Genomic DNA, 55822 nt, shown 5'->3' with positions numbered 1-55822 from the left:
AAGAACGGCAGCGAGGCGCAGAAGCGACGCTACCTGCCGAAGTTGATCAGTGGCGAGCATGTCGGGGCCCTGGCGATGTCCGAGCCCGGGGCGGGCTCGGACGTGGTGTCGATGCGCCTGCGCGCGGACCGCAAGGGTGATCGCTATGTGCTCAACGGCAGCAAGATGTGGATTACCAATGGTCCGGACGCGGACACCTTGATCGTCTACGCCAAGACCGATCCCGGCGCTGGCGCGCGCGGCATCACCGCCTTCCTGATCGAGAAGGGCTTTGCCGGATTTTCCACGGCGCAGAAGCTCGACAAGCTCGGCATGCGCGGCTCCAACACCTGCGAGCTGGTGTTCGAGGATTGCGAGGTGCCGCAAGACAATGTACTGGGCGAGGTGGGACGCGGCGTCAATGTGTTGATGTCCGGCCTGGACTACGAACGGGTGGTCCTGTCCGGTGGGCCGCTGGGCATCATGGCCGCCTGCCTCGACGCAGTGCTGCCGTACGTGCACGAACGCAAGCAGTTCGGCCAGGCGATCGGCGAATTCCAGTTGATGCAGGGCAAGCTGGCGGACATGTATGTGGGCTTCAACGCCTGCCGTGCCTATGTCTACGCCGTGGCCAAGGCCTGTGATCGCGGCGAGACCACGCGCAAGGATGCGGCTGGCGCGATTCTGTATTCGGCTGAAAAGGCCACCTGGATGGCCGGGCAGGCGATTCAGGCTTTGGGCGGCAACGGTTACATCAACGAGTTTCCGGCGGGCCGATTGTGGCGCGACGCCAAGCTCTATGAAATCGGTGCCGGGACCTCGGAAATCCGCCGCATGCTGATCGGCCGCGAACTCTTCGGCGAGACGCTCGGGTGAGCATCATCCAATCGAAATTGCGGACATCCAGCGAGGAGTTCCGCACCAATGCTGCGGGCATGAAGACGCAGGTGGACGGACTGCGCGAGGCCATGCAGCGCGTGGCGCAGGGCGAGTCCGAAGCGGCGCGGGCCAAGCATGTGGCACGCGGCAAGCTGCTGGTGCGCGAGCGCATCGACGGTCTGCTGGACGCCGGTTCGCCGTTCCTGGAACTGTCGTCGCTGGCGGCCTGGGGCATGTACGGCGGGGAGATTTCCAGTGCCGGCGTGGTGGCCGGCATCGGCCGCATCAGCGGTCGGGAATGCGTGATCGTGGCCAACGACGCGACGGTCAAGGGCGGCACCTACTACCCGATGACCGTCAAGAAGCATCTGCGCGCCCAGGAAATCGCGCGCGAGAACAATCTGCCCTGCGTTTATCTTGTCGATTCCGGTGGTGCCTTCCTGCCGATGCAGGACGAGGTGTTTCCGGACAAGGAGCACTTCGGCCGCATCTTCTTCAATCAGGCCAATCTTTCGGCGCAGGGCATACCGCAGATCGCCTGCGTGATGGGCTCGTGCACCGCTGGCGGCGCCTATGTGCCGGCGATGTCCGACGAAACCGTGATCGTGCGCAATCAGGGCACGATCTTTCTCGGCGGTCCGCCCCTGGTGAAGGCCGCCACCGGCGAGGTGGTGAGCGCCGAGGATCTCGGCGGTGCCGATGTGCACACGCGCCTGTCCGGCGTGGCCGACCATCTGGCTGAAAACGATCACCATGCGCTGTCGCTGGTGCGCCGTCTCGTGTCCAATCTCAATCGCTGCAAGCAGCCGGGCGTGGACCTGCAGGTACCGGAAGCGCCGCTTTACGATCCGGAAGAAATCTACGGCGTGATTCCGGCGGATGCGCGCAAGCCCTATGACGTGCGTGAAATCATCGCGCGTCTGGTCGACGGTTCACGCCTGGATGAATTCAAGGCACGTTACGGCGCCACCCTGCTGACCGGCTTCGCACACATTCATGGTTATCCGGTGGGCATCGTCGCCAACAACGGCATCCTGTTTGCCGAGTCCGCACAGAAGGGCGCGCACTTCATCGAGCTGTGTGCGCAGCGCGGCATTCCGCTGCTGTTCCTGCAGAACATTTCCGGCTTCATGGTCGGCCGCAAGTACGAGAACGGCGGCATCGCCAAGGACGGCGCCAAGTTGGTCACGGCTGTGGCGACTGCGCAGGTGCCGAAGTTCACGGTGCTGGTCGGTGGCTCCTTCGGCGCCGGCAACTATGGCATGTGCGGCCGCGCTTACTCGCCGCGTTTCCTCTGGAGCTGGCCGAATTCGCGAATCTCGGTGATGGGCGGCGAGCAGGCCGCGAGTGTGCTCGCCACCGTGCGCCGCGACGCGCTGGAAGCCAAGGGGCGACTCTGGAGCGCCGACGACGAAACCGCGTTCCGCGAGCCGATCCGCAGTCAGTTCGATCTGCAGAGCGATCCGTACTACGCCACGGCGCGGCTCTGGGACGACGGCATCATCGACCCCGCACAGACGCGCCGCACGCTGGCGCTGGGCCTGTCGGCCGCGCTCAATGCGCCGATTCCGCAGACGCGCTTCGGCGTGTTCCGGATGTGATGGAGCGCCCTGCGATGAGAGTTTCCAGGAGCGAGGTCGACGCCATCTTCGGCACGCGCAGCTTGTTGTCGGGGAGCACATTCTGATGTTCGGAAAAGTACTGATCGCCAATCGTGGCGAAATCGCCTGCCGCATCATCAGGACCTGCCGCCGCCTCGGCATTCGCAGCGTGGCGGTGTATTCGGAGGCCGATGCCGAGGCGCGCCATGTGCGGCTCGCCGACGAAGCCTATTGCGTCGGGCCGGCCGCCTCCAAGGACAGCTACCTGCAGGTGCCGAACATCCTCGACGCGGCACGTTGCAGCGGCGCCGAGGCGATCCATCCCGGCTACGGCTTCCTGTCCGAGAACGAGGGTTTCGCGCGCGCCTGTGCCGAGGCTGGCGTCGTCTTCATCGGCCCGCCGGTCGAGGCGATTCAGGCCATGGGCTCCAAGTCCGCGGCCAAGGCCTTGATGCACGCTGCCGGTGTGCCGCTGGTGCCCGGTTACCACGGCGATGCGCAGGAGCCGGCGCTGCTGCAGGCCAAGGCCGACGAAATCGGCTACCCGGTGCTGATCAAGGCCTCGGCCGGTGGCGGCGGCAAGGGCATGCGCGTGGTCGAAGGCAGCGGCGAGTTTGCCGCCGCGCTGGCGTCCTGCAAGCGCGAGGCGCGGGCCAGTTTCGGTGACGAGCAGGTATTGATCGAGAAGTATCTGCAGCAGCCACGCCACATCGAAATTCAGGTGTTCGGCGACAGCCAGGGCTCGGTCATCAGCCTGCACGAGCGCGACTGCTCGGCGCAGCGACGCCACCAGAAAGTGGTCGAGGAAGCACCGGCGCCCGGCATCGATGGCGAACGACGCGCCGCCATGGCCAAGGCCGCCTGTGATGCTGCGCGCGCCGTCCGCTACGTCGGTGCCGGCACCGTCGAGTTCATCGCGGATTCGAGCGGCCAGTTCTATTTCATGGAGATGAATACGCGTCTGCAGGTGGAGCACCCGGTGACCGAAATGATCACCGGTCTCGATCTGGTCGAATGGCAGCTGCGGATCGCCGCCGGCGAAGCGCTGCCGCTGAGCCAGGAGCAGGTGCCACTGCACGGGCATTCGATCGAAGTGCGGCTCTACGCCGAGGAGCCGGAAAAGGGCTTTCTGCCGTCGATCGGTCGCCTGGCGCTGTTCAGCACGCCGGCCGAATCGGCGCATGTGCGGATCGACAGCGGCGTTGATCAGGGCGACGAAGTCAGCCCGCACTACGATCCGATGCTGGCCAAGCTCATCGTCTGGGACGAAACCCGTGATCGCGCCATCGACCGCATGCTGGGTGCGCTCGCCGCGTTCGAGGTGGCGGGCGTGGGCAACAACGCCCGCTTTCTGGCGCGCTTGATCGACCATGTCGACTTCCGTGCCGGGCGTGTCGATACCGGTCTGATCGAACGCGAGCGCGCTATTCTGCTTGCGCCGGCTGCCGCACCGCCGCGCGAGGTATTCGAAGCTGCCGGGCTGCACCACCTGCTGGACGAAGCACGCGCACGGGCCGAGGATGCAGCCGGTTCGCTCGACCGCTGGTCACCGTGGGCACAGGCCGACGGCTGGCGCCTCAACGGGCTATCGCGGCGCAAGATCGAATGGCTTCACGCCGATGTGCACCGCGTGCTCGAAGTGGAGTACGCGCCGGAGGGTTACCGGATCGACGGTGAGGCCGCGCAGGCGCGGCTCGATGCGAGCGGCCGTTTGCAGGCCACCGTCGGCGGCCGGCATTTCAATGCGCGCGTCGTTGCGCTCGGCGAGATTCTGCAGGTCTTCATTGGCGGGAATTCGTACCGGCTGACGCGCCTCGATCCGCTGGCCCATGCCGGTGAGGAGCAGGATGCGCAGGGCGGTTTGCTGGCGCCGATGCCGGGGAAAATACTGGAGCTGCCGGCCGAAGTCGGTGTACTGGTCGACAAGGGAACACCGTTGGTGGTGATGGAGGCGATGAAGATGGAACACACGCTTTCGGCGCCGGCACGCGGCACGGTCACCGGCTTGCTCTGCGCCGTCGGCGAACAGGTTGCCGATGGCGCCGAACTGGTCGAGTTCGAGCCGGCCGAGTGAATGCGAGTGGCTGACGTTCCGCACCGCATGCGAAATCAGCCTGAAACGGGCTTGGCCTGGAGGACGAGGCGATGAACAAACAATATCCCAGTGCTGCCGCCGCGCTGGAGGGCGTGGTTCGCGACGGCATGACACTGGCGGTGGGCGGCTTCGGGCTGTGCGGGATTCCCGAGGCGCTGATCGACGCCCTGCGCGCAACCGGCTGCAAGGATCTGACGGTGATTTCGAACAATGCGGGCGTCGATGGTTTCGGCTTGGGCGTACTGCTGGAGTCGCGACAGGTCCGCAAGATGATTGCGTCCTACGTCGGCGAAAACAAGGAGTTCGAGCGGCAGTTCCTGGCCGGCGAACTGGAGTTGGAGTTCACGCCGCAGGGCAGTCTCGCCGAGAAGCTGCGGGCTGGCGGCGCCGGGATTCCGGCGTTCTACACCAAGACCGGGTACGGCACGCTGGTGGCCGAGGGCAAGGAGGTACGCGAGTTCGACGGCGAGCCCCACATCATGGAAAGGTGTCTGCGCGCGGACCTGTCTCTGGTGAAGGCCTGGAAGGCCGACCGCGCCGGCAATCTGGTGTTTCGCAAGACCGCGCGCAACTTCAATCCGATGTGCGCAACAGCCTCGAAGATGTGCATCGCGGAGGTCGAGCAACTGGTGGACATTGGCGAGCTCGATCCCGACATGATTCATACGCCCGGCATCTACGTGAAGCGCCTGGTACACAACCCCAGTCCTGAAAAGCGCATCGAAAAGCGCACCACGCGGGAGAGCTGAAATGGCCTGGACACGCGAACAGATGGCCAAGCGCGCGGCGCAGGAGCTGCAGGATGGCTACTACGTCAACCTTGGGATCGGTCTGCCCACCCTGATTCCAGGCTATATCCCGGAGGGCATGGACGTATGGTTGCAGAGCGAAAACGGCCTCATGGGCATCGGCCCGTATCCACTGGACAGCGAGGTCGACGCGGATCTGATCAATGCCGGTAAGCAGACGATCACCGAGCTGCCCGGCAGCGCCTATTTTTCCAGCGCGGACTCTTTCGCGATGATTCGCGGCGGGCACATCAACCTGTCGATTCTCGGCGCCATGCAGGTGTCCGAGCGTGGCGATCTGGCGAACTGGATGGTGCCCGGCAAGATGATCAAGGGCATGGGCGGTGCGATGGATCTGGTGGCCGGTGTCGAGCGCGTGGTGGTGATGATGGAACACACTGCCAAGGACGGGTCGCACAAGATCCTCGGGAACTGCGACCTCCCGCTGACCGGCGTCGCCGTGGTCGACCGCATCATTACGCAACTGGGCGTTCTGGACGTGACGCCGCAAGGCATTCGTCTGGTCGAGCTGGCGTCGGAAGTGAGCGCGGAAGAACTGCGCGCCAAGACCGGCTGTACGGTCTATTGATCGGTTCCGCTTTTCGACCGCCGGTTCGAGCCATCCTCGGCAACGGCGTCCGCATGAGTGTTGCGGCTGTACTACAATTCACGCGATTGATTCCGATTTGAACTGTTGATCGCCACGCCAACGGCGCGCGGCATGGCTATACTGCGCGCCTTAATTTCTCTCACGGGACCGGAGTCCGCTGGTGGACCACGCCAATCACGACAAGAAATTCCTCGCTACCTTCCTCACCGTTCTCGCGATTCTGGTGGGCCTTGCCTTTCTCATCGCGATCGCGGCCTCCATCGTCGATTTTTCCGCGACCAACGAAGGCATGGACCCGGCGGCCATGGCGCGGCTCGAAGAGCGCGTCAAGCCCGTCGCCATGGTCGTGACCGATCCGGCGGCGCTGATGCAGAAGACCGAAGCGAGTGCGCGCGCGCCGATGAGCGGCGAGGAAATCGTCGGCAAGGTCTGCGGCGCCTGCCATCAGGCGGGCGTGCTCGGCGCGCCCAAAATCGGAGAGGCCGCCGCCTGGAAGGCGCGCATCGATGCCCAGGGTGGCGTGGACGCCATCGTCGAGGGCGCGATCAACGGTATCAACCAGATGCCTGCACGGGGCGGTGATCCGTCGCTGTCCGACGAAGAAGTGCAAGAGGCGGTGGAGTACATGCTCGGCCAGTCCGGTCTGTAGTCACTTCTGGGGGCGCCTCACGCGAGCGGAATCAGAAACGGCCGGTTCGTCCGAGACGAGCCGGCCGTTTTGTTTTGGGCCGGATTTCCGGCGTGCACCGATTTGGCATCCAAATTGCTACAATGTGGTGCTCGGCGATTAGGGGGAATTGGGCATTCATGGAGGCAGCCTCCGCGCCGTGCATAAGTTCAGAAAATCATTGCGCAACCGATTGGGAGAGATTTACATGTTCAAAATGAAGCGAGTGGCTGCTATGGCGGCATTGTGCGCGGCGGCTGCGAGCCCCACCGCATTTGCCGGTTGGTCGGGGAACGTGGGTGCTTTCAGCGATTACAGCTTCCGCGGCCTTTCGCAGGGCAAGGGTGGCGATGCTGCGGTTCAGGGCGGTATCGATTGGGAAGGTGACAGCGGCCTGTACGCGGGCACCTGGGCATCGAACATCGGCTTCGGCGGTGGCACCGAGCAGGATTTCTATGTCGGTTTCGGCGGTTCGGTGGGTGAGCTGGGCTACGATTTCGGGGCGACCTACTATTGGTACCCGGAAGAAGATGAAACCGATTCGGATCTGAGCACGCTGGAATTCTATGTCGGTGTCTCGTTCAGCTACTTCAGCCTGTCGTATGCCTACGGCGATGAAACCAACTTCTTCATGGGCGATGGTGATGCGGAAGAGGCGGGCTATCTGTCGCTGGGTATGGAGTTGCCGATTACCGAAAAGCTTGCCTTTACTGCCAGTGTCGGCCAGTACTCGGGCGATGAGATCGAGCGTTATTTCGGCGGTGAGGAAGATTCCTACATCGACTACAGCATCGGTCTGTCCGTCGCAATCGACGACAACCTGAGCGCCAGCTTCCAGTACATCGATACCGATATCGACGTGAGTGGTTTCGAGGACGATCCCAAGTTCATCCTCGGCATGAGCTATGGATTCGATCTGTAAGGTTGGTTCGACAAGCTTCGATAAAAAAACCCGGCGAAAGCCGGGTTTTTTTTTTGGAGCCATGCATGCCGTGCTTAAGCGGACAGCGCGCGATAACGCAGCGCTTCTGCCATGTCCGCCGGCCGAATCTGAGCGCTGTCGCCAAGGTCCGCAATGGTACGCGCGACACGAACGGCGCGGTGCATGGCGCGCGCCGAAAGCACCATTTTGGACGCGTACTGCACCAATATGGATCGTGCCATTTCGCTCAGTTCAACCAGGCTGTCCAGTTCGTTTGGCAGTAACGCGGCATTGGGTCGGGCCGATCGCCGCAACTGCTGTTCGCGGGCGCGGATGACGCGGGCTCGAACCTCAGTCGTGGTTTCAGTGGCCGATGCATTGGACGGTCCACTGAGTTCCGCGGCCGGCAGCCGGGGCACCTCGATGTGCAGGTCGATACGGTCCAGCAGCGGCCCCGAGATCCGGTCCCGATAACGATGAATGCGGTCCGGCGAGCAGCGGCATTCGCGTTCGCGATCACCGCTCCAGCCGCAGGGGCAGGGGTTCATCGCCGCCACGAACTGAAACCGGGCCGGAAAATCGGCCTGCCGTCCGGCGCGCGAAATCGTGACCTGTCCCGTTTCCAATGGCTCGCGCAGCGCTTCCAGCACCTGTCGTTGAAATTCCGGAAGCTCGTCGAGAAACAGCACGCCACCATGCGCCAGCGTGATCTCGCCGGGACGCGGGTCGCTGCCGCCGCCGACCAGAGCCACGGCCGAAGCGGTGTGGTGCGGCGCGCGGTAGGGGCGTTGGCCCCAGCGGGACACGTCAAAGCCTTCTCGTGAAATGGACGCAACACTGGCGATTTCCAGAGATTCGGCAGCGTCCGGCGGTGGCAGCAGGGCTGGCAGGCGCTGTGCCAGCATGGATTTGCCGCTGCCGGGTGGTCCGACCATGAGCAGGGAATGTCCACCTGCGGCAGCGATTTCGAGCGCGCGCTTGGCCTGATGTTGCCCGCGCACGTCGGCGATATCGGCCTGTGCGAACGGTGTCGGCTCAAGCGTGGGTGGCTCGCTGCTGGCGAGCGGGCCGCGCTGCAATTGCTCGCATAGATCGCCGAGACGTTCGGCGGCGATCGCCTCGGCGGCGGGGGCGAGCGTGGCCTCGCCGAGATTATCGAGTGGCAGCAGCAGGCGTCGCCCGGCGTCCGCGGCCTTGATTGCAGCGGGCAAGGCGCCACGGATCGGCGCGATCGCGCCGGACAGACGCAGTTCGCCCAGTACCTCGATGTCGCTCAGCGATTCGTGTGGTATCTGCCGCGAAGCGGCGAGGATGCCGAGGGCGATTGCAAGATCAAAGCGTCCGCCTTCCTTGGGTAGGTCCGCCGGCGCCAGATTGATCGTGATGCGGCGCGCCGGGAACTCGTAGCCACAATTCTGTATGGCGGCGCGTACACGGTCTTTGGACTCACGAACAGCGGCCTCGGGCAGGCCGACGATCGACAGTCCTGGCAGACCGGGCGCGAGATGCACTTCCACCGTGACCGGGTCCGCCTGCAAGCCGTTCTGCGCCCGCGAGTGGACGGTTGCGAGGCTGTGCTGGGACATGAACGGCTCAGGAACCCGCGCCGCTTCAGGCGGATGTATTCGAGGCGGAGCGGGATTCCAACGCGTCGAGTCGTTGCTCCAGACGCTGCAACTTCTGTTGGGTGCGTGCCAGCAATTCCGCCTGAACGTCGAAGCGTTCGCGGGACACCAGATCGAGCCGATCTAGGTGGGCGCGCAGCACCGCCCGGAAATTATCCTCCAGCTCGCGCCTCAGGCCCTTGAGGCCTGGTGGCAGTGCCTGCGCCAATTTTGCGGCCAGCTCTTCCAGTTGCCGGCTTGTGGACATCGCGTACACCCCGAATCGGATCCAGCCTCAAGCCTAGACAAGTTACTGTCTGGACGCGAGCACAAGCCGTGATCGGCACCAGGATGGTGCGGGAAATTCCATTTCGGAACGCATGCACTGGCATGTTAGATGCATTGGGGGATAACCCGAACCCACCTCGACTGCCAGGTGGATGGGGATACGACTGGTCCAGGAGTTCTACAGATGAAACTAATTACGGCCATCATCAAGCCGTTCAAGCTTGACGAAGTGCGCGAGGCGCTTTCGGAGATCGGCGTGCAAGGGATTACCGTTACCGAGGTCAAGGGTTTCGGGCGTCAGAAAGGTCATACCGAGCTGTACAGGGGAGCGGAATATGTCGTCGACTTCCTGCCGAAAGTGAAGCTCGAAGTCGCTGTCGAAGACGAAACGCTCGACGCGGCGATCGAAGCGATCACCAAGGCGGCACACACCGGCAAGATCGGGGACGGCAAGGTGTTTGTGTTTTCGCTCGAACAGGCGGTCCGCATCCGGACCGGCGAGACCGGCAAAGACGCGCTTTGAAAATCAGGGGGACAAAAGCATGAAAACGATGCGTTTGATGTCATTGCTCGCGGCCATGATGTTGGGCTTCAGCGGGTTCGCGATGGCGCAGGATGAGATGGCGCCGGAAGCGCCGGAAACGATGGAATTGGCCGAGGAAATGGCGCCCGAGTCAACCATGGGCGAGGCACCGGCGATGGCCGAGGAAGAGGCTCCGGCGGAAATGTCCGATGCCGAAAATGCGACGGTCCAGCTCGCGTATGCGCTGGATACGTTCTACTTCCTGGTGATGGGCGCCTTCGTCATGTGGATGGCGGCCGGCTTCGCGATGCTTGAATCGGGTCTGGTCCGTGCCAAGAACACGGCCGAAATCCTGACCAAGAACATCGGCCTGTACGCCGTGGCCTGCGTCATGTACATGTTGATGGGCTACAACATCATGTATCCGGGTGATGCGATGAGCCCGTACTTCCCCGGCTTCGGCGGTTTGCTGGGCGGTGGTGACAACTCCGTCGAAGACGTGCTGGCCAGTGGTGGTGATACCTACTACTCCGGCCTGTCCGATTTCTTTTTCCAGGTCGTGTTCGTTGCGACCGCGATGTCGATCGTCTCCGGTGCGGTTGCCGAGCGCATGAAGCTGTGGGTGTTCTTCGCCTTCGCCGTCTTCATGACCGGCTTCATCTACCCGGTTCAGGGCTTCTGGAAGTGGGGCGGCGGCTTCCTCGACGCCGCCGGCTTCAACGACTTCGCAGGTTCCGGCATCGTGCATCTGTGCGGCGCTTCTGCGGCACTGGCGGGCGTACTGTTGCTCGGTCCGCGTCTCGGCAAGTATGGCGCAGACGGCAAGATCAACCCGATTCCGGGTGCGAACATGCCGATGGCCACCCTGGGTACGTTCATCCTGTGGCTGGGTTGGTTCGGCTTCAACGGTGGTTCCGAACTGGTGGTGTCGAACATCGACGAGGCCAATGCAGTGGCACGCGTCTTCGTGAACACCAACATGGCGGCGGCCGGCGGTACCATCGCCGCGCTGGTGGTGGCACGTCTGGTGTTCGGCAAGGCCGATCTCACGATGGCGCTCAACGGCGCACTCGCGGGCCTGGTCGCCATCACCGCCGAACCGCTGGCCCCGACTCCGGTCGCCGGCACGCTGATCGGGGCCGTGGGCGGCATCATCGTGGTGTTCTCGATCATCGGTCTCGACAAGCTCAAGATCGACGATCCGGTTGGTGCCATCTCGGTCCACGGCGTGGTTGGCATGTGGGGTCTGATGGCGGTGCCGATCACCAACGAGGGTGCGAGCTTCGGCGCCCAGCTTCTGGGTCTGGTCAGCATCTTCCTGTGGGTGTTCATCACCAGCCTGATCGTCTGGTTCGTCCTCAAGATGATCCTCGGTCTGCGCGTCAGCGAAGAAGAAGAACTCATGGGTACGGACCTTTCCGAATGTGGCCTCGAGGCCTATCCGGAATTCAAGCGGGAGTAAGCCCTCGGTCTTGCGGCAAACCGGGCGGGCGCAGCAATGCGCCCGCCTTTCTTTTTGCGCGAGGCGCCGTCTACACTGCCCTCTACATTGATCGGAACCTGGATCGGGTTCCAGGAACAACAGAAGGGTAGTGCCGATGAAAATGCTGATTGCGATCATTAAGCCGTTCCGGCTCGACGCAGTGCGCGAAGCGCTGTCGGATATCGGCGTGCAGGGCATGACGGTGACCGAGGTTCGTGGGTTCGGGCGGCAGAAGGGGCACACCGAGCTGTATCGCGGTGCTGAGTATGTCGTTGACCTGCTGCCCAAGATCAAGATCGAACTCGCGCTGGAGCCGGACATGGTCGAGCCGGCGACGGAGGCGATTACCCAGGCTGCGCGCACCGGAGAAATCGGCGATGGCAAGATCTTCGTCTACGATCTCGGGCAGGCCACGCGCATTCGTACCGGAGAACGAGGTCCCGACGCGGTCTGAACACTTGTCGGCCGCTGCCGTGGATTCGGCACGCACGACCTCTACCCAGTGAGACTCCGCGGATTATTCTGAAATGCGGCGCCCCGACGGCATGATTCTGCTGCGCCCCTGCTGGCTACTGCTGTGCTGGGCCGCGTTGATTCTGTCGGGCTGCGGCAGTGAGCCCTTGCGTCCGCAACAGGGTGACTCAGGAACACGCGAGCGTGCGCTCGATGCCGCATTGGGTCAGCTGGGCCGACCCTATCGCTATGGCGGTGCCGATTCTGCGGGATTCGACTGCAGCGGGCTGGTGCATTTCAGTTACCGGGCGGCGGGTCTGAGTTTGCCACGTTCGGCGCGCGATCAGATGCACAGTGGCCTGGAAATTGACTCAGAGGATGTGCGTCCCGGCGATTTGCTGTTTTTTCGCTTTCCCGGAAATCAGGCAAACGGTGTCCATGTGGTGATGTGGCTCGGCGGCGGTCGTGCGATTCACGCGCCTTCGGGCACGGGCGAAGTCGAGGTGATTCACATTGACGTGCCCTGGTGGATGCGTCGGTTCGAGGCTGCGGTGGCCGTGGCCCCCTGAGCCCTGCGTTCAGGCAGCCGCCCAGGGCGAACGCCGTTTGTGCGCGCCGTCAGCCGCACAATACACTGAGCGCTGGTCGCGGGAGGGCGCCAATGCTGCGCGAAATCGTATTCCTGTTGAGCCTCTGTCTGGCTGCACCAACTGCAGTCAGCGGTGCGACGATTTATCGCTGGGTTGACGCCCAGGGACGCGCGCACTTTGGCGACCAGCCGGCGCCGGGCGCTGCCCAAATTCCCGACCGGGCGATGCCTGCTTCCGACACGCAGGCCCCGTCAGCGTCGGCGGATTGCGAGGCGGCAAGGCAGCGCCTGCAGCAGTATCGGGACGCCGAAAGCATCATCGAGGAAGACGCCCTGGGCCAGCGCCGAACGCTCGACGCGGTTCAGCATGCGCAGCTGCTCGAACGGACGCAGGCCCGGGTTCGAGACACTTGCGGCGCCGACAGTCAATGAAACCGGTCGTTCGCATCTGCGTGTGCTTACTGCCGATGCTGACGTCCACGTCTCTGTCTCTTGCGGCCGGCGTCTACAAGTGGACGGACGCGAACGGTGTCGTGCACTACGCGGATCGTGCGCCGGGCCCGGCCCTGCGCCTTGATCGTCACTACATCGAATCGCGCCAGATCGCGCCCCGATCGCTGTCGGTCGTGCCACGCGAGTTCGCGGAGAAAGTCCGGGCGGAGTGTGGTCTACGTCAGGAGCGGGTCGCGGCCTACCGAAGCGCGACACAGGTTTCCGGGCGCGACCCGAGCGGACGGCCGGACCCGATGGCGCCCGAGGAGCGCCAGGCTTTGATCCAGGAGGCAGCCGAGGCGGCGCGGCGTTACTGCGCCGAAGACGCCGCAGAAGTGCTTTGGGCCGCGCCGGAGCCACCGGACTTCATGGTCGCGCCATAGTCCGGTGTTCGGCCGGTACTAACGGCCATGCCGCGAGCGCCTCTCCCGCGAGAGGGCGAGGGTCGTTCGGCATCACGCCGCGCGTGATTCACGCTAACGATGATTGCGACGTGCGCTGCCCCCGAGGAAGAAAGAGACAGTAGGGCGGGAGATGGAGGAAGAAGGTCGCGCAAATTTTTGGCGGCAATGACCCCGCACTCTAACGTGACCCACCGGACCGACTCGCCCCCCAGATTACTTCCTTCGAGAGCGCACGTTGAACCGGCCGACAGCGATTGATCGCCATCAGGCTTTTTCGGTTCGGCATCCGCCTGGGCGTGGTCGGTCAGTGACGTCCACGGGCAGTCGGCGGCTCAAGGCCACCCGCGAGACGCTGTTCGATGCCGTGCAAGGCGAGCTGACGGCCAGCCATGTCTTCGTGCTCAGAGAACTGATGGCCCACAAGCTTTTGCGAACCGTCTTCTACATGCTCAGCCGCAACCAGCCGTACTGAAACACCGTCGTCGATTACCAAGCCCGCAGCGTCAAACGCAACGCGCCCCGTTGGATCAAGGCCCTGACTCAGTACGGCTTCATCGCCACCCAAGCCTGACCCCGCGCCGCGCTGGCCCCAGATCACCGCCGTCGGTCAGCTGACCTCTGGACACAATTGACACTGTGGGTTCCTTGGCTTACCGAGCCGGCCATCATAGAGACCCACCTCGGCGGCCGCGCCCTGGTGGAGGCACTGCTGATGCTCCTGAAGCTCCTGATGGCCGTGTTCCTGGAGAAGCACACCGCCAAGACGAGCACGAACTCGAGCAGACCCTGATTGGCCTCGCGATCTCCGGGGCACGCTCCTCAAGTACGTCTTGAAGTTCCTGCACCCCAAGCGTGGGCTCGAAGCGATGGCGGACATCGGTGTCATCCCGTGCTACGGCGGCGCCATGATCCACGACTGCTGGGCCTCCTACTTCTCGTACGACCACTGCGGGCACAGGCTGTGCGGCGCGCACCTCTTGCGGGAGCTCACCTTCATCGCCGACGCCGACGCCGACGGCTACGCCTGGGCGAGAAACCTCAAGCGCCTGCTGCAACAGACCTGCGCGGTGGTCTCCAGGCGCAAACGGAAAAAGCTCAACGGCCGTGAATACGCGAAACTCCCGAAACTCTACCGCAACATCCTGACCCGGGGCGACAAGGAACTCCCGCCGATTCCCCCACGGCAGAACGGCAAGCGCGGCCGAATCGCCAAATCAGATGCCCACAAGCTGTGGGAACGACTGAGCGACCATGAGAGCGCCGTCCTGCTGTTTGCCAAAGAGTCTCATGTCGCGTTTACCAACAATCGTGCCGAGCGTGAGCTGCGCATGAGCAAGGTCAAGCGGAAAGTCTCCGGTTGCTTCCGCAACCGGGCGTACGCCCAAGCCTATTGCCGCATCTCCAGCTACCTGCAGACCATGGCCAACCGTGGATACAACCCCCTCATCGCTATCCAACTCGCGCTTTCCGGTCAGCTCTACGCTGAAACGGGTGAGTAGTTACCCGACGCGAAGGATGCGTTGCTGAAGGCTATTGCGGATTGATTGCTTGCCATCCAAAAAATGCATAAGAAACGGACAAGCTCAGACGGCAGCATCTGCTAAGTGATTGATTGGAGAGCCTGGGAGGATTCGAGCTCGCGATGGCTCGCTTCGCTTTCCATCGCCGGGCGATGCGTTGTTCTGGGGTCGCAGGTTCGAATACGAGCCTTGGAGGCCGTCTCGCCTTGAACGGTACTGCGAGCTTGGATTGATTGGCGCGCCTGGCAGGATTCGAACTCGCGATGGCTCGCTTCGCTTTCCATCGCCGGGCGATGCGTTGTTCTGGGGCCGCAGGTTCGAATACGAGCCTTGAAGGCCGTCTCGCCTTGAACGGTACTGCGAGCTTGGATTGATTGGCGCGCCTGGCAGGATTCGAACCTGCGACCCCTGCCTTCGGAGGGCAGTACTCTATCCAGCTGAGCTACAGGCGCGTCGGGCTTCATTGTAACGGCAGCATGCGGCTTCACCTACGGCGGGTTCCTCGCCTTGCTAACGCCGCGCCATGAATCCGACGTCATGGCGGGCGCGAAGCATAACTCAGGTCCCAGAAGCACGGGTACTACGGCGGCACTATCGAGCGTTGAAGGATTGCCGGTCCGGCATTAGCGTGAATCACGCGCGGCGTGATGCCGACCTAACCTCGCCCGCTTGCGGGAGAGGGGGCTGAGGGAACGACCATGCCGCAGCAGATTCATTCTGCGGGGTGCCGCTCGCGGCATGGCCTTTAAGGCGGCGTATCCCGGCCTGTGGCAAGGTGGATGCCGCTGAACCGAAAGCGGTCCAGGCGATTCCCTCAGGACGACCCGAAGCGCTCATGCCTGACCTCAAGATGTTCGAATCCGCACTGACGCGGCTGCAAGTCAGCCGTTACGGTGAGCTGGTGCAGCTGGTGATGCCGGGCGAGGGCGCGCTGATCGTGCCGACGGCAGAGTTCACATTCGCGCAGAAATGGGCGCAACGCCGCAACAGCACCGGATCACCGATACGCGACCGGGCCCTGGTGCTGGAAAAACTCGACACCGTGATCGCACGATCCGGTTCGCTGGTTTCGACGCGGGGCAGTCGCAAGCCGCTCGAAACCCTGGTTCGTGCAATGCGCGGTGCGGGCTTTGCGCCGGAGGAGTGGAATCTGCCGGCCGATCTCAAGACCGTACCGAAACCGGACTCCGGCATACCCGCCAAGCCGAAAGCCGGGAATGTAGCGGAAACCGACGATCCGGAAGACGACGAGCAACCGGACAGTCCGGACGTGGACGATCCGGACTGAGTCCTGCGCATCATCTGACGGTGCGCAAACCGAGACGCCACCAAGCGAAACGCCTCTTGCTGAGCGGCTACAAACCGTCGAGCAGTTCGATCAAACGACGCAGCGCGCCACGGTTGGCGGCAATGGCGGCGCGCCCGTCGGCACCCATGCGACGCCGACGCTCGGCGTTCCCGAACAGCGCGATCAGTTCGGGGCCGAGCTTGGCCGCGTACGGCACTTCCACGGCGGCGCCGAGCGACAGCAGCAGCGCCCGCGACGGCAGAAAGTTGTGCATCTGCGGGCCGAACAAGACGGGCTTGCCGATCGCGGCCGGCTCCAGAATGTTGTGGCCGCCGACAGCCGCGAAACTGCCGCCGACGAAGACGAGGTCGCTGGCGGCAAGATAGGTGAACATTTCGCCCATGCTGTCGCCGAGCAAAACCTCGGTGTGCGCATCGGCGTTGTTCCACTGTCGGCGCGCGCCACGCAGACGCGAACGGTCGATCAGGCCCCACACCGTGTCGAATCGTTGCGGGTGTCGCGGCACCAGAATCAGCACGGCATCGGGGAAGTGCTTGCGTAACTCGCGATGGGCGTCGAGTGCGGCCACTTCCTCGCCCTCGTGCGTGCTCGCGGCGATCCATACCGGCCGAGCCGCGCCGAAGCGCTCGCGCAGTTCGGCACCGGCTTCGACCTGATCGGCCGGCACCGTGAGATCGAACTTGATGTTGCCCATGACCTCCACACGCGGTGCCCCCAGGCTCTTGAAGCGCATCGCATCATGTTCGGACTGTGCCGCGATCAGGGCGCAGTTCTGCAGCGTCTCGGCGGCGAAGCCGCGCACCCGCGAGTAGCCGCGGAACGATCGCGGTGACAGGCGCGCGTTCGCCACCAGCAAGGGTACGTCGCGGTTTCGCGCCGCACGGAACAGGTTGGGCCACAATTCGGTTTCCATGATCACGATGCGACGTGGTGCGATTCGCCGCATGGCGCGCCGCACCGAGCCCGGCAGATCGTAGGGAAAGTAGCTGTGCCGCACCGCGTCGCCCAGGGACTCGCGCACGCGCGCGCTGCCGGTGGGCGTGGTGGTCGTGACCCAGACGCGGCCGGGTCCGTACTGATCCACCAGTTCGCGAATCATCGGCATCGCCGCCAGCGACTCACCCACGGACACGGCATGTACCCAGACTTCCGTAGGCTCGGCGGCGGGCACCACCAGGCCGAATCGCTCGCCCCATCGCCGCCAATAGTCGCGCAGCTGCAAACCACGCACGGCCAGACGCAGCAGCGCCAGTGGCGTCAGCAGATACAGCAGCACGGTATACAGGATGCGCATCGCGGCGCAGCATGGCGGCCGCACGGCGCTGGTGCAAGCAGCGATAAACTACGCGCCCGATAACGTCACCACCGCGACCCTCCCCTATGCGCGACGGCAAAATCCTGGTCACCGGCGCCGCCGGATTCATCGGCTATCACTACTGCCGGTCGCTGCTGGCGGACGGCTACGACGTCGTCGGCATCGACAACTTCAATGACTACTACGATCCGGCGCTGAAACACGCGCGGCTGGCCCAGCTGGACGGTAGTCCCGGCTTCGCGTTCCACACGGTGGACCTCGCCGATCGCGAGGCAATGGAAGCCCTGTTCGCGGCCAACCGTTTCAGCATCGTCGTTCATCTGGCGGCGCAGGCCGGCGTGCGCTATTCGATCAGCAACCCCCACGCCTATGTGCAGAGCAATCTCAACGGATTCCTGCACATCCTCGAAGGCTGCCGCGCGCAACAGGTGCGGCATCTGGTCTACGCGTCTTCATCCTCCGTCTATGGCGCCAACGAACGTCTGCCGTTCTCGGTGAACGACAACGTGGACCATCCGATCTCGCTGTACGCGGCCACCAAGAAATCCAACGAGCTGATGGCGCATACCTATGCGCATCTCTACGGCATTCCCACGACGGGTCTGCGCTTCTTCACGGTGTACGGCCCCTGGGGCCGGCCGGACATGGCCTACTTCAAGTTCACCAAGGCGGTGATCGAAGGGCAGCCGATCGAGGTCTACAACCACGGCGACATGCGCCGCGACTTCACCTACATCGATGACATCGTCGACGGCATGCGCGGCATCATGGAGCGCATCGCACAAGCGAACGACGCGTGGAATCCGGCTGAACCGGACGCCAGTTCCAGCCGTGCGCCCTACCGGCTCTACAACATCGGCAACCACCGTCCCGAAGCGCTGCTCGATTTCATCGCGGTGATCGAGCGTGCGACCGGCCGCAGCGCCAACATGAAACTGCTGCCGATGCAGCCCGGCGATGTGCGCCAGACCTATGCCGACATCGACGAACTGCGGCGCGACACCGGCTTTGACCCCAAGACTTCTATCGACGAGGGCATTCCACGTTTCGTGGCGTGGTATCGCGATTATTACGGCGTCTGAGGGGTGTTCCGACCCGACTTCAAGCTCGCGCTGCTGTATCCGCGCTTCTGGCCGACCTGGCTGGGACTGGGCGTGGCGCGCGTGCTGTGCCTGCTGCCGATCGACTGGCAGTTGGGGCTGGGCAGCTTCATCGGCCGCAGCCTGGGCCGCGTGATGAAATCGCGCCGCCATATCGTGCGCACCAATCTGCACCTGTGCTTCCCGACTCGCCCGGCCGAGGAGATCGAACAACTCTGCGACGAACACTTCGCCGCCATCGGCACCGGCGGATTCGAAGCCTGCATGGCCTGGTGGGTGTCCGACCGGCGGCTGGCGCCGCGTGGCGAGGTGCGCGGCATCGAACATCTGCGCGCGGCGCAGGCACGCGGGCAGGGCGCGCTGCTGCTCACGGGCCACTTCACCACGCTGGAAATCGCGGCACGATACCTGTGCATCGCCGGCGTGCCGTTTCATGCCATGTATCGTCCGTACAACAACGCGGTGCTGGATTTCTACATGCATCGCTGGCGCGAGCAGCGCTCCGGACTGCCGGCACTGCCGCGCGACGAACTGCGCACCCTGGTCAAGGCGCTGCGCCGCGGCCAGTCGATCTGGTACGCACCGGACCAGACCCTGGACCGGCGCATCTCTGTCTTCGCGCCGTTCTTCGGCATACAGGCGTCCACGATCACCGCCACCGCGCGGCTGGCGCAGATGGGTCGCGCCGCCGTCGTGCCGTTTTTCTGCGCGCGCGAAAACGGGCGCTACATCGTCACGATCCACCCGGCGCTCGAAGACTTTCCGAGCGGTGATGAGCTGGCGGACGCGACCACCATCAATCGGGTGATCGAAGACGGCATTCGCGAGGCACTGCCCCAGTACTTCTGGATTCATCGGCGCTTCAAGCACCGGCCCGAAGGCGAAGCCAGCCTTTACTGAAAGGCTTTTGAGGTTCGCGCAAAGACGCAAAGGCGCCAAGAGAAATCAACAGCAAACCGTTTTGATTTGAACGCTGTTCTTCGCGTCTTTGCGCGAACCCGAGGCTTTATCGTCCGGCTGACGCAAGCACCGCCCGATACGCCGCCAGCGTGCCTTCGGCCATCGCCGCGATCGAGAACTCGGTATCCGCCAGACGCCGCCCGGCCTCCGCGTAGCGCTGGCGCAGCGCCGCGTCGTCGAGCAAGCGGGCCAGGGCCTCGCGCAGCGGATCGACCTCGCCCGGCGGCACCAGAATCCCGTTGACACCGTCGTGCACGGCCTCGGGCATGCCGCCGGCACGGCAGGCGATGACCGGCACGCCGGCCGCGGCCGCCTGCAGCAGAGTGACGCCCAGGCCTTCCATCAGCGCCGGATGTGCCAGCAGGTCGAAGTGGCCCATCCAGCGCGACAGGTCCTTGTGGAATCCGACGAAACGGACCACCTCGCTCAGACCCAGCTCACGCGCCGCTGCCTCCAAGGCTTCGCGGCGCGACCCCTGTCCGAAACACAGCACACGCAGATTTGGATGCCGCGCGACCAGTGGCGGGAGCGCCTGCAACAGAACGTGATGGCCCTTGCGCATGATCAGTTGCGCGACCACGCCGATGGTGATCGCCGTCTCGTCCAGATCGAAGCTGCGCAGGAATTCCTCGCGGGGTGCCGGCTCGCGCCACGGCGCCGGATCGACGCTGGAACGCACCACCTCGATCGCCTGGCTCACGCCGCTGGCACGCAGCGCGTCGCGCACACCGTTGGAGATTGCCAGCACGGCATCGAACAAGGGGTATTTGAATCGCACCGACAGCCAGGGTTCGGGGTTGTCCACACGCCGCGACAGAATCGCCGGCACCTTGGCGCGACGCGCGGCAAGCCCGCCGAGCACATCGGCGCCGCGCCGGCTGTGAATGTGCACGAGATCGGGCTGCAGCTGTCGTAACAGGCGGCGAAAGCGACCGATGAACGCCAGGTCCAGATCGCCAGTCATCGGTAGTTCGTGCACCGGCAAGCCGAGGCTCGCCACCGCCGCGCCGATCTGCGCGTCCGGCACACAAACCAGATGACTGTCGACCAGTTCGCGCGGCAGCGCCGACAGCAGATAGGCCACCTGCTGCGCACCACCGTACAGATGACGCCCGGTTTCCAGATGCACGACCTTCATGCGACTCGCCCCGCGATCAGTTCACGCGCCGCTTCGAACGCCCGCATCGGCGTGAGATCGTGCATGCAGGTGTAGGCGCCGCCACAGCTTGGCCGGCGCTTGCACGGCGAGCAGTGGCGTTCGTCGTAGAGCACGCGCATCGGCCCGGAACCGCCCTCGCGATACGGCACGGTCGAACCGAACAGCGGCACCGTGGGAATACCCAGTGCCACGCCCATGTGCGTCAGGCCGGTATCCACGCCGATCAGCACGCGGGCGCGTTCGATGGTCTGCGCGGCCTCGATCAGCGAGGTCTCGCCAGCCAGGCCAAGCGTGCCGGGCGGGCACTGTGCCAACAGCCGCTGTGCATGCTCACGGTCACCGGGGCCGCCGAGAATCACGCTGTCCAGGCCCAGATTGTTCTTGAGCAGGGCGGCGAGCTGTGGCCAGTAGTCGTCGAACCAATGCTTCTGCGGCCGCGTCGTGAACGGACACAACACCGCCACACCCTGCGGCAACTCGCGCTGGGGTGACGGCAGCCTCAGACTTGGTGGTGGCGCGAAGCGGCCGGTGAGACGCTCCGCCAGATCGCGATACTCGGAGCTGATCAGACGTACTTGGCCCGCTTTGGGAATCCGCGTGTGCAGCAAAAAGCCGCCAGGCTCCCGGGAATCGAAACCGAAGCGCCGGGGCGCCCCGGACAGCCGGCACAGCACGCGGCTCTTGAGCAGCCCCTGAGCCTCGATCGCAATGTCGTAGTCCGCGCCACGAAGCTCGCGGCGCAATGCGCGCAGACGCATCCACCAAATCCAGGGATTGCGCGACTTTGGCGGGTCCCAGGCATGCACCTGATCGATGTCCGGATCTGCGTGCAACCAGCCCACCAGTTCGCGTCGCGCCAGCCAGCCGATCCGCGCTTTCGGGTAGGCCGCGCGCAGAGCGCGCAGCAGCGATGTGGTGAATACCAGGTCGCCGATGCTGCTGAGCCGCACGATCAGGATGCGCGGCGCAAAACCGTCTGAGGCGGTGGGCAAAAGGGGCGCCGCGGGGGCTGCTGAACTCATGCGTGGACGCTTGAAGGGGGCGGGACGGCGGACGGTCATGGACAGACGACACTCGGAGCGCCACGAGGGGCTACGTCGGTGCCTGCGATGCTTTATATTACCGTCGATTTCAAATCTCCTTACCAATCCGAGGGATTCCTGCGTGAAACGGATTTTCCGGGTCGCCGCTGCGGTGACGATCTTCGCAATTGCGGGCAGCGCGCTCGGCGCCGCCGCGCTTGATCAGGCCCAGTCCCTGATCAACAGCGGACAGTACCAACAGGCACTGACCGTCCTCGACTCGCACCTCAAGCAGGTGCCCCAGGACGCCGAAGCGCGGTTCACGCGTGCGCTGGTGCTGGTCAAGCTCGGCCGCGAAGACGATGCGCTCAAGGCGTTCTCCGATCTGACGCGCGACTATCCGCAGCTGCCTGAGCCGTACAACAATCTTGCCGTGCTGTACGCCCAACGCGGCGACTACGAGAAGTCGCGCGATGCGTTGGAAGCAGCACTGGCCACGCACCCCAGCTACGCCACCGCGCACGAGAATCTCGGCGACATCTACGCCGCACTGGCCTCGGCGGCCTACAACCGCGCGCTGATGCTGGACCAGGACAATGGCGTGGTCCGTCAGAAGCTGCGGCTGCTCGAACAGATGAACACCTTGCCCGGCGAAGCCGCGCCAGCGGTGTCGGTCGCACCCACTGCCCCGACAACGGCACCGGCGCCGACGATCCAGACGCCACCGGCGACCATCGCGAGCGCGCCGCCGGCCCCGGCAACGACCCTGACGCCGGAAACCGCCGAAGCGATCTCGCAAGCGATCTATGACTGGTCTTCCGCCTGGTCGGACCAGAACGTGGCGGCCTACCTCGCCAGCTACGATCCTGACTTCGATCCGGGTGACGGTCAGACCCGGGCGCAATGGGAATCCCAGCGCCGGGCGCGCGTCGGGGCTCCGGGCAAGGTCGAAGTCCGCGTCATCAATCCCCAGATCGATCTGCTGAGTGCCGATCGCGCACAGGTCCGCTTCATCCAGACCTACGAGTCGGATACCTACTCGGATCAGGTCACCAAGCTGCTTGAGCTTCGGCAGAGCGGCGGCCAATGGCGCATCACGCGCGAAATGGTGCTTTGAGGCGGGCTTGCCGCGATCTCTTGCATCGCGCAGGAAAAGAACGCGGTCCGGCGCTCCGGATGCGCACTGACAAGCGTGTCGGCCGGCAGCTGATTGCGGGCCTGATCGCCTCGGCCATCTGCGCCGGCACCGCCACGGCTTCCGCCCTGCTCGACCATCCCGAGCAGCGTCTGCGTGAGGCCGTGGACGCGATGCACGCCGGCCGTATCGACCAGGCTCTGCGCGATCTCGACCAGCTGGTCCACGACGAACCCAATTTCCGTCTCGCGCAGCTGCTCTACAGCCAGATGCTGGCGACCAGAGCCGGTGCGGTGAACAGCTCCTTCAGCAGCGGTGACGCCCCGGTCGACGCACTGATCGAAGAAGCGCGCTTGAGGCTCAACACCAGCGAGCCACCGCCGGGCAGTGTGCCGGCCTCGATCCTGAGTCTGTCACCACGTCACCAGCATGCTTTGCTGGCGGACCTGCCGCGCGCGCGGCTGTATCTGCTCGAGAACCGCGACGGCAGTCCGCAGGTGCTGGCTGACTTCTATGTTGCGATGGGCAAGGATGGCTACGGAAAACAGGTGATGGGCGACAACCGCACGCCGGTTGGGGTTTACCGCATCATCAACTGGCTGGCCGGCTCCGGTCTGCCGGAGCTGTACGGCGCCGGCGCCTTTCCGACGAACTATCCGAATGTCTGGGACCGTTCGCTCGGCAAGACCGGTTACGGCATCTGGCTGCACGGCGTGCCGGACGACACCTATACGCGCGCGCCACGCTCCAGTGAGGGCTGCGTCACCGTCGCCAATGCGGACCTGCTGGCCTTGCGCAGCTACATTCAGCCAGGCGAGACACCGATCATCCTCAGCGACGGCACGAGCTGGCTGCCGGCTGCCGAGGCCGCTGCACGGCGCGCCACCTTCCTCGCGCGAATCGAAAGTTGGCGCGCCGCCTGGTCCGCCAAGGACACCGAGGCCTATCTCGGCTTCTATTCCAAGACCTTCACCGTGGATAACATGGACCTGAAGGCGTTCTCGCAATACAAGCGGCGGGTCAACGGCGCCAAGCGCTACATCGACGTGACGCTCCAGAATCTGGATGTGTACCTGTATCCGGGCGAAGACAATCTGGTACTCGCCGAGTTCGATCAGGACTACAAGAGCGACAGCTTCGCCACCCTGTCGCACAAGCAGCAGTACTGGCGACTGGAAAGCGACGGACAGTGGCGCATCGTCCGTGAGGAAAGCGACTAGCGCGAACGCCGGCTCAGCGTAGGCATCCATTCCCATTCATCGAGTCCCAGCAGCACCGGCGGCGCCTCGCGCGCTTCGACGTTGCCGTCCAGCCATTCGTTGAGGTCCGCCCACATGCGTTGCACTTGCTGCCCGCTGGGCATGATGCCGGCGTGCGGCAGTTCGGGGGTCAGCACCGGGATGCCCAGCGTCACGCCCGCGAAATTGCCGAGCGAACCGGGATAGACACCGAGATGCTTGAGGCGAAGATAACCCAATCGATCCGGCGGCGGCGGCGGGCCATCGAAGTCGAGCACGCCGAGCGGCGCATGAACGGAGACGATCACGTCCGGCACGAATGCCCGGATTTCGGCCGCCAGCCAGGCGCTTTCGGGCTCCGACAAGGCGGCCTTGCCGGGATAGCGCCGGGGGTCGCGGAAGGTCTTCTCGCGCCAGTACGGCAACGCGCGTTCCTCCCAGTGCTCGCTCGGGAAATTACGGTTCAGGTCGACACCGTTGGCGTTCATTCGGGTGGCCGGGCGGTCGAGCAGGCCATCCGGATTCAGCGAAGGAATCACGCGCCAGTCGTAGCGTTGGAAGCGATCGTGCTTGAGCAGTTCGATCCAGCGGAACATGATGCTGACGGCCGAGTATTCGTCGCCGTGAATGCCGCCGAACAGCAGGATGCGCGGGGCGCGGGCGCCTTCGGGCTGCGCCGCCGTCGGCGGGAAATCGCGAACCAGAATCGGACGGCCCTCGACGCTACCGCTGTCGGCCATGCGAAAGTCGGCACCAAGGCAGTCGCTCAAGGCAACGCTGCCGAGGCGCTGTGACAGGGTCTCGCAAGCCTGCTCAACGGTCGCCAGCGGCAGTGGCAACCGTGCCGCCGGTGCCGCCGCGGCGAGCCGAGGCACCAGGCAGGCGCCCGCCACGGCGGCGAGCAGAAGTCCCTTCACGGACTATTTGCGCTCGGCGCGCACCTTGTCGACCAGGAAGCGAACCACGTCGATCGCCTCGTCCGAGCCGTGCGCCATCGATGGTGCCGTCATGTACTTGCCGCCGACGATCACGGTCGGAGTGCCGGTCACGCCCCAGTCGCGGGACCGCTGCTCGGCGCGGCGCACCTGGCTGTCGACCGCGAAGCCCTCGAAGGTGCTGCTGAACTTGGCTTCGTCGATGCCGAGCTGGGTGGCAAGGGTGCCGATGGCGGACTCGGTGGACATCGGCAGACGCTGGTCGTGCATCGCCGCAAACATCTTCGGCGTGAACTGCTTTTCGATGCCCAGTTGCTCGGCGGTGTAGTAGGCGCGGCTATGCAAAAGACCGACCGGTCGTCCCAGCGAATTCGGCATGCGTTCGAACACCACGTCGCCCGGCTTGGTCTCGGCCCACTTGCGCATGTACGGCTCGAAGGCATAGCAGTGGGCACAGCCATACCAGAACACCTCGGTCACGGTGATCTTGGACGCGTCCTTGGGTTCGGTGACACTGCTGACCTTGCGGTATTGCTCGCCTTCCAGGTAGCGCATCGGTCCGTCCTGCGCGGAGCAGGCAATCGGGCTGAGTGCGACAAACAACAGACAAATCTGGGCGAACAAACGCATGGTCGAAAACCTCATTGCAATCCGGCGATGTAGGAAGCGAGCGCGTCAATCTCGGCGTCGGTCAGCTTTTCGGCCACGCTCTGCATGATCAGACCCTGCGTACCCGCTCCACGTTCCCCTGAGCGATAGGCGCGCAAGCTGGCGGCGGTGTACTCGCCCTGCTGCCCACCGATGTGCGGGAAGCCGGCACCCGGGTTGCCGGCGCCCGTGGGGCTGTGACATGCGGCACAGGCCGGCAGGCCGCGCTCGCCGTCGCCGCCGCGATAAATCGGCTGTGCCAATTCGATCGAATCTTCACTCGCAACACCGGGCGACAGCTCCTGCGCCGCGAAATATGCGCCTAGGTTGGCCATGTCCTGCTCGCTCAGCGACATCGCCTGCGGTGTCATCAGCGGATTGCTGCGCTCACCCGACTTGAAGGCGGCCAACTGCTTGACGATGTACTTGGCGCTTTGCCCGGCCAGCTTCGGCCACTGCGGATTGGTGCTCTTGCCGGCGACACCGTGACAGGCGACGCAGACGCCGGCCTTGGCTTCTCCTGCTTCCGCGTCGCCGTCCACAAACGGATCGGCCGCGTGGGCGAGACCAATGCTGCCCAGCAGGGCCAAGAAGACAAAGCGCTTCATTCAAAAGACTCCATTATCAGCGGAACCCGCAGACCGACAGTGGCGGTGCAGGCGGAGGTCGGGTTAGTTTGGCGGCGAATCTTACAACGTCGCGTAAGCTCGGGAAACTTGTTGATGGAGCCGCACAACCCTTTTGTCGCCGCACGCTTCCTGCTTTCGGTCGCCGCGCTGCCCCAGTTGCCGGCCCCGGATCGCCCGGAAATCGCGTTTGCGGGACGCTCCAATGCCGGCAAGTCGAGCGCGCTCAACACCATCACCAACAAGAAGGCGCTGGCGCGTGTGTCCAAGACACCAGGACGCACCCAGCTGCTCAACTTCTTCGAACAGGACAACGCACGACTGGTCGATCTGCCCGGCTACGGCTACGCCAAGGTGCCCGAACCGACACGCAGACAGTGGGGCAAGCTGGTTGGTGGCTACATCGAAACCCGGGAATCGCTGGTCGGTGTGGTCATCATCATGGACATCCGTCATCCGCTCACGGACTACGATCTGCAGATGCTGGAATGGACACAGGCCTACCGGCGCCGCGTTCACGTGCTGCTGACCAAGGCCGACAAGCTGGCGTTCGGCGCCGCCAAGAACCAACTGCTGGCGGTACAGAAGGCGCTGTCCGAACTCGAAAACGTGGAGGCCAGCGCACAGCTGTTTTCGTCGCACAAGCGCACCGGCTGCGAGGAGGCGCGCAAGACCCTGTCGGGCTGGATCGAGGACGCGTCCGAAGGATCCGCAAGCCCTGAAGAAAACGCTACCCGGCCCGAATGACCGGCGTGGCGAGCAGCACCTGACCCTGTGGCGCGCCGGTTGGCGAGCCGCTGGCCTGTCCCAGGTTGACGGCAAGCTTGCCGCCTTCGGTGATGTTGAGGCCGGCCGGCAGCAACCCGTCCGAAACCAGCAATAGACCGAAGTTGGACGGCCAGCGCGGCCGCAGGCCTTCCGCGGCGAGCATCGTGAGAAGCAGCACCATGAACACGCCCAGACGCCAGCCAAGATGGGTCTCGATCACCGCTGTATAATCGCGCTCCGCTTGATCCACGTCGATATCCGGTGAGCCTCGGTCGATATCCCGCCACGCGTCTGCGCCGTACCCGGCAGGCCGACTTCATCCGCCGCATGGTGCGCGAGAGCGCCCTGACGCCGGCCAATCTGATCCAGCCGCTGTTCGTCGCCGAAGGCGAACTGCGCGGACCGGTCGGTGCGATGCCCGGCGTCACGCGTCTGGATATCGACGAACTGGTCCGCGAATGCGAAGCCCTGCACGCCCTGGGCATTCCGGCCGTGGCGCTGTTCCCGGTGACGCCCGCATCGCTCAAATCGCCGAACGGTGACGAGGCCCTGAATCCGGACAGCCTGATGGTGCGATCGATCCGGGCGATCAAGGCGGTCGTGCCGGACATCGGCATCGTCGCCGACGTGGCGCTCGATCCCTATACCAGCCACGGCCAGGATGGCGTACTCGACGAGCACGGTGATGTCGAGAACGACCGCACCTGCGAGATCCTGCGACGCCAGGCCCTGATCTACGCCCGCGCCGGCGTCGACATCGTCGCGCCGTCGGACATGATGGACGGCCGTATCGGCCAGTTGCGCCAGGTGCTGGAACGCGACGGCATGAAGCACACCATGATCCTGTCCTATGCCGCGAAGTACGCGTCCGCGTTCTACGGACCGTTCCGTGACGCGGTCGGCTCCAGCGCCAATCTCGGCAAAAGCGGCAAGCAAACCTATCAGATGGATCCGGCCAACACCGACGAGGCGCTGCGCGAAGTCGCATTCGATCTCGACGAGGGCGCCGACATGGTCATGGTCAAGCCCGGCATGCCCTACCTCGACATCATTCACCGCGTGAAGCAGACCTTCGGCGTGCCGGTGGCGGCCTATCAGGTCAGCGGCGAATACAGCATGCTGCGCGGCGCCATCGACAAGGGCTGGCTGGACGAACGCAAATCCATCCTCGAAGCGCTGATGTGCTTCCGCCGCGCCGGCGCCGACATGGTGCTGAGCTATTTCGCCAAGGACGCCGCGCGCTGGCTCAACCGCTGAAACAGGAACGCATGGACCGTTACGCCGTCATCGGGCAACCGATCGCTCACAGTCTCTCGCCGCGTATCCACGCCGACTTCGCGCAGCAGACGCGGATCGCCCTGGAATACGAGGCCATCGAAGTATCCCAGGCCGCGCTGGAGCAGGAGCTGTCCAAGCTGCACCGTGCCGGCTACAAGGGTCTCAACGTGACCCTGCCGCACAAGGTCAGTGTGGCGGCGTTCTGCGAAACCCGCAGCGAGCGCGCGAAACTCGCCGGCGCCGTCAACACCCTGGTGCGCAGCGATACCGGCTGGAACGGTGACAACACCGACGGCGAAGGCCTGATCCGCGACCTGCGCGACAATCTCGACATCGAAGTGCGTGGCCGCCGCGTGCTGCTGCTCGGCGCCGGCGGCGCGGCGCGCGGTGTGATCGGTCCGCTGCTCGCGCAGAGCCCCGCCGAACTGGTGCTCTCCAACCGCAATCCCTGGAAGCCCGAGGCCCTGGCCGAGCATTTCAAACCGGTTGGTGCCCTGCGGCCCTGCACCCACCTCGCGCTCAAAGGCGATCGTTTCGACCTGATCATCAACGCCACCTCCGCCGGTCACAGCGGTGAGATGCCGCGCCTGCCCGGACAGCTGCTGGCCGAAGGCGGCGCCTGCTACGACCTCAGCTACGGCTCGGCACACGCGCCGTTTCACGCCTGGGCCGAATCACAGAACGCCAGCCTGATCGCCGACGGCATCGGCATGCTCGCCGAGCAGGCGGCGGTGGCATTCGAGTTGTGGAACGGCGTCCTGCCGCGCACCGATGCCTTGATCGCGGTGTTGCACAAGGCGCTTTGGGAATTCGGGGCGGCTTAGCGCTCCGGCACCTTCAGCAAGGTCCCGGCCCGCACCTGGTCCGGATCGGTCAGGCCGTTGTAGCTCGACAGGCGCGCCGAGCTGATGCCGTAGCGCCGCGAGATCGCCGACAGCGTCTGCCCCGATTCCACCCGATGCAGACGGTATGAAGGCTCCGACGAGGCCTTGCTGTACGCCAGCTCCTGCAGGCCGCCGTCCGCGGTAGCGGCTTCTTGCAGGCGGATCACCTGGCCGCTGCGCAGCGAGCGCGGATTGGAGATGCCGTTGAGCGCCTTCAGGGCGCTGACGGTGGTGTCGTAGCGATCCGCGATGCCGCCGAGGGTGTCGCCACTGCGCACGCGGTGCGTCATCACCGCAGCCTGCGCCGAGACGCCGCTGGCCGGCACCTTGATGGTCTGACCGATGCGGATCAGGCGCGGGTCGCTGATGCCGTTGGCGCGCTGGATGTCGCTCACGCTGCTGCCGTAGCGGCGCGCGATGGCGCCGAGCGTGTCGCCACTGGCGATACGGTGTTGCAGCACGGTGGACTGCAGACTCGGCGCCGCGGCGGCGATGACTACGCCGCTACTGTCGCGAGGCGTGTCGCGAGGCGGCACCTTGATGGTCTGACCGATGCGGATCAGGCGCGGGTTTCTGATGCCGTTGGCCTGCTGGATGTCGCGAATGCTGCTGCCATAACGGTGTGCGATTCCGCCCAGGGTTTCACCGCGCGCAACGCGGTGTTGAATCCAGTAGACCCGCTGGCGGTCGAACACCCGGCCCTGGCCGAGCCCGGCATAGGCGAGCTTGAAGGTCTTGCCCAGCCCTGCCGGTACACGCACTTCGTGATGCGGCGGGATGTAGAGCTTGCCGGCGACGACTTCGTCCTGATACGCAGGATTGAGGCGACGGAAGCTGGCTTCATCGATGCTGGCCAGTTCGCGCAGGGTTTCGTAGGGCACGTAGTTGGCCGTGGTGATCACGTCGAAGTCGAGGCGCTTCTCGGGCTGCACATCCTTGTAGTAGCGATCACGGTTGCGCGCCACATCCAGCGCGGCCAGAAACTCCGCGTAGAAATTGCGCGAAGCGAAGCCGAACCGGCGGCCATCGAAATCATCCAGCAGGTCTTCGAGCGTACTGCCGTCAACCGCTTTGAGCGCGCGTGCCAGACCCATACGGCCATAGTTGTAGGCGGTGACCGCCAGCGGCCATTGCTGCAGCAGCGCGTAGTCGTCACGCAGATGACGCGCGGCGCCATCGGTGGCGAACCAGGGATCGCGTCGATCGTCCACCACTTCGTCGAGCCGCATGTAGATGCGCGCCGATGACGGCATGAACTGCCAGATGCCGGCAGCACCCACCTTGGAGTAGGCATCCACATTGAACGAGGATTCGACCAGCGGCAGGCGCGTCAGTCCCACCGGAAGCTGATAGGACTTGAACACCGCTTCCATGTTCGGCAGATAGCGGCCCGACACCGCCATCGCATTGCCGGTGCGTTCCCGCAAACCGCGCTGCGAACGCACGCGGTCCAGCTGATCCCTGTAGACATTCGGATCGTCGATGTCCGCAAACAACTCGTAGACCTTGCGTGCTTCCGGGTCGAGCTTTTGCGGCGTCTTGCGATTGGCATGCACAAGCTTGAGCAGGCGCTCGATCTTGTCGCGCGCGGCGCGCTCGTCCTCGCGGGCCCGCGTGCGGATCGTCGTCTTGTCGACGCCGCGCGCGGCATCATCACGATAGTCGAGCACGCCATAGATCTTGTTGGGGTAATCCATGGAATGGATCACCACCTGATTCTCGGAATACTCCGCGAAGATCTTGCGCCAGAAGCTGACGGCGCCTTCGAGTTGCGCCGGCCGCGGAAACACCGCGTCCTCCTTGCTGGTCTTGAGCGTCGTTTCGCTCGCGGCCGAGGCTGCACCCGTAAACAGGCTTGCACCGACCAGAATTGTTGCGATGAGCCGCACTGTGCTGTCCCCGCAGTATCACGCTAGTCACCCGATGCTAGCGTAGTGCCTCGGCACCATTCAATCAGGCCGGACAAAAAAATTCATGAATCCCGAGAACTTATGTCTTCTGGCGGCCGGCGCCTACTTTCGCGCCGGCCAGCTCACCGGTGTCTGGAAGTATGCCCGCATCGCAGGCCACCGAACGGGCGCAGGCGCCATCGCCAGCTATGTGCTGTATGGTCTGCTGCGCGATACCGACAACCAGTTCCGCAAACCCTATCGCCTCGGCCGCGGCACGCTGCCGGGCGTACGGCTGCACGGGCTCGTGGTGGCGCTGGCGATCGGCGAGATTGGTGCGTTCGTGCTTCTGTTGTACGGCTTCGTTCGCACCTTGTTGTAAGGTTCGCGCACACCAACACCTTTTTCGTGAACAGCATGCCGACCCAGCCCAGAGACCCGTACCCGCCCTGCAAGCCCTACCGCGAGCAGCGCCTCAAGGTGTCGGACCTGCACGAAATTCACGTCGAGGAGTGCGGCAATCCGAACGGCAAGCCCGTGGTGTTCGTGCATGGCGGGCCCGGCGGTGGCTGCGAGCCCTGGCATCGCCAGTTCTTCGATCCGGCACTGTATCGGATCGTGCTGTTCGACCAGCGCGGCTGCGGCCGATCGACGCCGCATGCGGAACTGCGCGAGAACACCACCTGGGATCTGGTGGCCGATATGGAGACGATCCGCACCACGCTGGGCATCGAACGTTGGGTCGTGTTCGGCGGCTCCTGGGGATCGACGCTGTCGCTGGCCTATGCCGAAACCCATCCCGCCCGGGTCAAGGCGCTGGTGCTGCGCGGCATCTTCCTGCTGCGGCCGGAGGAGCTGGCCTGGTTCTATCAGGAAGGTTGTTCCTGGATCTATCCGGATGCCTTCGAACATTTCCTGGCACCGATTCCGCACGAGGAACGCGGCGACATGATGCAGGCCTACTTCAGGCGGCTGACCAGCGAGGATCGTGAGGTGCGACGGGCCGCGGCACGCGCCTGGAGCGTGTGGGAGGGCTCCACCAGCAAACTGCTGCAATCCGGCAGCATGCTCAAGCACTACGATGATGACCGCTTCGCCGAGGCCTTTGCGCGCATCGAATGCCATTACTTCGTCAACGGCGGCTTCTTCGACACGCCCAACCAGCTGATCGAGAATGTGGACCGCATCCGGGATATTCCGGCGGTGATCGTGCAGGGCCGCTATGACGTGGTCTGCGCCACGAAAACCGCCTGGGATCTGCATCGCGCCTGGCCCGAGGCCGATCTGCAGATCGTTCCGGATGCCGGCCACGCGGCCAGCGAAGCCGGCATCCTGTCCGCTCTGCTGGATGCCACCGACGGCTTCGCACGACTGTAGACCGTCTGCGGCAAATGCCGCCGCCTTGTTGTTGCACTGCGACGGGGCGGATAATCGCCCTATCCGCGGTCCTGATGGCCGCAGCAACAATATTGAGAGGCGCGCGATGAAGGACTCCACGAATCACGTGGCGCGCGAGCCCGATTCGAGTGGTGTCGTGCGTTACACGGAGGAGGAACATGCGATCTGGGCGGAGCTGTACGAGCGCCAGGATCGCGCGATCCGCGGCAGGGCCTGCGATGAGTTCCTGCAAGGACTCGATCTGCTGAAATTGCCGCGTGACCGGGTTCCGCAGCTGAGCGAGGTGTCGGCCCGGCTGCAGCGCGAAACCGGCTGGGAAGTCGCACCGGTGTCGGCGCTGATCCCGTTTACGCAGTTCTTCGAATTGCTCGCCAATCGTCGTTTCCCGGCCGCCACCTTCGTGCGCAGCGGCGAGGAACTCGATTATCTGAAGGAACCCGATATCTTTCACGAGATCTTCGGGCACACCCCGATGCTGACCAATCCCGGGTTCGCCGATTTCACGCAGACCTACGGCCGGCTCGGCCTGGCCGCGGACAAGCGGCAGCGCGCCTTCCTGGCGCGGCTGTACTGGTTCACCGCCGAATTCGGACTGATCCAGCCGGCCGGGGGCGAACGCCGCATCTACGGCGGCGGCATTCTGTCGTCGATCGGCGAGACGCTGTCCGCGCAGGATTCCGATCAGCCGCAGCGCCGACGATTCAAGCTGGACGAAGTCATGCGCACGCCCTATCGCATCGACATCGTGCAGCCGCTGTACTACGTGATCGAGAACTTCCGGGAACTCGAATCACTGACGCGACTGGACCTGTTGGCCGAAATCGACAAGGCCGAACAACGGGGCATGCTGCCGCCATTGTTCGAACCGGCGCCACCGCGCGCCGCCTGAACGGCCGCCGCGCACGGCCAGCGCCGCCCCACTGGAGAACCCGATGAACGACCGCCCCGACAACGACTGGGACATCAACCCGCTGTCCACCGACGGCTTCGAATTCGTCGAATTCACCGCGCCGACGCGCGACGGTATCGACCAGCTGCACCGCCTGCTCAAGACCCTGGGCTTTGTCGCGGTGGCACGTCACCGCCGCAAGGACGTGACCCTGTTCCGCCAGGGTGAAATCAATTTTCTCGTCAACGGCACGCCGTACACTCACTTCGAGCAGTTCGCGCGCGCCCACGGTCCCAGTGCCTGCGCCATGGGCTGGCGGGTGCGGGATGCGGCGCGCGCCTACCAGTACGCGCTGTCGCAGGGCGCCGTGGCCTTCGATACCCAGCCGGGCGTGATGGAGCTGCGATTGCCTGCGGTCTACGGCATCGGCAGCAGCGTGATCTATTTCGTGGACCGCTACGGTGATCGCTCGATCTTCGATGTGGATTTCCGCTACTTCGACGGCATCGACCCGCATCCGGCAGGCAAGGGTCTGCGCTTCATCGATCACCTCACGCACAACGTCGAACGCGGCAACATGGACACCTGGTCGGGGTTCTACGAGAACATCGGCAATTTCCGCGAAATTCGCTACTTCGACATCGAAGGCAAGATGACCGGCCTGCTGTCGCGCGCGATGACCAGCCCCTGCGGCAAGATCCGGATTCCGATCAACGAATCCGCCGATGACAAATCGCAGATCGAGGAATTCCTGCGTGACTATCGCGGCGAAGGCATCCAGCACATCGCGCTGGCGACCGACGACATCTACACCACCGTGTCCGGCTTGCGTGAAGCCGGCGTGGTGTTCATGGAAACGCCGGACACCTACTACGACAAGGTCGATGCACGGGTCCTGCAGCATGGCGAATCGGTGGCGCGTATGCGCGAGCTCAGCATCCTGATCGACGGCGCGCCGGGGGACGGCATCCTGCTGCAGATCTTCACCAGCACCGTGATCGGTCCGATCTTCTTCGAAATCATCCAGCGCAAGGGCAACGAGGGTTTCGGCGAAGGCAACTTCCGCGCGCTGTTCGAATCGATCGAGGAAGACCAGATCAAGCGCGGCGTGATCGGCTCGGCCGCCTGATCCGGACCGAGCCAAACCACAAGCAATCGACAGACCGGCCGAAACTCAGCCGAGCGCCTCGGGCGCCTGACGGTGATCGCCGCGCGGCTCCCCATCGTGATGCCGACGTCCACCCTGGCTGATGCGCGCCATCAAAGCCTCTCGCTGCTGCGGCGTCAACACGCTGGCCAGTTCGCCCTGCAAGCCGGCCAGATCGCGTGCCCGGGTGTAGGCACTGCGCGCCGCCACGTCCGCCGCCGCCTGCACACGGCTGCTGTAATCCGCCGCTTCCGGGTTCATCGCCAGCAGCTCCATGAACTCGCCGCGCATCGCTGCACGCGTCGGCGCCGATTTGTCGCGGAACTGCGTGAGCAGACCCTCGACCTGCATGCGCTGTTCGTCGCTCAGCTCCAGATCCTGAGCCATGCGCTCGAAGCGCTCTTCGCCATGCTCGCGCAAGCGCTTCTCGATACGGCCGGGCGCGCGGTCCGCCAGCTCGGCAACCATGGCCAGCTGCTTGCTGCGCTGCTGCGGTGTGAGGATCGCCCACAGTTCACCGCGAAGCTGGGCCATGCCGTCGACACGCTGGCGCGCCAGATTGGACGCGCGATCAGCGAAGGCCTCCACACGCGCCGCGTATTCCGGCGCCTGGTTGTCCAGCTCCGCCAGCGCTTGCACCTGTTCACGCATCGCATCGCGCATCGTCTCGAAACCGGTGCGGTGCTGGACGAGCGTTTCACGCATGGCCTTGCGCTGCCCGGCACTGAGGTCCAGCTGGCGCACGAAGCCCATCGGCGACCGGCCATGCTCATGGTATTTCGGTCCGTGCTGGCGATTGCCCGCATAGGCGGAGGCCGTCATTCCCACGCCAAGTGCGCAGATCGTGGTGATCAGAATTTTATGCATCGCGACTCTCCGACAATTGATTGATGCTCGCGAGCGACGCGGCCTGCGAGCTGGCTTGGCCGTGCACACAAACCTTCAATGCCTCGTCGCGCTTTCGGTTGACGTGTCGCGCCGACACCGGTAAACCCGACCAGGACGCATGCACCGAACACCCGCAAACCGCCCATGAAACTTGCCACGCTCAACGACGACACCCGCGACGGCCGCCTGGTCGTCGTGTCGCGCGACCTGTCGGCCTGCGCGCCGGCGCCGGAGCTGGCGCGCAATCTGCAGCGGGCGCTCGACGACTGGCCGCTGGTGGAACCGCATCTGCGTGGCCTCTACGACGAGCTCAACAACGGCAAGATCGCCGGTACCATGGATTTCGTGCCTGCCGAGTGCCGTTCGCCGCTGCCGCGCGCCTATCAGTGGGCGGACGGCTCGGCCTATGTCAATCACGTGGCGCTGGTGCGCCAGGCGCGCGGTGCCGACATGCCGGACAGCTTCTGGACCGACCCGCTGATGTACCAGGGAGGGTCGGACAGCTTTCTCGACCCGCATGGCGATATTCCCTTGGGCGATCCGGACTGGGGCTGTGATCTGGAGGCGGAAATCGCCGTGGTCACCGCCGATGTTGCGGCGGGAATCGATGCACGCCGCGCGCTGGACGGTGTGCGCCTGCTGATGCTGGTCAACGACGTGTCGCTGCGTGGCCTGATCCCCGGCGAGTTGGCCAAGGGCTTCGGCTTCTTCCAGGCCAAGCCGGCCTCGGCATTCTCGCCGGTGGCGGTGACGCCGGACGAACTCGGTGAGGCCTGGCGCGACGGCAAGCTGCACGGCGCGCTGCAGAGTGAGGTCAACGGCCAGCTCCTGGGCCGACCGGACGCCGGCGCCGACATGAGCTTCGACTTCGGGCAGCTGATCGCGCACGCGGCGCGCACGCGCTCGCTGGTCGCCGGCAGCATCATCGGCAGCGGCACCGTCTCCAATCGTGATGCCGAGGGCGGGCCGGGCCTGCCGATCGCCGAAGGCGGCCTCGGCTATTCCTGTCTGGCCGAACAGCGCAGCGTGGAAGTTCTGCGCCACGGCGCCGCGCGCTCGCCGTTCCTGCGGGCCGGAGACCGGGTGCGCATCGAAATGTTGGACGCTCACGGACTCTCCATTTTCGGGGCCATCGACCAGCGCGTCGTGGCCGCCTGAACAAGGCCTGCAGCATGCTCAAGCTCTACAGCTTCTGGCGCAGTTCCAGCGCCTACCGGGTACGGATCGCACTCAATCTCAAGGGGCTGGAGTACCTGATCGAACCGGTGCATCTGATGCACGAAGGCGGCCAGCAGTTTCGCAGCGAATACCGCAGGCTCAATCCGCAGGCCATGGTGCCGCTGCTGGTCGACGGCGAGCTGCGGATCAGCCAGTCGCTGGCGATTCTCGACTATCTGGAAGCGCTGGCGCCGCACCCGCCATTGCTGCCAACCGAACCGGCGCTGCGCGCGCGGGTGCTGGAAGCCTGTCTGAACATCGTCAGCGATGTGCAGCCGCTGCAGAACTCGCGCGTGCTGCGACACCTGCAAGACGATCTGGCACAGGACGGCGCGCGACAGCAGGCCTGGGTCCGCCACTGGATCACGCTGGGGCTGGACGCGCTGGAGACACGGCTTCAGGCGCATCCGCAAAGCCGCTTCAGCTTCGGCGAGACGCCGGGCTTCGCGGATTGCTGCCTGGTTCCTCAGCTCTACTCGGCGCGCCGCTTCGATTGCGAACTGACGCGCTGGCCGCGACTCACCGAAATCGAATCGGCGTGCCAGGCGCTGCCGGCCTTCGTACATGCGCTGCCGGATCACCAGCCGGATGCGCCGACTCCGCACTGACGCGTTCAGTCCTCGTGCCGCAGCGCGCGCAACTGTTTGATCTCTTCGGCGTGGCGCAGGCGCTGCTGACGGCGCAGTCCCGCTTCTTCGTAACGGCGGCTTTCCGCCGTGGTCTGCGGTGCCACATCCGGCACCGCGCAGGGCTTGCCTTCGGGGTCGAGCGCCACGAAGGTGAGGTAGGCGGACAGGATGTGGCGGCGGTCGGCGCCGGTATGGGTTTCGGCTTCGACCTTGACGCCGATTTCCATCGAGGAATGCCAGGCGCGATTGACGCCGGCATGCAAAATCAACACGTCGCCGCGTTTGGCGGGCTTCATGAAGTGCACGGCGTCGACGCTGGCGGTAACGCAGACGCGGCCGGAATGGCGGTCCGCAACGACCACGGCAAGCCGGTCCATCTGCGCCATGACCATGCCGCCGAACACCGTGTCATTGGCGTTCAGATCGTTCGGGAACACCATGTAGACCTGTTCGGTGATCGCCGAACTGCCGACCGGCTTCGCCGGCGGCGGGGGGGAATCGCTCATCGGGGCGCCACAAGACAAATGGGTCGCCTACTGTAGCGCCTCGGCCGGGGGCGCGAATCCGCCTATTGCGGAATGGGCATGTCCAGCATACGGCGACCGCTGGCCGGAACCTGTTCGCGGCGACGCATCTGCGCGCGCTTGAGTACCGCGACCGACCGCGACTCTTCCCAGATTTCACGCAGGCCGCGCTTGTTCGCGCTCATGCGTTCGAAGCCGCGCGTGGTCAGCTCCAGGAACAGGCCGTCGGCCTCGGAAACCAGCTTGACGGCACTCATGTTGATCAACTGGCTGAGTCCGTCGACAAGATCCCCGCGACGCAGCCCGGTCTGTGCCCAGGAGGCCTCGACATCATTCAGCATCAGGCGGCCGCCCGCATAGACGCCATAGCGGGAAAATACGTCAAGGACCGCGATTTCGACTGTGCGACCCGTAATTTTCATGAGGTGTCCCTGTAGTCGGGGACACAGTCTGCGCGCGTGCTCCGGAAACATGGGGTCGCGCATGTAGAGAAAACATACCGCGCCTCGCCCGCTTCCGGATCAACGGTATAGCCAGGGGGAGCAAACGGTCGCAGGGTCGGCCACGCGACTGCCTCGCGACGCTCCAGATCAACCGAGCTGCATCTTCAGCCCGAACACCGGCAGCAGCAGCGCGAATGCCCGCCGCAACAGCGCGGGAGACAGGCGGTGGACAAGTCGCGCGCCAATCGGCGCCAGCGCCACGCTGCTCAAGGCGATGATCGCGGAACCTGGTAGCGAGACGTAAGCCAGGCTGCCGTCAGGAGGCCCGACAACACCCCGCCCGGCCACGATGTAGCCAAACGCGCAAACACCGGCCACATCACACCACCGTTTTCCGGCCATTCAGGCGTTGGCCTTAGACTATCGTGAATCTTGTAGTGTCCTGGCACCGTCTCCTCATGGCTCCCAAGCCAGAAGACCGGCTCGACTGACCCGACCGCACCAAAGATCCATCGTGAGAAACCGCTACGGATGGCTGGCCTGCTCCCTACTTGCACCCGTTCTCGCTGCGGGCTTTCTCGCTGTGGGCTGGCTGGGCGCGAGCACGGCCTGGGCGGGACCAAGCGACGCGCTGCGTGCGCGATTCCAGGCGGCGATCGCCAATCCTGGTAGCGCCGCTCAGGAAGACCCAGCCGAGCTCAAGGACTATCTGCTCTATCCGTATCTACAGGCGGCACGCTTGCGCAGCGATCTGCGGCAGATGCCCGGTGCGGTCACCGACGCACGCATCGCCCGTTTCCTTTCCCGGCATGGCGGGGAGCCGGTGGCGGCCGAGCTTCGCGTGGCGTGGCTGTTGAATCTCGCCGCGCGCGAGCAATGGCAGACCTATCTCGCCACGACACCCCAGGCGCCCGACGACGATCTGCTGCGTTGCCACTGGCTGAATGCCAAATTCACGCTCGGTGACACCGCCGAACTGCAGTCGATCGCGCTCGACACCTGGTTGCGCGGACGCAGTCTGCCCAAGGCCTGCGACCCGGTTTTCGGCTGGCTGGCGCAACAGGGTGCCCTGAGCAAGGATCGCGTATTGCAGCGCATCGATGCCGCGCTCGACGCGCGGCAGCCGGCGCTGGTGCGTTACCTCGCGCGCGGACTGCCGGATGCCCTGGCTCGCCCGTTCGTCAACGCCGCGCTGCTACAGGAAACTCCCACGATCATGCTCGACCGTCTGATCGACTCGCCGGCCGCGCCGGTGGCCTGGCGCTGGATCGAGCAGGCCTTCGACCGCATCGCGCGCCGTGATTCGGCCACGGCGATGTCCCGTTACGATCGTCTGATCAAGGCTCGCGACATCCGTGCAGAGCAGCGCGCAATGCTGCGTCGCTCGCTGGCGCTGGGCCTGGCCTATGACCGCGACGAACGCGCATTGGCCTGGTTCGCCGACCTCCCGGCAGACGTCCGCGACGAGCAAACGCTGGAATGGAACGCCCGCGCCGCGCTGTATCAGGCCGACTGGCCCGAGGTGCTGGCGGTGATCGGCCGCATGCCGGCGACGCTGGCCGACACCGCGCGCTGGCGTTACTGGCGTGCGCGGGCCCTGGAACGGCTCGGCCAGACCGAACAATCCGAAGCCCTGTTTCGTGCACTCACGCTGGAACGCGACCCGTATGGCTTCTTTGCCGCCGACCGGCTCGGCGTGACGCCGGACCTGGGGCCGCAGGCGCTGCCGCGCGACGCTTCGGCGCAGGCTCAGATCATGAACCTGGCCGGCATCCAGCGCGCGCTGGAACTGCGCACGGTCGACATGGATACCGCGGCCATCCGCGAACTGTACGCCGCAATCGAGGATCTCAATCCGTCGGGACGATTGCAGACCGGCCTGCTGCTCAACCGCATCGGCTGGTACGCCCCGTCGATCGCGCTGATGGCCGAATCCCAGCAATGGGACGATCTGCTGGCGCGCTTCCCGCTGCCATTCCGCGAACGGGTCGATGCCGCGGCCAAGGACTCCGGCCTGCCACCGGACTGGGTGTATTCGGTGATGCGCGCCGAGAGCCTGTACGACCCGAACGCGGTGTCCGGCGCCAATGCCTATGGCCTGCTCCAGCTGCTGCCGACCACGGCCCGCGAGGTCGCGCGGCGGCATGGACTGCCGATACCGACGCGCGACACGCTGAAGCAGGCGGACGTCAACATCCCGATCGGCAGTCACTACCTGGCCGAGCTCAACGAGCGTTTCGACGGCCACTTCCTGCTGGTGATCGCTGCCTACAACGCCGGCCCCTACCGCATCCCCGGCTGGCTGCCGCCACGGGAAATGGACGCCGACGTGTGGATCGAAAACGTACCGTTCAACGAGACGCGCGGCTACATTACGCGCGTGCTCTACAACATCGTGATCTTCGGCTGGCGCCTCAACGGCGAACCCACCACCCTCGACCAGCTGATGCAGCCGGTCCCCGCGCGGCTCGGCGAATCGGAATGATCGGAATGAAACGCTATCTGGTCGGCGGCGCGGTTCGCGATGCGCTGCTGGGTCTGGCCGTGCACGAACGGGACTGGGTCGTGGTCGGTGCCGATCCGGACACCCTACTGGCCCAGGGCTATCGCCCCGTGGGCGTCGACTTTCCGGTGTTCCTGCACCCCGAAACGCAGGAGGAACACGCGCTCGCACGCACCGAACGCAAGTCCGGCCGCGGCTATCACGGCTTCACGTTTCACACCGGTCCCGAAGTCACCATCGAGGACGATCTGCTGCGGCGAGACCTTACCGTCAACGCCATCGCCCAGGACGTCGATGGTCGCCTGATCGACCCTTACGGCGGCCGCGCGGATATCGAAGCGCGCGTACTGCGCCACGTCTCCGAGGCCTTCGCCGAAGACCCGGTGCGCATCCTGCGCGTGGCGCGCTTTCACGCGCGCTTCGCCGCGCTGGGTTTCAGCGTGGCCCCGGAAACGCAGCAACTGATGCGACAGATGGTGGAGGCCGGCGAGGTGGACCATCTGGTGGCTGAACGCGTCTGGCGGGAGACCGCGCGCGCGCTGATGCATGACCGGCCCAGCGTGTACTTCGAGACCCTGCGTGCCTGCGGTGCGCTGGCGCGGATCATGCCGGAGATCGACGCCCTGTTCGGCGTGCCGCAGCCCGCGCAATACCATCCGGAGATCGACAGCGGCCGCCACGTGATGATGGCGCTGGACGTGGCCGCCCGCGAATCCGCCCCGCTCAGGGTACGCGTCGCAGTGCTGTTGCACGATCTCGGCAAAGGGGTCACTCCGCGCGAGCACTGGCCCAGTCACCGTGGTCACGAACAGACCGGCATTCCGCTGGTGCGTGGCTTCTGCGCGCGACTGCGCGTCCCCCATGTCTGCCGCGATCTGGCGCTGGCCGTCACCGAAAACCACCTGCGCGTCCACCGCAGCGAAGAACTGCGCGCCAGCACCACCCTGGACCTGGTCGAGCAGTTCCGCGGGCTGCGCGATCCCGAGTACTTCGAGGATGCGTTGTGGGCCTGCCGCTGCGATGTGCGCGGCCGGCTCGATCGGGAATCCGTGGACTATCCGTCGATCGAACGCCTGCGCGCGGCGCGCGATGTCGCGGCCACCGTGCAGGCAAGCGATGCCATGGCGCAGGGCGCGGTCGGTCCTCAGATCGGCGAAAGACTGCGCCAGCTGCGTATCGCCGCCATCAAACGGGCACGCCGCTGAACCGGTACTCCGATCAAGCCAGCATCAGCAACAGCAGCGCTCCGAGCAGAATCCGGTACCAGGCGAACACGATGTAGGTGTGGCCCGCGATAAATCCCAGCAGCCACTTCACCGCGGCGAAGCCGGTGATCGCGGCGGCGACGAAGGCCACCGCGAGCTCGTCCCAGGCTTCGGCGGCGATCGCGGCGCCGTCGCCCAGGGTCTTCATCAGTTCGTAGCCGGTGGCCGCGAACATTGTCGGAATGCCGACCAGGAAGGCGAACTCGGCGGCGCGCGCACGCATCGTCAGGCCGGCGAACATCGCGGCGAAGATTGCCGCCGCCGAACGCGAGGTACCGGGAAACACGCCGGCCACGACCTGTGCGATGCCGACCACGATTGCCACTTTCCAGGTGATGGATTCGGCCGGCACATGGTGCCGCGCGTAGTATTCGGCGATGAAGATCACCACACCACCGATGATCAGTGCCCAGGCCACCGGCGCCACCGTTTCCGGCAGTTCGGCGCCGAGTGTCTTGGCGAGCAGGCCCAGTACGGCGGTGACGCAGAAGGCAGCGATCAGCTTGATCACGTAGTCGCGGTTGACCGGATCGCGCCGGGCAGTCGCCAGTTCGCGCAGGCGATGACGGTAGACCAGACACACGGCGACGATGGCCCCGGCCTGGATCGCGATGTTGAACAGGTCGCTACGGCGCGGCAGCCAGTGCTGCACAATCAGCAGGTGTCCGGTGCTGGAAATCGGCAAAAACTCGGTCAAACCCTCGACCAGACCGAGAATCAGGGCTTCAAGCATGGTTTGGAACCTGTGCGCGATACGCGAAAGACCGCTTGCGGGCCGTCGCGGATAGTGTGGATTCGGATAGAGACAAGCATAAAGGATACCCATGACCCAAGGCGCCAAGTACACGGCGGACACTCGAACAGCGGCAACGCCGCGTGTCGCCCTGATCACCGGCGCGGCACGGCGCATCGGCGCGCAGATCGCACGCGAGCTGCACGCAGACGGTTGGTGCGTGGCACTGCATTACCGCCAGTCCGCCGAGGCCGCGCAGGAACTGGCGACCGAACTGGAATCGCTGCGCCCCGACAGCGCGGCGACAGTGCAGGCCGATCTACTGGAGCGTGCCGGTCGCGAACGCCTGATCGAACAGGCGAAGCAGACCTGGGGACAGCTGGATGCGCTGGTCAACAATGCGTCGAGTTACTACCCGACACCGATCGGCTCGATCGACGAGTCGGCCTTCGACGATCTGATGGGTTCCAACTTCAAGGCCCCGCTGTTCCTGTCGCAGGCCTTTGCGGGCGCGGTCACGCAGGGCAGCATCGTCAATATCGTCGACATTCACGTGCAGGCGCCGATGTGCGGCTTTGCCGCCTACAGCGCGGCCAAGGGCGCGCTCGATACCCTGGGCCGCGCGCTGGCGCGCGAACTGGCGCCGCGCATTCGCGTCAACGCGGTGGCGCCGGGCCACATCCTCTGGTCGGACCACGAAACCCTCAGCGACGCACAAATGCAGGCGGAATCCGCGCGCATTCCGATGCAGCGTCTGGGCTCACCGGAGGATGTCGCGCACGCGGTGCGCTTTCTGCTGTCCGAGCAGGCTTCATACATCACCGGCGTGACGCTGCCAGTAGACGGCGGGCTCCGCCTGACGTGAAGGCAGGCGCTCAGTCGGCCGCGAGCGGCAAGACCTGGTCGCTGTCCCCGTTCGCGCGCCCATTCGGACCAAAGAGGCGTTCCACGAACCGCAGACGGTCTTGCGCGACGAGCACCACGGTGCTGGCTCGCGTGCCGTATTCCGGGCCGCGGATGAACGGTGAGGAGAGCCAGCGTTCACGTTCCAGCTCAAGCCCGGTGTCTGGCAAGGCCGCGTCGGGGGCGATGGCGGTGTCGGCGAGGGCGGTGAACAGGGCCTCGATATCCGGTGTGTCGTGGCCGCTGGCCTGCTGCATCGCGGTCCGCAGACGCTCGGATTTCGGCCAGGGCGTGTCCAGTGTCGCATTGGACAGCACATGGATACCCGGATCGACCTCGCGGCTTTCTCCAGTTTCACCCTGATTGGTCGCGAAGCGCAGGCACGCACCGTCCCACAGCAACAGATTGAAGCCGCCGTATTCGTGCGCATGCGGCATCAGTGCCTCACAAAATTCCTGGGCGCTGCCGTCACCACGCACGAAGTCGGCGACCAGGCGGCCGCGCGACAGGGTTCGCGGGTTCGGCGGCAGCATGCGTCGCACATTGGTGATTGCGGCCAGACGACCGCGCCGCGACACCGCGAGCCAGCCGCCGCCCTGCAAACGATCGCGGCCGCCGTAGACCTGTGGCGTGTCCTGCCAATGCGCCGCCGGATCGGCCGGACGCGCATGGAACTCGTCGCGATTGGCCGCGATCAGCAGGGGGTATCGGGCGTGCGTCCGCCAGGACAGGGCGATCAGGCACATCGGCAACGGGACTCCGCGCGGGGAACGAGTGGCGAGGCTAACCCGATCGGCCGTCGCTGCGCGCGGCTTTCATCGTCGGCGGCGATATCCCGGGCTACAATCCGGGGATGACCGGCTTTCAGCTCACTCCCTACGAAACGCGACAGCTTGCCGCGATCCACGAGTGGCAGGCGCAGTCCCCGGGCTGGGGCGCGCGGCTGATGGCCAAGCCCGGCGGCCGCATCGCCCAGGCGGTGCAGTCGATGGTGCCGGTGGACGCGCTGCGTGCGGCGCTCACGGGCGTGAATCGCGTGGCCGAACGTCTGTCCGACGAGCAGTCCATCCTCAAACGCGCGAAGGCCGGTTCGCTCGAAGAACTGCGCGCGATGCCGCTGAATACGCATGACCGCTCGATGCGCATCGAGCAGCGCTGGGCCATGGGCATGGCCGGTGCCGGCGGCGCGGTGTTCGGCGCGGCGGGCGCGGCCGGCATGGTGGCGGACATTCCAGCGCTGATCACGCTGGCCCTGCGGACGATCCACCGCGTTGGCCTGTGCTACGGCGACGATCCGCTGGACGGCAACCGCAGTCGCCTGGCCATCGCCATCTTCGCGCTGGCGTCCGCCAACAGCATGGACGAGAAGCTCACCGCGATTCGCGCCATCCGTGACCTGCAGAGCGGCCTGATCGACGCGGCCCTGCGCGACGGCGTGGAGCGCGTCGCCGAACGCGAACTGGCCAAGGAGGCGGCGGTGTTCTCGCTGCAGAACCTGGCAAAGAAACTCGGCGTGAACCTGGGCGCGCGCAAATCGGTGGGTATGGTGCCGGTGCTGGGCGCGATTGTCGGCAGTTCGGTCAATGCCTGGTACGTCTATGACGTGGCGCAGGTATCACGCTATGTGTTTCAGGAACGCTGGCTGCGTCGACGCTATCCGGAGCTGGATCCGGACGATCCCGAATCCAGTGCGCTGAGCGCGCCGCCGCGCGGCAACGCCGAATAGGACTAGCGTGAATCACGCACGGCGTGATGCCGAGCCACCCTCGCCCGCTTGCGGGAAAGAGAGGGGGCCGCTCGCGAATGCGGGCGGTGGGTGAGGGCAACGGCCATGCCGCAGGCGATTCATTCTGCGTAGGTGCCGCTTGGTGGCATGGCCGTTAGCGACTCAAACCGAAGGCGCAATGCGACAGCGCGCACCGGTCACGATCCGCTGCTGGCCGCTGTCCTGATTGAGCAACACGCAGTCTGCGCCATCCTTGAGCAAGCGCAGCGTCTGCGGCCGTCCGTAGACCTGGCCGGCCAGCGCACTGCCATCGGTTTCGCGGGGCTCGTCAGGCTCCACTTCGGCGAAGTCGACTTCGGCGAAGGCGTCGTCATCCAGCGTGACCGGCTGGCCGACCAGTTCCGTGGCAGCCGCCTCCAGCCCAAGCCAGACTTCGGCGTCCGAGGGCAACAGCAAGGCAGGAACCGGCCCGGGCTTCGGCGCCGGGCGATGCATCTGACAGGCCAGCAGCACCAGCGGCAGCGCGCAAACCGCAAGCAAGCAACGTCGTGTCATCAAGCTCCTCCGCTCCGAACGATGGGCGGCATTGTCGCAAAGCGGCGCGCTCAATCCAGGTCGAGTTCCTTGATCTTGCGTGTCAGCGTGTTGCGGCCCCAGCCGAGACGTTTGGCCGCCTCGATACGCTGGCCACGGCACTCGGCCAGCGCCGTCTGGATCAACATGCGCTCGAAGTCCGGCAGCGCCTCGCCCAGCAGATTGCTGCGGCCTGCCCGCAACTGCGTTTCGGCCCAGGATCGGAGACTGTCCTGCCAGCTGCCGATGTTGACCACCTCGTTGGCCACGCCGCCGCCGGCGGTGCTGGTATTTGCTGCGGTCGTCACCGTCGGTGCGGTGGAGATTCGCAGTTCCGGCGGCAGATCGAGCAGATGAACGTCCTGCCCCGGCGCCATCACGGTCAGCCAGCGACAGACGTTTTCGAGCTGACGGACGTTGCCCGGCCACTCGAAGCGCTGCAGGCTGGCGATCACTTCCGGACGCATGCGCTTGGGCTCGGCCTTGAGCTCCCGCGCCGCCGAGGCCAGGAAGTGACGGGCCAGTTGTGGCACGTCCTCGCGCCGTTCGCGCAGCGAGGGGATGCGGATGCGAATGACATTGAGCCGATGGAATAAGTCTTCGCGAAAACGACCCTGCCCGACCGCGATTTCCAGTTCCTGATTGGTGGCGGCGATCACGCGCACGTCGACCTTGATCGGCGAGTGTCCGCCGACGCGATAGAACTCGCCGTCCGAGAGCACGCGTAGCAAACGCGTCTGCAGATCCAGCGGCATGTCGCCGATTTCATCGAGGAACAGGGTGCCGCCGTCGGCCTGTTCGAAGCGGCCGCGCCGCTGTGCCTGGGCGCCGGTAAAGGCACCGCGCTCGTGGCCGAAAAACTCCGATTCCATCAGATCCTTGGGAATCGCCGCGGTATTGACGGCGATGAACGGTTGTTTGGAACGCGGGCTGTGGGCGTGCAGGGCGCGCGCCACCAGTTCCTTGCCGGCACCGGTCTCGCCGGTGATCAATACGGTGATCTGTGACTGCGAGAGGCGGCCGATCGCGCGGAACACGTCCTGCATCGCCGGCGCTTCACCGATCAACAGGGTATCCGGGCCGTTGAGGGCGTCCGGATCACCGGCTTCGCCGCGGACCCGCGAAGCGCGTCGCACCAGGGTGGCGACACCATCAACGTCGAACGGTTTTGGCAGATATTCGAACGCGCCGCCACGATAAGCGGCAACCGCGGCATCGAGGTCGGAATGCGCCGTCATGATGATGACCGGCAGCTCCGGGGCACGGGCCTGCAGGCGTTCCAGCAGTTCCAGCCCGTTGACGCCGGGCATGCGGATGTCGGATACCAACACGTCCGGCAGCTCGTCCTGCAAGGCATCCAGCAGTTCGGCAGAACCGGGGAAGCACTTGACGTTCATGCCGTCGCGCATCAGTGAGCGCTCCAGCACCCAACGTATGGATTCGTCGTCGTCGACGACCCAAACGGTTATCGGCTGGCTCATAGCGGTCGTTCTAGTGGGAGATAAATCGAGAAAACGGTGCACCCGGGCTGGCTCTGGCACTCGATGAGTCCTCCGTGGGTATGGATGAGATGCTGAGAAATCGGCAGCCCCAGCCCGCTGCCTTCAGCACGTGTCGTCACCATCGGGTAGAAGATCTTCTCGAGCAGCGACGGTGGAATTCCGGGCCCGTCATCCTCGATGTCGATCTGCGCCACGAGTTTGTGCATGCGTCCGCCAATCGTGAAACGACGTCGTGCGCGCGTGCGCACCATGACCTGGCCGTGACCGTCCAGAGCCTGCAGCGCGTTGCGTGCGACATTCAGCACCGCCTGGATCAGCTGCTCACGATCGGCGATGACATCCGGGATGCTCGGGTCATAGTCGCGTTGCACACTGACCCCATCCGGGGCCTCCGCCTCGATCAGCCTGCGTACGTGCTCGATCACCTCGTGCACGTTGAGCAAATTGTGGGCCGGCAAACGATTCGGTCCCAGCAGACGGTTGACCAGATTCTGCAGCCGGTCGACCTCGCGAATGATCACGCGCGTGTATTCGCGATGCTGGGAATCCGGGAATTCGCGTTCGAGCAGCTGCGCTGCGCCACGAATTCCGCCCAGGGGGTTCTTGATTTCGTGCGCGAGTCCGCGCACCAGTTCCCGGGTCGCCTCGTGTTGTGCCGCCTGCCACTCGTCCCGCGAAATCCGCAGGTGCCGGTCCAGCGGGGCCAGTTCCAGCAACAGCCCCGGCTGCCGCGCGATCAACATCGGCGTGACCATGCAGTCCACAGTGATCGACGCTTCGCCGGTCCTGCGCAACTGCACTTCGCGTTCGATGAATCCGGAGCCTGTGGACAGGGCCTGCCTCAGCCTTGGCAACAGACCATCCAGATGCGGAACCGCGATTTTCAATTCCTCGCCCAACGCAAACTTCTGACTCATGCCAAACAGGCTTTCGCAGGCTGAATTGAGCGCTGCGATGCGCAGATCGGCGTCAACGCTGATTACACCCGTGGTCATGCCATCGAGGATGACCTCAGGTCTCATGCGTGTACGGGGAACCAGCTTCATGTGAGGGCGGGTAGCAAATAGTGGGCCACGACGGTGCGCGCCGCACCGCCCTGACCCCGCGGTTGGCGCACAATTCTGGTGCGTTGCGCCTCAGCGCGCAATCGGCGGTTTGACGAACACCTGGACCGGTTGGGCCCTGATCAGGGGCTTGCCCTGTTCGTCGACGATCGCGGCAGAAACGGCGTGGGTGCCGCGCTCGACACCTGAAAACACGGTGGATGTCGACAGCGCCGGTGGCGCCTGTGCCTCACCGTCGAGAAAGAACTGGACCCGGTGGCCGGCCATCAGACTCGGGTCCGAGGTGACGGCCACCGGAACGATGCGCTCGGCACCGCGTATGGTCTCCTCGGGAGAGGGCGTGACAATTCTCAGCTCTCGATATTTCTCGACCTTTTCGGAACTGTTCGATCCGTCATTTTCATCGAGCTGGTGTTCTACCGATTCCAGTTCGGCCGGGGTATAGGTTCGCAGCGGTGGCAGGTCGGCGGGTTGCGCGTTCTGGCTGGGCGGCTTGTCGGTGTAGTGCACGACGCCGTCCTCGTCCACATAGCGGTAGATCGGCTCGCCTTGAGCGAGCGCCTGAGCCGTCAGCAACAGGCCGAGCAGTGCAGGCAGGAAAATACGCGTCATCGAAAATCCGGATGATTGCGGAGCGTCCAATCTACTGTTTCGCGGCTCCGTCCGGAAGCCTCGCGCCGTCCGGTAATGCTCCGAGCCGATCCTCCGTAAGAAGAAACGCCCCGCAAGCGGGGCGTTTCTGCAATGCCGGACGGTGCCGGATATTCGAGGAAAGCCTGAGCCTTACAACGAATAGTACATATCGAACTCGATCGGATGCGTGGTCATGCGGAAGCGCGTGACCTCGTCCATCTTCAGTTCGATGTAGGCATCGATCAGGTCGTCGGTGAATACACCGCCGGCCTTGAGGTAGTCACGATCCTTGTCCAGGGCTTCCAGCGCCATGTCGAGGCTGTGCGCGACTTTCGGGATCAGCTTGTCCTCTTCCGGCGGCAGGTGGTAGAGGTCCTTGGAGGCCGCCTCGCCCGGATGAATCTTGTTCTGGATGCCGTCCAGGCCCGCCATCAGCATCGCCGCGAAGGCGAAGTACGGATTGGCGGTGGAGTCCGGGAAACGCACCTCGATGCGGCGACCCTTGGGGCTGGAGACCCACGGAATGCGGATCGACGCGGAGCGGTTGCGCGCCGAGTAGGCCAGCATGACCGGCGCTTCGAAGCCCGGCACCAGGCGCTTGTAGCTGTTGGTGGAAGCGTTGGCGAAGGCGTTGATCGACTGCGCGTGCTTGAGGATGCCACCAATGTAGAACAGCGCGGTTTCGGACAGGCCGCCGTACTCGTCGCCCGCGAAGATGTTGGTGCCTTCCTTGGACAGGGACTGATGCACGTGCATGCCGGAACCGTTGTCACCGACGATCGGCTTGGGCATGAAGGTCGCGGTCTTGCCGAACTGCGCGGCCACGTTCTGCACCACGTACTTGAGCTTGAGGACCTCGTCGGCCTTCTTGGTCATGGTGTTGAACAGCACACCGAGTTCGCACTGGCCGGCGGTGGCAACTTCGTGATGGTGCACCTCGGTCTCGATGCCGATGGCCTCCAGCGTTTCGCACATCGCGGAGCGCATGTCCTGCAGCGAATCGACCGGCGGCACCGGGAAGTAGCCACCCTTGACGCCCGGGCGGTGACCCATGTTGCCTTCTTCATAGGCCTTGCCGGAGTTCCAGGCGGCCTCTTCGGCGTCGATGTGCACGTAGGAGCCCCACATGCCGTCGTCCCAACGCACCGTGTCGAAGACGAAGAACTCGTTTTCGGGGCCGAAAAAGGCGGTGTCGGCAATGCCGGTGGATTTGAGGTAGGCCTCTGCGCGCTTGGCCAGCGAACGCGGGTCGCGCTCGTAGCCCTGCATCGACGACGGCTCGATGATGTCGCAGCTCATCACCAGCGTCGGTTCTTCGAAGAACGGGTCCATGAAGGCCGATTCCGGGTCCGGCATCAGGATCATGTCCGACTCGTTGATGCCCTTCCAGCCGGCGATCGACGAACCGTCGAACATCTTGCCGTCGGTAAACAGGTCCGCGTTCACCGTGTGAGACGGAACGCTTACGTGCTGCTCCTTACCCCGGGTATCCGTGAAGCGGAAGTCAACGAACTTCACGCCCTTGTCTTTGATCAGTTTCAACACGTCATTAGCTGCCGACATTAGGCTCTCCGTCATGCGCTTTGTTTAAGAGGGGAACGGTTGTTATACCGCCGGCTTTGCCCCACGCCCCGGCGGTGGGCAGGAAAAAGCAGCTTTTGTGCCAGCGGTATGCGTGCTCAGAATGCGTCAGGAGCCGTTGCAGCGCCAGCGCACGCCCCAAACTTGGGCGTGCGCATCATTTTGGTGCGAATGCGCTGCGAGGGCTGACACCCCGCAGGCTCCTTTATACTCGCGGCGTTTTGCAATACCGCCTGAAAACGTCGACTCGAAATGAGCTTTCAAGAACTGATCCTCCGACTGCAGCACTTCTGGGCCCAACAGGGCTGCGTGATCGTGCAGCCCATGGACATGGAGGTTGGCGCTGGCACGTTTCACTGGTCGACCTTTCTGCGTTCGATCGGCCCGGAACCGTGGAACACCGCCTATGTGCAACCGAGCCGCCGCCCCACCGACGGCCGCTACGGCGACAATCCGAACCGGCTACAGCATTACTATCAGTTTCAGGTGCTGATGAAGCCGAGCCCGCCGAACATTCAGGATCTCTATCTGGATTCGCTGCGCGAACTCGGCTTCGATGCGCTGACGCATGACATCCGCTTCGTCGAGGACAATTGGGAATCGCCGACGCTCGGCGCCTGGGGCCTGGGCTGGGAAGTCTGGCTCAACGGCATGGAAGTCACGCAGTTCACCTACTTTCAGCAGGTGGGCGGCATCGAGTGCAAGCCGGTCTCGGGCGAGATCACCTATGGACTGGAACGCCTGGCGATGTACATCCAGGGTGTGGAAAGCGTCTATGATCTGGTGTGGTCCGACGCTGGCGGCCACATCGTCACCTACGGCGACGTGTATCACCAGAACGAAGTCGAACAATCGGCCTACAACTTCGAACACGCCGACACCGGGGTGCTGCTCGAACGCTTCAATGGGGCCGAAGCCGAATGTCTGCGGCTGCTCGCACTGGAGACCGCGTTGCCGTTGCCCGCCTACGAACGCGCCATCCAGGCCAGCCATTCGTTCAACCTGCTCGACGCGCGCGGCGCGATTTCGGTCACCGAACGGCAGGCGTACATCCTGCGCGTGCGCACGCTGACGCGCGCCTGCGCCGAGGCCTACTACGCCGCTCGCGAAAAACTGGGCTTTCCAATGGTCGATCAGGTTCGCGCCGTCGCCTGAGCCATGCCACAAGACCGGGCCGCGCGGGCCGGCGGTGGTGGAATTCTGGTTGTCCGGTACCGGCACGCCGGATGCGGTGGACAATGTCGTCTTGGTCATTGGGGAATCTCCTCGGTGTCGTGCCGTTGGTGGGTAAGCACAGCGCCAGTCCGGACCCGCGAAGAGCATTCATATAATTGATTGTCATCCGGAGAATGATAGAACTTTCAAATGATCCGGGATTTCGGGGGCGCCTGCTCAATGTTCGCCGGCTTGGCGCGGCACCGCGCTTCCGGGACAATCGCGAGCCTCGTTTTCCATGCTGCCCCTGATCCCATGACGCAAGCGCCTGCGCTGCTGCTCGAAATCGGTTGTGAAGACCTCCCGGCCCGCTATGTGGCGCCGCTCGCCGCGGCACTGGCCAAAGGCCTGGGCGACGGTCTGGGCCGCCGCTCGGTCGCACATGGCGCAGCGCAGACCTATGCCACACCGCGCCGGATTGCCGTAATCGTCGAGGCGGTGGCGCAACAGCAACCGGACCAGACGATCGAGCGCAAGGGCCCGGCGCTGGCCGCCGCGTTCAAGGACGGAGCGCCGACCAGGGCCGCCGAGGGCTTTGCTCGCTCCTGCGCCGCCGACGTGGCTGCACTGGCGCAGGAAGACGGCTATCTGGTGTTCCGCAAGGCCGAGCCCGGCAAAGCGACGGCGGAGCTGCTGCCGGCGATCTTCGAGGAATGCCTCAAGCTGATGGACGCGCTGGCGCCCCAGCGCATGCGCTGGGGCGGTGGCGACGAAACCTTCGTGCGGCCGGTGAAATGGCTGCTGTGCCTGCATGGCGGGGCCGTGGTGCCGCTGGGCCGATTCGGCCTGAAATCGGGGCGGACTACTTACGGACACCGCTTTCATGCGCCCGAGCCGATCGAGCTGGACACGCCGGCGGACTATGTGGCCGCTCTGGAAGCGGCCTACGTTCAGCCGGATCTGTCGCGCCGGATTCAGGATATTCGCGGCCAGGTCGAAGTCCTGGCCAGCGCAGCCGGTGGCCATGCCCGCATCACCGAGGATCTGCTGGCGGAGGTCGCCGCGCTGGTGGAGTATCCGGTGGCGATCGCCGGACGCATCGAGGATCGTTTCCTGGTGCTGCCGCCGGAAGTGATCGTCTCCACGGTCGAGACCAATCAACGCTATTTCACGGTGTTTTCCGATCAGGCATCGGTCGAGGGCCAGATGGCGTCTGCGGCCGGCTACCTCAAGCCGGTGTTCATCACCGTGGCGAATCTGATGTCCCGAGACGTCGACCAGGTCATTGCCGGCAACGAGCGCGTGGTACGACCGCGCCTGTCCGACGCGATGTTCTTCTGGGAACAGGATCGCCAGCAGCCGCTGGATCGCTACGCGACACGGCTGGGCAGCGTGACGTTCCAGAAGGACCTTGGTTCGGTGGGCGACAAGATGTCGCGCGTTCGATCGCTTTGCGCGCTGATCGCCACAGAATGTAACGCGGATATCGCCATCTGCGAGCGTGCCGCGGCCCTCGCGAAGTGCGACCTGGTGACGCGCATGGTCTTCGAATTCCCCGAATTGCAGGGGCTGATGGGTGCCTACTATGCGAGCGCCGGCGGCGAATCAGCGGCGGTGGCGGCGGCGATTCGTGATCAATATCTGCCGGCCCAGCAGGGCACCTCGATTCCCGCCACGCGCGAAGGCTGCGTGCTGGCACTGGCGGACCGGCTCGACACCCTGGCCGGGATCTTCGCCATCGGCCAGAAACCCACGGCGAGCAAGGACCCCTACGCGCTGCGTCGTGCGGCGCTGGGCGCGCTGCGCATCTGCGTGGAGGGCGGACTTGAAGTGGATCTGCGCGGCCTGCTCGATCGGGCGCTGCAACTGCAGCCCGCTGGCCAGCGCGATGACGAGACACTGGACGCGCTGTGGACCTTCGTGGTCGAGCGACTTCGCGGCTATTGCACGGATCGCGGCGCCACAATCGAGCAGTTCGATGCAGTTCGCGTCACCGGCGCCTCGGTGCCACTGGACTTCGAGCGCCGCTTGAGCAGCCTGCGTGCCTTTGCCGGCAGCGAGGCCGCACAAAGTCTGGCAGCCGCCGACAAACGGGCGCGCAATATCCTGCGGCAAGCCGGACACGGTGAATCCGGCACCATTGCGGCCAGCCTGTTCGAAAGCGACACCGAACACGCCTTGCTGGCGGAACTCGAACGTGTCGAGGCAGTGCTGGTCCCCCTGCGAGCCGCCAATGATTACCCGGCCATGCTGAATGCGTTGTCGGCCCTGCGCGCTCCGGTCGACCGCTTCTTCGACGCGGTGATGGTGATGGCCGATGACGAGGCCGTGAAACGCAACCGGCTGGCGCTGCTGGCGACGCTCGACGCGCTGTGCCGTGAAGTCGCGGATCTGAGTCTGCTGCCGGGCTGATGCGCCACATCGTGGCCCTCGCGAGCCTGCTCGTGCTGCTGAGCGATCCGCTGGCGGCGCAGTCGCCGATCCCGCCTCTCGGCGACGGCTGGACGCAAACCGCGAAAGACCCGATGCAACTGCAATGGCAGGGCGACTCGGCGGCCGACCGGATGTCGGTCACGCTGTATCCGCCGACGCCGAGCGACGCGGTGGCGCTGGAGTGGCTGGACGCCCGAATCGCGCAGATGGCGATCGAGCAATCACTCGACCATCAGAACTGCCACGGCGGTGACAACGAAGTCGCGGAAGTGGCCCTGCGCTTCTGCACAATCGCGCGACAAGGCGGCGGCGAGCTGCTCGCCGGCTTTGTCGCGACCACCACTGGCTCCGGCGACATCGCCTTGATCACGATTGTGGCCGCGCAGACCCAGGCTACACGCGAACGTCTGCTGGCCGACCTCAGGACTCTCGGCACACTCGCCCGGAACTCCGATACACCGGCATCCACGGCTGGCGGTGCTGCGGCAGAATAGGGCGCTCTGCCGCCACGGAGGCTGCGCGTGAAACTGGTCATTCTCGACCGCGATGGGGTCATCAACGAAGACTCGCCGAACTACATCAGGTCGGTGGCCGAATGGCAGCCGATTCCCGGCAGCCTTGAAGCCATCGCGCGCCTGACGCAGGCCGGCATTCGCGTGTTCATCGCCACCAATCAGTCGGCGGTGGGTCGCGGTCTGATCGACTTCGACGGTCTGTTCGCGATCAATGACCGCATGCGGCGCGCCGTGGCCGAAGTCGGCGGCCGCATCGACGGCATCGCCTATGCGCCCGATCTGCCGGGCGAAGGCAGCCCGATGCGCAAACCCGAACCCGGCATGCTGCTGGACATCCTGCGCCGCGCCCAGGCCGCGCCAGAAGACGTGCCGATGGTCGGCGATTCCCTGCGCGATCTTGAGGCCGCCAGAAACGCCGGCGTGCAAGCGAATCTGGTGCGTACCGGCAACGGCCGGGACACTGAAGCCGGGCTCGATGCCGCTTTCGGTCCGGTCGCGATACACGACGATCTCGCGGCATTCGTCGATGCCTGGCTCGCCCGGCAAGGCTGACTCCCTGCATCGGCTGTTCGTCTACGGCAGCCTCTGCGGCAGCGGACCGCATGCGCGACCGCATCGCCTGCTGCGTCCGGCGCGATGGCTCGGACCCGCCACCGCCAGCGGCGAGCGTGTTCCCGCCGGGCGCTATCCGGGCGCCCGCCCGCATCCCCGCAAGCGTCTCCACGGACAGCTGTATCAGCTGCTCGCCCCGCGCCGCAGCCTGTACCGGCTCGATCGGTACGAGGACTGCCGCCCCGGCAATCCTCGCTACGGCCGCTACTCCAGGCAGCGCGCGCCGGTGGAAGTCGGCCAGCAAACGGTCTGGGCCTGGGTCTACTGGTTTCGGGGCCCGCGTTCACGCTGAACGCCCGCCGCCTGTGGCATGCATCCCAGCGCT

60 protein-coding genes and 1 tRNA gene (1 of these 61 running past the window's edge) are annotated in these 55822 nt (G+C 64.9%); 39 read left to right on the top strand and 22 right to left on the bottom strand.

Going from position 1 to position 55822, the window contains the following annotated elements; genetic code table 11:
* The 7 genes from RM530_RS07080 to RM530_RS07050 form a co-directional block, all read left to right on the top strand.
* Positions 1–855: the 3' portion of an isovaleryl-CoA dehydrogenase gene (locus tag RM530_RS07080; RefSeq protein ID WP_311364520.1), read on the top strand. It extends 309 nt beyond the left edge of the window; only the last 855 of its 1164 coding nucleotides appear in the window; the start codon falls outside the window, past its left edge; its stop codon occupies positions 853–855.
* A complete protein-coding gene (locus RM530_RS07075; protein WP_311364519.1) occupies positions 852–2459 on the top strand; it encodes a carboxyl transferase domain-containing protein in 1608 nt (535 codons plus the stop codon). Before RM530_RS07080 ends, RM530_RS07075 begins: the two co-directional genes overlap by 4 nt.
* Before the next feature lie 85 nt (positions 2460–2544).
* Positions 2545–4533, top strand: coding sequence for an acetyl/propionyl/methylcrotonyl-CoA carboxylase subunit alpha (locus RM530_RS07070; protein WP_311364518.1), 1989 nt, complete (start codon positions 2545–2547; stop codon positions 4531–4533).
* A 71-nt stretch (positions 4534–4604) separates the two neighbouring features.
* Positions 4605–5303 (top strand): CoA transferase subunit A, encoded by a 699-nt coding sequence (locus RM530_RS07065; protein ID WP_311364517.1) that lies wholly within the window; start codon positions 4605–4607, stop codon positions 5301–5303.
* Between the two features lies 1 nt (position 5304).
* Positions 5305–5931, top strand: coding sequence for a CoA transferase subunit B (locus tag RM530_RS07060; RefSeq protein WP_311364516.1), 627 nt, complete (start codon positions 5305–5307; stop codon positions 5929–5931).
* Positions 5932–6112: 181 nt separating this feature from the next.
* Positions 6113–6601, top strand: coding sequence for a c-type cytochrome (locus RM530_RS07055; RefSeq protein WP_311364515.1), 489 nt, complete (start codon positions 6113–6115; stop codon positions 6599–6601).
* A gap of 226 nt (positions 6602–6827) precedes the next feature.
* Entirely contained in the window at positions 6828–7541 is a 714-nt protein-coding gene (locus RM530_RS07050; RefSeq protein WP_311364514.1) for a TorF family putative porin, read from the top strand.
* A 74-nt stretch (positions 7542–7615) separates the two neighbouring features.
* Here RM530_RS07050 and RM530_RS07045 read toward each other — a convergent pair whose 3' ends face one another.
* Both RM530_RS07045 and RM530_RS07040 read right to left on the bottom strand, forming a co-directional pair.
* Complete coding sequence (locus RM530_RS07045) at positions 7616–9127, bottom strand: YifB family Mg chelatase-like AAA ATPase (protein ID WP_311364513.1); 1512 nt, start codon at positions 9125–9127, stop codon at positions 7616–7618.
* A gap of 25 nt (positions 9128–9152) precedes the next feature.
* Positions 9153–9413, bottom strand: coding sequence for an accessory factor UbiK family protein (locus RM530_RS07040; protein WP_311364563.1), 261 nt, complete (start codon positions 9411–9413; stop codon positions 9153–9155).
* Positions 9414–9617: 204 nt separating this feature from the next.
* On the opposite strand from RM530_RS07040, the gene glnK reads away from it, so the two are divergent.
* The 9 genes from glnK (at position 9618) to RM530_RS06995 (ending at position 14876) form a co-directional block, all read left to right on the top strand.
* Positions 9618–9956, top strand: a complete 339-nt coding sequence (gene glnK / locus RM530_RS07035; protein ID WP_311364512.1) for a P-II family nitrogen regulator — start codon at positions 9618–9620, stop codon at positions 9954–9956.
* 202 nt (positions 9957–10158) lie between these two features.
* Complete coding sequence (locus tag RM530_RS07030) at positions 10159–11418, top strand: ammonium transporter (RefSeq protein ID WP_349256190.1); 1260 nt, start codon at positions 10159–10161, stop codon at positions 11416–11418.
* Positions 11419–11554: 136 nt separating this feature from the next.
* Complete coding sequence (locus RM530_RS07025) at positions 11555–11893, top strand: P-II family nitrogen regulator (protein ID WP_311364510.1); 339 nt, start codon at positions 11555–11557, stop codon at positions 11891–11893.
* A 73-nt stretch (positions 11894–11966) separates the two neighbouring features.
* Positions 11967–12461, top strand: coding sequence for a C40 family peptidase (locus RM530_RS07020; RefSeq protein ID WP_311364509.1), 495 nt, complete (start codon positions 11967–11969; stop codon positions 12459–12461).
* 92 nt (positions 12462–12553) lie between these two features.
* The gene (locus RM530_RS07015) at positions 12554–12913 is read left to right on the top strand and encodes a DUF4124 domain-containing protein (protein WP_311364508.1); all 360 of its coding nucleotides are present in this window, start codon (positions 12554–12556) and stop codon (positions 12911–12913) included.
* Entirely contained in the window at positions 12910–13356 is a 447-nt protein-coding gene (locus tag RM530_RS07010) for a DUF4124 domain-containing protein (protein WP_311364507.1), read from the top strand. Before RM530_RS07015 ends, RM530_RS07010 begins: the two co-directional genes overlap by 4 nt.
* Positions 13357–13684: 328 nt before the next feature.
* Positions 13685–13849, top strand: a complete 165-nt coding sequence (locus tag RM530_RS07005) for a hypothetical protein (RefSeq protein ID WP_311364506.1) — start codon at positions 13685–13687, stop codon at positions 13847–13849.
* A gap of 156 nt (positions 13850–14005) precedes the next feature.
* Complete coding sequence (locus RM530_RS07000) at positions 14006–14167, top strand: hypothetical protein (protein ID WP_311364505.1); 162 nt, start codon at positions 14006–14008, stop codon at positions 14165–14167.
* Between the two features lie 40 nt (positions 14168–14207).
* Complete coding sequence (locus RM530_RS06995) at positions 14208–14876, top strand: IS66 family transposase (RefSeq protein ID WP_311364504.1); 669 nt, start codon at positions 14208–14210, stop codon at positions 14874–14876.
* 396 nt (positions 14877–15272) lie between these two features.
* On the opposite strand, the gene RM530_RS06990 is transcribed toward RM530_RS06995, so the two are convergent.
* A tRNA-Arg gene (locus RM530_RS06990) sits at positions 15273–15349 on the bottom strand.
* Positions 15350–15732: 383 nt separating this feature from the next.
* On the opposite strand from RM530_RS06990, the gene RM530_RS06985 reads away from it, so the two are divergent.
* Positions 15733–16185: a hypothetical protein gene (locus RM530_RS06985; protein WP_311364503.1), complete on the top strand. Its 453-nt coding sequence runs from the start codon at positions 15733–15735 to the stop codon at positions 16183–16185.
* A gap of 67 nt (positions 16186–16252) precedes the next feature.
* Here RM530_RS06985 and waaA read toward each other — a convergent pair whose 3' ends face one another.
* On the bottom strand, positions 16253–17500 hold the full coding sequence (waaA, locus tag RM530_RS06980) for a lipid IV(A) 3-deoxy-D-manno-octulosonic acid transferase (protein ID WP_311364502.1): 1248 nt from the start codon (positions 17498–17500) through the stop codon (positions 16253–16255).
* Between the two features lie 86 nt (positions 17501–17586).
* Here waaA and RM530_RS06975 point away from each other — a divergent pair, with 86 nt between their 5' ends.
* Both RM530_RS06975 and lpxL read left to right on the top strand, forming a co-directional pair.
* Positions 17587–18603 (top strand): NAD-dependent epimerase, encoded by a 1017-nt coding sequence (locus tag RM530_RS06975; protein ID WP_311364501.1) that lies wholly within the window; start codon positions 17587–17589, stop codon positions 18601–18603.
* Between the two features lie 3 nt (positions 18604–18606).
* Positions 18607–19521 (top strand): LpxL/LpxP family Kdo(2)-lipid IV(A) lauroyl/palmitoleoyl acyltransferase, encoded by a 915-nt coding sequence (lpxL, locus tag RM530_RS06970; protein ID WP_311364500.1) that lies wholly within the window; start codon positions 18607–18609, stop codon positions 19519–19521.
* 106 nt (positions 19522–19627) lie between these two features.
* On the opposite strand, the gene RM530_RS06965 is transcribed toward lpxL, so the two are convergent.
* Both RM530_RS06965 and RM530_RS06960 read right to left on the bottom strand, forming a co-directional pair.
* Entirely contained in the window at positions 19628–20719 is a 1092-nt protein-coding gene (locus RM530_RS06965) for a glycosyltransferase (protein WP_311364499.1), read from the bottom strand.
* Positions 20716–21732 (bottom strand): glycosyltransferase family 9 protein, encoded by a 1017-nt coding sequence (locus RM530_RS06960; RefSeq protein WP_311364498.1) that lies wholly within the window; start codon positions 21730–21732, stop codon positions 20716–20718. The genes RM530_RS06965 and RM530_RS06960 overlap by 4 nt, the downstream gene beginning before the upstream one ends.
* Positions 21733–21904: 172 nt before the next feature.
* Between RM530_RS06960 and RM530_RS06955 the strand changes: the two genes are divergently transcribed.
* Entirely contained in the window at positions 21905–22879 is a 975-nt protein-coding gene (locus RM530_RS06955; protein ID WP_311364497.1) for a tetratricopeptide repeat protein, read from the top strand.
* Positions 22880–22938: 59 nt separating this feature from the next.
* Complete coding sequence (locus RM530_RS06950; protein WP_311364496.1) at positions 22939–24117, top strand: L,D-transpeptidase family protein; 1179 nt, start codon at positions 22939–22941, stop codon at positions 24115–24117.
* Here RM530_RS06950 and RM530_RS06945 read toward each other — a convergent pair.
* From RM530_RS06945 to RM530_RS06935, 3 genes are read right to left on the bottom strand one after another with little or no spacing between them, the layout of a single operon-like run.
* Positions 24114–25052, bottom strand: a complete 939-nt coding sequence (locus tag RM530_RS06945) for a M14 family zinc carboxypeptidase (RefSeq protein WP_311364495.1) — start codon at positions 25050–25052, stop codon at positions 24114–24116. The two genes, RM530_RS06950 and RM530_RS06945, sit on opposite strands and share 4 nt — an antisense overlap.
* Positions 25053–25055: 3 nt before the next feature.
* Entirely contained in the window at positions 25056–25700 is a 645-nt protein-coding gene (locus RM530_RS06940; RefSeq protein WP_311364494.1) for a thiol:disulfide interchange protein DsbA/DsbL, read from the bottom strand.
* Between the two features lie 11 nt (positions 25701–25711).
* On the bottom strand, positions 25712–26326 hold the full coding sequence (locus tag RM530_RS06935; protein WP_311364493.1) for a c-type cytochrome: 615 nt from the start codon (positions 26324–26326) through the stop codon (positions 25712–25714).
* 114 nt (positions 26327–26440) lie between these two features.
* On the opposite strand from RM530_RS06935, the gene yihA reads away from it, so the two are divergent.
* On the top strand, positions 26441–27091 hold the full coding sequence (gene yihA / locus RM530_RS06930; protein WP_311364492.1) for a ribosome biogenesis GTP-binding protein YihA/YsxC: 651 nt from the start codon (positions 26441–26443) through the stop codon (positions 27089–27091).
* Here yihA and RM530_RS06925 read toward each other — a convergent pair.
* Positions 27075–27362, bottom strand: coding sequence for a hypothetical protein (locus tag RM530_RS06925; RefSeq protein WP_311364491.1), 288 nt, complete (start codon positions 27360–27362; stop codon positions 27075–27077). The two genes, yihA and RM530_RS06925, sit on opposite strands and share 17 nt — an antisense overlap.
* Positions 27363–27373: 11 nt before the next feature.
* Here RM530_RS06925 and hemB point away from each other — a divergent pair, with 11 nt between their 5' ends.
* Together hemB and aroE are read left to right on the top strand one after the other, a co-directional pair.
* Positions 27374–28369 (top strand): porphobilinogen synthase, encoded by a 996-nt coding sequence (gene hemB, locus RM530_RS06920; RefSeq protein ID WP_311364490.1) that lies wholly within the window; start codon positions 27374–27376, stop codon positions 28367–28369.
* Positions 28370–28380: 11 nt separating this feature from the next.
* Complete coding sequence (gene aroE / locus RM530_RS06915; RefSeq protein WP_311364489.1) at positions 28381–29214, top strand: shikimate dehydrogenase; 834 nt, start codon at positions 28381–28383, stop codon at positions 29212–29214.
* Here aroE and RM530_RS06910 read toward each other — a convergent pair.
* The gene (locus tag RM530_RS06910; RefSeq protein ID WP_311364488.1) at positions 29211–31163 is read right to left on the bottom strand and encodes a LysM peptidoglycan-binding domain-containing protein; all 1953 of its coding nucleotides are present in this window, start codon (positions 31161–31163) and stop codon (positions 29211–29213) included. The two genes, aroE and RM530_RS06910, sit on opposite strands and share 4 nt — an antisense overlap.
* A gap of 85 nt (positions 31164–31248) precedes the next feature.
* Here RM530_RS06910 and RM530_RS06905 point away from each other — a divergent pair, with 85 nt between their 5' ends.
* From RM530_RS06905 to hppD, 4 genes are all read left to right on the top strand, one after another.
* Positions 31249–31545: a hypothetical protein gene (locus tag RM530_RS06905; protein ID WP_311364487.1), complete on the top strand. Its 297-nt coding sequence runs from the start codon at positions 31249–31251 to the stop codon at positions 31543–31545.
* Positions 31546–31580: 35 nt separating this feature from the next.
* On the top strand, positions 31581–32540 hold the full coding sequence (gene pip, locus RM530_RS06900) for a prolyl aminopeptidase (RefSeq protein WP_311364562.1): 960 nt from the start codon (positions 31581–31583) through the stop codon (positions 32538–32540).
* A 106-nt stretch (positions 32541–32646) separates the two neighbouring features.
* The gene (gene phhA, locus RM530_RS06895) at positions 32647–33450 is read left to right on the top strand and encodes a phenylalanine 4-monooxygenase (protein ID WP_311364486.1); all 804 of its coding nucleotides are present in this window, start codon (positions 32647–32649) and stop codon (positions 33448–33450) included.
* Between the two features lie 43 nt (positions 33451–33493).
* Entirely contained in the window at positions 33494–34579 is a 1086-nt protein-coding gene (gene hppD / locus RM530_RS06890) for a 4-hydroxyphenylpyruvate dioxygenase (RefSeq protein ID WP_311364485.1), read from the top strand.
* Between the two features lie 45 nt (positions 34580–34624).
* Here hppD and RM530_RS06885 read toward each other — a convergent pair whose 3' ends face one another.
* On the bottom strand, positions 34625–35464 hold the full coding sequence (locus RM530_RS06885; protein WP_311364484.1) for a periplasmic heavy metal sensor: 840 nt from the start codon (positions 35462–35464) through the stop codon (positions 34625–34627).
* Positions 35465–35629: 165 nt separating this feature from the next.
* Here RM530_RS06885 and RM530_RS06880 point away from each other — a divergent pair, with 165 nt between their 5' ends.
* Positions 35630–36643: a fumarylacetoacetate hydrolase family protein gene (locus tag RM530_RS06880; RefSeq protein ID WP_311364483.1), complete on the top strand. Its 1014-nt coding sequence runs from the start codon at positions 35630–35632 to the stop codon at positions 36641–36643.
* A 14-nt stretch (positions 36644–36657) separates the two neighbouring features.
* Positions 36658–37311, top strand: a complete 654-nt coding sequence (gene maiA, locus RM530_RS06875) for a maleylacetoacetate isomerase (RefSeq protein ID WP_311364482.1) — start codon at positions 36658–36660, stop codon at positions 37309–37311.
* A gap of 5 nt (positions 37312–37316) precedes the next feature.
* On the opposite strand, the gene RM530_RS06870 is transcribed toward maiA, so the two are convergent.
* The 3 genes from RM530_RS06870 to RM530_RS06860 all read right to left on the bottom strand — a co-directional run bounded on the left by RM530_RS06870 (position 37317) and on the right by RM530_RS06860 (position 38701).
* Positions 37317–37838: an acyl-CoA thioesterase gene (locus RM530_RS06870; RefSeq protein ID WP_311364481.1), complete on the bottom strand. Its 522-nt coding sequence runs from the start codon at positions 37836–37838 to the stop codon at positions 37317–37319.
* A 62-nt stretch (positions 37839–37900) separates the two neighbouring features.
* A complete protein-coding gene (locus RM530_RS06865; protein ID WP_311364480.1) occupies positions 37901–38278 on the bottom strand; it encodes a hypothetical protein in 378 nt (125 codons plus the stop codon).
* A gap of 168 nt (positions 38279–38446) precedes the next feature.
* Positions 38447–38701, bottom strand: a complete 255-nt coding sequence (locus RM530_RS06860) for a hypothetical protein (protein WP_311364479.1) — start codon at positions 38699–38701, stop codon at positions 38447–38449.
* Between the two features lie 112 nt (positions 38702–38813).
* Between RM530_RS06860 and RM530_RS06855 the strand changes: the two genes are divergently transcribed.
* The gene (locus tag RM530_RS06855; protein WP_311364478.1) at positions 38814–40784 is read left to right on the top strand and encodes a transglycosylase SLT domain-containing protein; all 1971 of its coding nucleotides are present in this window, start codon (positions 38814–38816) and stop codon (positions 40782–40784) included.
* Between the two features lie 5 nt (positions 40785–40789).
* Entirely contained in the window at positions 40790–42007 is a 1218-nt protein-coding gene (locus tag RM530_RS06850) for a multifunctional CCA addition/repair protein (RefSeq protein WP_311364477.1), read from the top strand.
* Between the two features lie 13 nt (positions 42008–42020).
* Here RM530_RS06850 and RM530_RS06845 read toward each other — a convergent pair whose 3' ends face one another.
* Positions 42021–42800 carry an undecaprenyl-diphosphate phosphatase gene (locus RM530_RS06845; protein WP_311364476.1) on the bottom strand — a complete coding sequence of 260 codons (780 nt, stop codon included), beginning with the start codon at positions 42798–42800 and terminating at the stop codon, positions 42021–42023.
* Positions 42801–42891: 91 nt separating this feature from the next.
* Between RM530_RS06845 and RM530_RS06840 the strand changes: the two genes are divergently transcribed.
* Positions 42892–43665 (top strand): pteridine reductase, encoded by a 774-nt coding sequence (locus tag RM530_RS06840; RefSeq protein WP_311364475.1) that lies wholly within the window; start codon positions 42892–42894, stop codon positions 43663–43665.
* Between the two features lie 10 nt (positions 43666–43675).
* On the opposite strand, the gene RM530_RS06835 is transcribed toward RM530_RS06840, so the two are convergent.
* The gene (locus RM530_RS06835; protein ID WP_311364474.1) at positions 43676–44449 is read right to left on the bottom strand and encodes an NRDE family protein; all 774 of its coding nucleotides are present in this window, start codon (positions 44447–44449) and stop codon (positions 43676–43678) included.
* 107 nt (positions 44450–44556) lie between these two features.
* Between RM530_RS06835 and RM530_RS06830 the strand changes: the two genes are divergently transcribed.
* The gene (locus tag RM530_RS06830; protein WP_311364473.1) at positions 44557–45429 is read left to right on the top strand and encodes an EcsC family protein; all 873 of its coding nucleotides are present in this window, start codon (positions 44557–44559) and stop codon (positions 45427–45429) included.
* A gap of 162 nt (positions 45430–45591) precedes the next feature.
* Here RM530_RS06830 and RM530_RS06825 read toward each other — a convergent pair whose 3' ends face one another.
* From RM530_RS06825 to glnA, 5 genes are all read right to left on the bottom strand, one after another.
* The gene (locus tag RM530_RS06825; protein WP_311364472.1) at positions 45592–45984 is read right to left on the bottom strand and encodes a hypothetical protein; all 393 of its coding nucleotides are present in this window, start codon (positions 45982–45984) and stop codon (positions 45592–45594) included.
* Between the two features lie 50 nt (positions 45985–46034).
* Complete coding sequence (ntrC, locus tag RM530_RS06820; RefSeq protein WP_311364471.1) at positions 46035–47483, bottom strand: nitrogen regulation protein NR(I); 1449 nt, start codon at positions 47481–47483, stop codon at positions 46035–46037.
* The gene (gene glnL / locus RM530_RS06815) at positions 47480–48526 is read right to left on the bottom strand and encodes a nitrogen regulation protein NR(II) (RefSeq protein ID WP_311364470.1); all 1047 of its coding nucleotides are present in this window, start codon (positions 48524–48526) and stop codon (positions 47480–47482) included. The genes ntrC and glnL overlap by 4 nt, the downstream gene beginning before the upstream one ends.
* A 114-nt stretch (positions 48527–48640) precedes the next feature.
* Positions 48641–49180, bottom strand: a complete 540-nt coding sequence (locus RM530_RS06810; RefSeq protein WP_311364469.1) for a DUF4124 domain-containing protein — start codon at positions 49178–49180, stop codon at positions 48641–48643.
* 171 nt (positions 49181–49351) lie between these two features.
* Positions 49352–50764, bottom strand: a complete 1413-nt coding sequence (gene glnA / locus RM530_RS06805) for a glutamate--ammonia ligase (protein ID WP_311364468.1) — start codon at positions 50762–50764, stop codon at positions 49352–49354.
* A 270-nt stretch (positions 50765–51034) separates the two neighbouring features.
* On the opposite strand from glnA, the gene glyQ reads away from it, so the two are divergent.
* From glyQ to RM530_RS06780, 5 genes are all read left to right on the top strand, one after another.
* A complete protein-coding gene (gene glyQ / locus RM530_RS06800) occupies positions 51035–51937 on the top strand; it encodes a glycine--tRNA ligase subunit alpha (protein ID WP_311364467.1) in 903 nt (300 codons plus the stop codon).
* 315 nt (positions 51938–52252) lie between these two features.
* Positions 52253–54349, top strand: coding sequence for a glycine--tRNA ligase subunit beta (gene glyS / locus RM530_RS06795; protein ID WP_311364466.1), 2097 nt, complete (start codon positions 52253–52255; stop codon positions 54347–54349).
* Positions 54349–54864 carry a hypothetical protein gene (locus tag RM530_RS06790; RefSeq protein ID WP_311364465.1) on the top strand — a complete coding sequence of 172 codons (516 nt, stop codon included), beginning with the start codon at positions 54349–54351 and terminating at the stop codon, positions 54862–54864. Before glyS ends, RM530_RS06790 begins: the two co-directional genes overlap by 1 nt.
* Positions 54865–54891: 27 nt before the next feature.
* Positions 54892–55437 (top strand): D-glycero-beta-D-manno-heptose 1,7-bisphosphate 7-phosphatase, encoded by a 546-nt coding sequence (gene gmhB / locus RM530_RS06785; protein ID WP_311364464.1) that lies wholly within the window; start codon positions 54892–54894, stop codon positions 55435–55437.
* Positions 55412–55789: a gamma-glutamylcyclotransferase family protein gene (locus RM530_RS06780; protein WP_311364463.1), complete on the top strand. Its 378-nt coding sequence runs from the start codon at positions 55412–55414 to the stop codon at positions 55787–55789. The genes gmhB and RM530_RS06780 overlap by 26 nt, the downstream gene beginning before the upstream one ends.
* Positions 55790–55822 lie beyond the last annotated feature (33 nt).

It is taken from the genome of Banduia mediterranea (assembly GCF_031846245.1).
Lineage (GTDB): Bacteria > Pseudomonadota > Gammaproteobacteria > Nevskiales > Nevskiaceae > Banduia > Banduia mediterranea.
The sequence above is the reverse complement of the archived record's forward strand: the minus strand, read 5'-3'. Positions and strand labels throughout refer to the sequence as shown.

Excerpts from the sequence above, each read along its gene's own strand:
- RM530_RS07070 (WP_311364518.1), top strand. The coding sequence starts at position 2,545 with ATGTTCGGAAAAGTACTGATCGCCAATCGTGGCGAAATCGCCTGCCGC.
- RM530_RS07065 (WP_311364517.1), top strand. The coding sequence starts at position 4,605 with ATGAACAAACAATATCCCAGTGCTGCCGCCGCGCTGGAGGGCGTGGTT.
- RM530_RS07060 (WP_311364516.1), top strand. The coding sequence starts at position 5,305 with ATGGCCTGGACACGCGAACAGATGGCCAAGCGCGCGGCGCAGGAGCTG.
- RM530_RS07050 (WP_311364514.1), top strand. The coding sequence starts at position 6,828 with ATGTTCAAAATGAAGCGAGTGGCTGCTATGGCGGCATTGTGCGCGGCG.
- RM530_RS07045 (WP_311364513.1), bottom strand. The coding sequence starts at position 9,127 with ATGTCCCAGCACAGCCTCGCAACCGTCCACTCGCGGGCGCAGAACGGC.
- RM530_RS07040 (WP_311364563.1), bottom strand. The coding sequence starts at position 9,413 with ATGTCCACAAGCCGGCAACTGGAAGAGCTGGCCGCAAAATTGGCGCAG.
- glnK (WP_311364512.1), top strand. The coding sequence starts at position 9,618 with ATGAAACTAATTACGGCCATCATCAAGCCGTTCAAGCTTGACGAAGTG.
- RM530_RS07030 (WP_349256190.1), top strand. The coding sequence starts at position 10,159 with ATGTCCGATGCCGAAAATGCGACGGTCCAGCTCGCGTATGCGCTGGAT.
- RM530_RS07025 (WP_311364510.1), top strand. The coding sequence starts at position 11,555 with ATGAAAATGCTGATTGCGATCATTAAGCCGTTCCGGCTCGACGCAGTG.
- RM530_RS07020 (WP_311364509.1), top strand. The coding sequence starts at position 11,967 with ATGCGGCGCCCCGACGGCATGATTCTGCTGCGCCCCTGCTGGCTACTG.
- RM530_RS07015 (WP_311364508.1), top strand. The coding sequence starts at position 12,554 with ATGCTGCGCGAAATCGTATTCCTGTTGAGCCTCTGTCTGGCTGCACCA.
- RM530_RS07010 (WP_311364507.1), top strand. The coding sequence starts at position 12,910 with ATGAAACCGGTCGTTCGCATCTGCGTGTGCTTACTGCCGATGCTGACG.
- RM530_RS06985 (WP_311364503.1), top strand. The coding sequence starts at position 15,733 with ATGCCTGACCTCAAGATGTTCGAATCCGCACTGACGCGGCTGCAAGTC.
- waaA (WP_311364502.1), bottom strand. The coding sequence starts at position 17,500 with ATGCGCATCCTGTATACCGTGCTGCTGTATCTGCTGACGCCACTGGCG.
- RM530_RS06975 (WP_311364501.1), top strand. The coding sequence starts at position 17,587 with ATGCGCGACGGCAAAATCCTGGTCACCGGCGCCGCCGGATTCATCGGC.
- RM530_RS06965 (WP_311364499.1), bottom strand. The coding sequence starts at position 20,719 with ATGAAGGTCGTGCATCTGGAAACCGGGCGTCATCTGTACGGTGGTGCG.
- RM530_RS06950 (WP_311364496.1), top strand. The coding sequence starts at position 22,939 with ATGCGCACTGACAAGCGTGTCGGCCGGCAGCTGATTGCGGGCCTGATC.
- RM530_RS06940 (WP_311364494.1), bottom strand. The coding sequence starts at position 25,700 with ATGCGTTTGTTCGCCCAGATTTGTCTGTTGTTTGTCGCACTCAGCCCG.
- RM530_RS06935 (WP_311364493.1), bottom strand. The coding sequence starts at position 26,326 with ATGAAGCGCTTTGTCTTCTTGGCCCTGCTGGGCAGCATTGGTCTCGCC.
- yihA (WP_311364492.1), top strand. The coding sequence starts at position 26,441 with ATGGAGCCGCACAACCCTTTTGTCGCCGCACGCTTCCTGCTTTCGGTC.
- aroE (WP_311364489.1), top strand. The coding sequence starts at position 28,381 with ATGGACCGTTACGCCGTCATCGGGCAACCGATCGCTCACAGTCTCTCG.
- RM530_RS06905 (WP_311364487.1), top strand. The coding sequence starts at position 31,249 with ATGAATCCCGAGAACTTATGTCTTCTGGCGGCCGGCGCCTACTTTCGC.
- pip (WP_311364562.1), top strand. The coding sequence starts at position 31,581 with ATGCCGACCCAGCCCAGAGACCCGTACCCGCCCTGCAAGCCCTACCGC.
- phhA (WP_311364486.1), top strand. The coding sequence starts at position 32,647 with ATGAAGGACTCCACGAATCACGTGGCGCGCGAGCCCGATTCGAGTGGT.
- hppD (WP_311364485.1), top strand. The coding sequence starts at position 33,494 with ATGAACGACCGCCCCGACAACGACTGGGACATCAACCCGCTGTCCACC.
- RM530_RS06885 (WP_311364484.1), bottom strand. The coding sequence starts at position 35,464 with ATGCATAAAATTCTGATCACCACGATCTGCGCACTTGGCGTGGGAATG.
- RM530_RS06880 (WP_311364483.1), top strand. The coding sequence starts at position 35,630 with ATGAAACTTGCCACGCTCAACGACGACACCCGCGACGGCCGCCTGGTC.
- maiA (WP_311364482.1), top strand. The coding sequence starts at position 36,658 with ATGCTCAAGCTCTACAGCTTCTGGCGCAGTTCCAGCGCCTACCGGGTA.
- RM530_RS06870 (WP_311364481.1), bottom strand. The coding sequence starts at position 37,838 with ATGAGCGATTCCCCCCCGCCGCCGGCGAAGCCGGTCGGCAGTTCGGCG.
- RM530_RS06865 (WP_311364480.1), bottom strand. The coding sequence starts at position 38,278 with ATGAAAATTACGGGTCGCACAGTCGAAATCGCGGTCCTTGACGTATTT.
- RM530_RS06860 (WP_311364479.1), bottom strand. The coding sequence starts at position 38,701 with ATGGCCGGAAAACGGTGGTGTGATGTGGCCGGTGTTTGCGCGTTTGGC.
- RM530_RS06850 (WP_311364477.1), top strand. The coding sequence starts at position 40,790 with ATGAAACGCTATCTGGTCGGCGGCGCGGTTCGCGATGCGCTGCTGGGT.
- RM530_RS06845 (WP_311364476.1), bottom strand. The coding sequence starts at position 42,800 with ATGCTTGAAGCCCTGATTCTCGGTCTGGTCGAGGGTTTGACCGAGTTT.
- RM530_RS06840 (WP_311364475.1), top strand. The coding sequence starts at position 42,892 with ATGACCCAAGGCGCCAAGTACACGGCGGACACTCGAACAGCGGCAACG.
- RM530_RS06835 (WP_311364474.1), bottom strand. The coding sequence starts at position 44,449 with ATGTGCCTGATCGCCCTGTCCTGGCGGACGCACGCCCGATACCCCCTG.
- RM530_RS06830 (WP_311364473.1), top strand. The coding sequence starts at position 44,557 with ATGACCGGCTTTCAGCTCACTCCCTACGAAACGCGACAGCTTGCCGCG.
- RM530_RS06825 (WP_311364472.1), bottom strand. The coding sequence starts at position 45,984 with ATGACACGACGTTGCTTGCTTGCGGTTTGCGCGCTGCCGCTGGTGCTG.
- ntrC (WP_311364471.1), bottom strand. The coding sequence starts at position 47,483 with ATGAGCCAGCCGATAACCGTTTGGGTCGTCGACGACGACGAATCCATA.
- glnL (WP_311364470.1), bottom strand. The coding sequence starts at position 48,526 with ATGAGACCTGAGGTCATCCTCGATGGCATGACCACGGGTGTAATCAGC.
- RM530_RS06810 (WP_311364469.1), bottom strand. The coding sequence starts at position 49,180 with ATGACGCGTATTTTCCTGCCTGCACTGCTCGGCCTGTTGCTGACGGCT.
- glnA (WP_311364468.1), bottom strand. The coding sequence starts at position 50,764 with ATGTCGGCAGCTAATGACGTGTTGAAACTGATCAAAGACAAGGGCGTG.
- glyQ (WP_311364467.1), top strand. The coding sequence starts at position 51,035 with ATGAGCTTTCAAGAACTGATCCTCCGACTGCAGCACTTCTGGGCCCAA.
- glyS (WP_311364466.1), top strand. The coding sequence starts at position 52,253 with ATGACGCAAGCGCCTGCGCTGCTGCTCGAAATCGGTTGTGAAGACCTC.
- RM530_RS06790 (WP_311364465.1), top strand. The coding sequence starts at position 54,349 with ATGCGCCACATCGTGGCCCTCGCGAGCCTGCTCGTGCTGCTGAGCGAT.
- RM530_RS06780 (WP_311364463.1), top strand. The coding sequence starts at position 55,412 with ATGCCTGGCTCGCCCGGCAAGGCTGACTCCCTGCATCGGCTGTTCGTC.